49 protein-coding genes and 2 riboswitches (2 of these 51 cut by a window edge) are annotated in these 56,548 nt (G+C 73.7%); of the genes, 17 read left to right on the top strand and 32 right to left on the bottom strand.

The genetic code is table 11. The annotated features are described in order from the left end of the window. From MUK52_RS26545 to MUK52_RS26530, 4 genes are all read right to left on the bottom strand, one after another. A protein-coding gene (locus MUK52_RS26545) for a carbohydrate ABC transporter permease (protein WP_114056631.1) crosses the window boundary here: on the bottom strand, positions 1-15 show its 5' end (the start). It extends 975 nt beyond the left edge of the window; 15 of the gene's 990 nt are visible here — the first part of the coding sequence; its start codon is at positions 13-15; its stop codon lies beyond the left edge, outside the window. 96 nt (positions 16-111) lie between these two features. Continuing rightward, positions 112-1,455, bottom strand: coding sequence for an ABC transporter substrate-binding protein (locus MUK52_RS26540; protein ID WP_284580673.1), 1,344 nt, complete (start codon positions 1,453-1,455; stop codon positions 112-114). A gap of 109 nt (positions 1,456-1,564) precedes the next feature. Continuing rightward, positions 1,565-3,040 (bottom strand): glycoside hydrolase family 32 protein, encoded by a 1,476-nt coding sequence (locus MUK52_RS26535; protein WP_284580671.1) that lies wholly within the window; start codon positions 3,038-3,040, stop codon positions 1,565-1,567. A 385-nt stretch (positions 3,041-3,425) separates the two neighbouring features. Next, positions 3,426-4,481 (bottom strand): LacI family DNA-binding transcriptional regulator, encoded by a 1,056-nt coding sequence (locus tag MUK52_RS26530; RefSeq protein ID WP_114056634.1) that lies wholly within the window; start codon positions 4,479-4,481, stop codon positions 3,426-3,428. Positions 4,482-4,823: 342 nt separating this feature from the next. Between MUK52_RS26530 and MUK52_RS26525 the strand changes: the two genes are divergently transcribed. Next, positions 4,824-5,258: a pyridoxamine 5'-phosphate oxidase family protein gene (locus tag MUK52_RS26525; RefSeq protein ID WP_114058799.1), complete on the top strand. Its 435-nt coding sequence runs from the start codon at positions 4,824-4,826 to the stop codon at positions 5,256-5,258. Between the two features lie 177 nt (positions 5,259-5,435). On the opposite strand, the gene MUK52_RS26520 is transcribed toward MUK52_RS26525, so the two are convergent. Continuing rightward, complete coding sequence (locus MUK52_RS26520) at positions 5,436-6,131, bottom strand: CBS domain-containing protein (protein ID WP_284580666.1); 696 nt, start codon at positions 6,129-6,131, stop codon at positions 5,436-5,438. A gap of 716 nt (positions 6,132-6,847) precedes the next feature. Here MUK52_RS26520 and MUK52_RS26515 point away from each other — a divergent pair. Next, positions 6,848-8,545 carry a sensor histidine kinase gene (locus MUK52_RS26515; RefSeq protein ID WP_502963599.1) on the top strand — a complete coding sequence of 566 codons (1,698 nt, stop codon included), beginning with the start codon at positions 6,848-6,850 and terminating at the stop codon, positions 8,543-8,545. 164 nt (positions 8,546-8,709) lie between these two features. Here the strand turns inward: MUK52_RS26515 and MUK52_RS26510 are convergent, their stop codons facing one another. Continuing rightward, entirely contained in the window at positions 8,710-9,174 is a 465-nt protein-coding gene (locus tag MUK52_RS26510; protein WP_284581780.1) for a pyridoxamine 5'-phosphate oxidase family protein, read from the bottom strand. Between the two features lie 225 nt (positions 9,175-9,399). Between MUK52_RS26510 and MUK52_RS26505 the strand changes: the two genes are divergently transcribed. Then, positions 9,400-10,125 carry a response regulator gene (locus MUK52_RS26505; RefSeq protein WP_284580664.1) on the top strand — a complete coding sequence of 242 codons (726 nt, stop codon included), beginning with the start codon at positions 9,400-9,402 and terminating at the stop codon, positions 10,123-10,125. Between the two features lie 173 nt (positions 10,126-10,298). Here the strand turns inward: MUK52_RS26505 and MUK52_RS26500 are convergent, their stop codons facing one another. Continuing rightward, positions 10,299-11,168: a universal stress protein gene (locus MUK52_RS26500; RefSeq protein WP_284580662.1), complete on the bottom strand. Its 870-nt coding sequence runs from the start codon at positions 11,166-11,168 to the stop codon at positions 10,299-10,301. 340 nt (positions 11,169-11,508) lie between these two features. Here MUK52_RS26500 and MUK52_RS26495 point away from each other — a divergent pair, with 340 nt between their 5' ends. Then, a complete protein-coding gene (locus MUK52_RS26495) occupies positions 11,509-12,378 on the top strand; it encodes a universal stress protein (protein ID WP_284580660.1) in 870 nt (289 codons plus the stop codon). Positions 12,379-12,405: 27 nt separating this feature from the next. Here MUK52_RS26495 and MUK52_RS26490 read toward each other — a convergent pair whose 3' ends face one another. Then, a complete protein-coding gene (locus MUK52_RS26490) occupies positions 12,406-12,753 on the bottom strand; it encodes a helix-turn-helix transcriptional regulator (protein WP_114056641.1) in 348 nt (115 codons plus the stop codon). Between the two features lie 149 nt (positions 12,754-12,902). On the opposite strand from MUK52_RS26490, the gene MUK52_RS26485 reads away from it, so the two are divergent. The 4 genes from MUK52_RS26485 (at position 12,903) to ppdK (ending at position 18,689) form a co-directional block, all read left to right on the top strand. After that, positions 12,903-13,460, top strand: coding sequence for a universal stress protein (locus MUK52_RS26485; protein WP_284580658.1), 558 nt, complete (start codon positions 12,903-12,905; stop codon positions 13,458-13,460). Then, positions 13,457-14,515, top strand: a complete 1,059-nt coding sequence (locus tag MUK52_RS26480; protein WP_284580656.1) for a TerC family protein — start codon at positions 13,457-13,459, stop codon at positions 14,513-14,515. Before MUK52_RS26485 ends, MUK52_RS26480 begins: the two co-directional genes overlap by 4 nt. 41 nt (positions 14,516-14,556) lie before the next feature. Beyond that, a complete protein-coding gene (locus tag MUK52_RS26475) occupies positions 14,557-15,816 on the top strand; it encodes a PP2C family protein-serine/threonine phosphatase (protein ID WP_284580653.1) in 1,260 nt (419 codons plus the stop codon). A gap of 170 nt (positions 15,817-15,986) precedes the next feature. Beyond that, positions 15,987-18,689, top strand: a complete 2,703-nt coding sequence (ppdK, locus tag MUK52_RS26470) for a pyruvate, phosphate dikinase (RefSeq protein WP_284580651.1) — start codon at positions 15,987-15,989, stop codon at positions 18,687-18,689. A gap of 99 nt (positions 18,690-18,788) precedes the next feature. Here the strand turns inward: ppdK and MUK52_RS26465 are convergent, their stop codons facing one another. The 6 genes from MUK52_RS26465 to MUK52_RS26440 form a co-directional block, all read right to left on the bottom strand. Beyond that, complete coding sequence (locus tag MUK52_RS26465; protein ID WP_284580648.1) at positions 18,789-19,766, bottom strand: Acg family FMN-binding oxidoreductase; 978 nt, start codon at positions 19,764-19,766, stop codon at positions 18,789-18,791. Positions 19,767-20,251: 485 nt separating this feature from the next. Then, on the bottom strand, positions 20,252-21,421 hold the full coding sequence (locus MUK52_RS26460) for a substrate-binding domain-containing protein (RefSeq protein WP_502963598.1): 1,170 nt from the start codon (positions 21,419-21,421) through the stop codon (positions 20,252-20,254). Between the two features lie 42 nt (positions 21,422-21,463). Further along, on the bottom strand, positions 21,464-22,525 hold the full coding sequence (locus MUK52_RS26455; protein WP_284580644.1) for an ABC transporter permease: 1,062 nt from the start codon (positions 22,523-22,525) through the stop codon (positions 21,464-21,466). After that, positions 22,522-24,087 carry a sugar ABC transporter ATP-binding protein gene (locus MUK52_RS26450; RefSeq protein WP_284580642.1) on the bottom strand — a complete coding sequence of 522 codons (1,566 nt, stop codon included), beginning with the start codon at positions 24,085-24,087 and terminating at the stop codon, positions 22,522-22,524. Before MUK52_RS26450 ends, MUK52_RS26455 begins: the two co-directional genes overlap by 4 nt. A 147-nt stretch (positions 24,088-24,234) precedes the next feature. After that, positions 24,235-27,057 carry a SpoIIE family protein phosphatase gene (locus tag MUK52_RS26445; RefSeq protein WP_284580639.1) on the bottom strand — a complete coding sequence of 941 codons (2,823 nt, stop codon included), beginning with the start codon at positions 27,055-27,057 and terminating at the stop codon, positions 24,235-24,237. Between the two features lie 97 nt (positions 27,058-27,154). Then, complete coding sequence (locus tag MUK52_RS26440) at positions 27,155-28,147, bottom strand: cyclase family protein (protein WP_284580636.1); 993 nt, start codon at positions 28,145-28,147, stop codon at positions 27,155-27,157. 190 nt (positions 28,148-28,337) lie between these two features. Between MUK52_RS26440 and MUK52_RS26435 the strand changes: the two genes are divergently transcribed. Then, entirely contained in the window at positions 28,338-29,408 is a 1,071-nt protein-coding gene (locus tag MUK52_RS26435; RefSeq protein WP_350206074.1) for a PP2C family protein-serine/threonine phosphatase, read from the top strand. A gap of 3 nt (positions 29,409-29,411) precedes the next feature. Here MUK52_RS26435 and MUK52_RS26430 read toward each other — a convergent pair whose 3' ends face one another. Beyond that, on the bottom strand, positions 29,412-30,083 hold the full coding sequence (locus MUK52_RS26430; RefSeq protein ID WP_284580632.1) for a cysteine hydrolase family protein: 672 nt from the start codon (positions 30,081-30,083) through the stop codon (positions 29,412-29,414). A gap of 116 nt (positions 30,084-30,199) precedes the next feature. Between MUK52_RS26430 and MUK52_RS26425 the strand changes: the two genes are divergently transcribed. Further along, positions 30,200-30,625 carry a pyridoxamine 5'-phosphate oxidase family protein gene (locus MUK52_RS26425; protein WP_284581778.1) on the top strand — a complete coding sequence of 142 codons (426 nt, stop codon included), beginning with the start codon at positions 30,200-30,202 and terminating at the stop codon, positions 30,623-30,625. Positions 30,626-30,644: 19 nt separating this feature from the next. Here MUK52_RS26425 and MUK52_RS26420 read toward each other — a convergent pair whose 3' ends face one another. Then, positions 30,645-31,565 carry a LysR family transcriptional regulator gene (locus MUK52_RS26420; RefSeq protein WP_114056653.1) on the bottom strand — a complete coding sequence of 307 codons (921 nt, stop codon included), beginning with the start codon at positions 31,563-31,565 and terminating at the stop codon, positions 30,645-30,647. A gap of 74 nt (positions 31,566-31,639) precedes the next feature. Between MUK52_RS26420 and MUK52_RS26415 the strand changes: the two genes are divergently transcribed. Further along, positions 31,640-32,584, top strand: coding sequence for a DMT family transporter (locus MUK52_RS26415; protein ID WP_284580630.1), 945 nt, complete (start codon positions 31,640-31,642; stop codon positions 32,582-32,584). Positions 32,585-32,742: 158 nt separating this feature from the next. Here the strand turns inward: MUK52_RS26415 and MUK52_RS26410 are convergent, their stop codons facing one another. Beyond that, positions 32,743-34,068 (bottom strand): aminotransferase class I/II-fold pyridoxal phosphate-dependent enzyme, encoded by a 1,326-nt coding sequence (locus tag MUK52_RS26410; protein ID WP_284580628.1) that lies wholly within the window; start codon positions 34,066-34,068, stop codon positions 32,743-32,745. A 34-nt stretch (positions 34,069-34,102) separates the two neighbouring features. On the opposite strand from MUK52_RS26410, the gene MUK52_RS26405 reads away from it, so the two are divergent. Continuing rightward, positions 34,103-34,789 (top strand): pyridoxamine 5'-phosphate oxidase family protein, encoded by a 687-nt coding sequence (locus tag MUK52_RS26405; protein ID WP_428985445.1) that lies wholly within the window; start codon positions 34,103-34,105, stop codon positions 34,787-34,789. On the opposite strand, the gene MUK52_RS26400 is transcribed toward MUK52_RS26405, so the two are convergent. After that, on the bottom strand, positions 34,771-35,784 hold the full coding sequence (locus tag MUK52_RS26400) for a DMT family transporter (protein WP_246042636.1): 1,014 nt from the start codon (positions 35,782-35,784) through the stop codon (positions 34,771-34,773). The two genes, MUK52_RS26405 and MUK52_RS26400, sit on opposite strands and share 19 nt — an antisense overlap. Positions 35,785-35,950: 166 nt before the next feature. Next, positions 35,951-36,967, bottom strand: coding sequence for an EamA family transporter (locus MUK52_RS26395; RefSeq protein ID WP_114056657.1), 1,017 nt, complete (start codon positions 36,965-36,967; stop codon positions 35,951-35,953). Between the two features lie 173 nt (positions 36,968-37,140). Here MUK52_RS26395 and MUK52_RS26390 point away from each other — a divergent pair, with 173 nt between their 5' ends. Further along, positions 37,141-37,569, top strand: a complete 429-nt coding sequence (locus MUK52_RS26390; RefSeq protein WP_114058803.1) for a type II toxin-antitoxin system Rv0910 family toxin — start codon at positions 37,141-37,143, stop codon at positions 37,567-37,569. Positions 37,570-37,820: 251 nt separating this feature from the next. Next, positions 37,821-38,645: a PhzF family phenazine biosynthesis protein gene (locus MUK52_RS26385; protein WP_284580622.1), complete on the top strand. Its 825-nt coding sequence runs from the start codon at positions 37,821-37,823 to the stop codon at positions 38,643-38,645. Between the two features lie 3 nt (positions 38,646-38,648). Here MUK52_RS26385 and MUK52_RS26380 read toward each other — a convergent pair whose 3' ends face one another. Further along, entirely contained in the window at positions 38,649-39,395 is a 747-nt protein-coding gene (locus MUK52_RS26380) for a CPBP family intramembrane glutamic endopeptidase (protein WP_284581777.1), read from the bottom strand. A gap of 177 nt (positions 39,396-39,572) precedes the next feature. Beyond that, positions 39,573-41,111: a glutamate-cysteine ligase family protein gene (locus MUK52_RS26375; protein ID WP_114056659.1), complete on the bottom strand. Its 1,539-nt coding sequence runs from the start codon at positions 41,109-41,111 to the stop codon at positions 39,573-39,575. 495 nt (positions 41,112-41,606) lie between these two features. On the opposite strand from MUK52_RS26375, the gene MUK52_RS26370 reads away from it, so the two are divergent. Continuing rightward, positions 41,607-42,233 carry a hypothetical protein gene (locus MUK52_RS26370; protein WP_114056660.1) on the top strand — a complete coding sequence of 209 codons (627 nt, stop codon included), beginning with the start codon at positions 41,607-41,609 and terminating at the stop codon, positions 42,231-42,233. A gap of 271 nt (positions 42,234-42,504) precedes the next feature. Then, positions 42,505-42,705, top strand: a complete 201-nt coding sequence (locus MUK52_RS26365; protein WP_284580618.1) for a DUF5999 family protein — start codon at positions 42,505-42,507, stop codon at positions 42,703-42,705. Positions 42,706-42,827: 122 nt separating this feature from the next. Here MUK52_RS26365 and gcvP read toward each other — a convergent pair whose 3' ends face one another. Next, a complete protein-coding gene (gene gcvP, locus MUK52_RS26360; protein WP_284580615.1) occupies positions 42,828-45,713 on the bottom strand; it encodes an aminomethyl-transferring glycine dehydrogenase in 2,886 nt (961 codons plus the stop codon). Positions 45,714-45,774: 61 nt separating this feature from the next. After that, positions 45,775-45,910, bottom strand: a riboswitch (glycine riboswitch). Then, positions 45,911-46,008, bottom strand: a riboswitch (glycine riboswitch). Between the two features lie 114 nt (positions 46,009-46,122). Between gcvP and MUK52_RS26355 the strand changes: the two genes are divergently transcribed. Then, on the top strand, positions 46,123-46,503 hold the full coding sequence (locus MUK52_RS26355; protein WP_114058805.1) for a PRC-barrel domain-containing protein: 381 nt from the start codon (positions 46,123-46,125) through the stop codon (positions 46,501-46,503). A gap of 3 nt (positions 46,504-46,506) precedes the next feature. Here MUK52_RS26355 and MUK52_RS26350 read toward each other — a convergent pair whose 3' ends face one another. The 10 genes from MUK52_RS26350 to clsA form a co-directional block, all read right to left on the bottom strand. Further along, complete coding sequence (locus MUK52_RS26350; protein WP_284580611.1) at positions 46,507-47,982, bottom strand: DNA polymerase IV; 1,476 nt, start codon at positions 47,980-47,982, stop codon at positions 46,507-46,509. A 53-nt stretch (positions 47,983-48,035) separates the two neighbouring features. Next, the gene (locus MUK52_RS26345) at positions 48,036-48,674 is read right to left on the bottom strand and encodes a MerR family transcriptional regulator (protein WP_114056664.1); all 639 of its coding nucleotides are present in this window, start codon (positions 48,672-48,674) and stop codon (positions 48,036-48,038) included. 176 nt (positions 48,675-48,850) lie between these two features. Beyond that, positions 48,851-49,324: a bifunctional nuclease family protein gene (locus MUK52_RS26340; RefSeq protein ID WP_114056665.1), complete on the bottom strand. Its 474-nt coding sequence runs from the start codon at positions 49,322-49,324 to the stop codon at positions 48,851-48,853. A 51-nt stretch (positions 49,325-49,375) separates the two neighbouring features. Then, the gene (gene ftsR, locus MUK52_RS26335) at positions 49,376-50,128 is read right to left on the bottom strand and encodes a transcriptional regulator FtsR (protein ID WP_114056666.1); all 753 of its coding nucleotides are present in this window, start codon (positions 50,126-50,128) and stop codon (positions 49,376-49,378) included. A gap of 74 nt (positions 50,129-50,202) precedes the next feature. Then, positions 50,203-51,144, bottom strand: a complete 942-nt coding sequence (locus MUK52_RS26330; protein WP_246042852.1) for an FHA domain-containing protein — start codon at positions 51,142-51,144, stop codon at positions 50,203-50,205. A gap of 81 nt (positions 51,145-51,225) precedes the next feature. Then, positions 51,226-52,113, bottom strand: a complete 888-nt coding sequence (locus MUK52_RS26325) for a DUF881 domain-containing protein (RefSeq protein ID WP_114056668.1) — start codon at positions 52,111-52,113, stop codon at positions 51,226-51,228. Between the two features lie 5 nt (positions 52,114-52,118). Further along, positions 52,119-52,451: a small basic family protein gene (locus MUK52_RS26320; protein WP_114056669.1), complete on the bottom strand. Its 333-nt coding sequence runs from the start codon at positions 52,449-52,451 to the stop codon at positions 52,119-52,121. Continuing rightward, positions 52,448-53,359: a DUF881 domain-containing protein gene (locus MUK52_RS26315; RefSeq protein ID WP_114056670.1), complete on the bottom strand. Its 912-nt coding sequence runs from the start codon at positions 53,357-53,359 to the stop codon at positions 52,448-52,450. The genes MUK52_RS26320 and MUK52_RS26315 overlap by 4 nt, the downstream gene beginning before the upstream one ends. A 120-nt stretch (positions 53,360-53,479) precedes the next feature. Further along, positions 53,480-55,975, bottom strand: coding sequence for a mannose-1-phosphate guanyltransferase (locus tag MUK52_RS26310; RefSeq protein WP_114056671.1), 2,496 nt, complete (start codon positions 55,973-55,975; stop codon positions 53,480-53,482). A 96-nt stretch (positions 55,976-56,071) separates the two neighbouring features. Next, positions 56,072-56,548: the 3' portion of a cardiolipin synthase ClsA gene (gene clsA, locus MUK52_RS26305; RefSeq protein WP_114056672.1), read on the bottom strand. The gene runs 114 nt beyond the window's last position; only the last 477 of its 591 coding nucleotides appear in the window; its start codon lies beyond the right edge, outside the window — the gene reads right to left on this strand; the stop codon is at positions 56,072-56,074.

The following is a 56,548-nucleotide window of genomic DNA, read 5'->3' as shown; positions in this document are numbered from 1 at the left end:
GTTCACGGTGGTCACGGTGGGGGTCCTCTCCCGGGCCGGGTGGGACGGGCACTGTCAGGGGTGCCCGTCCCTCCCGGCTGCTGGATGTCGGCTGGGGCGGCTGATCGCCGACTACGGCAGCTTGTAGCCGTCGTTGTCCGAGAAGTCCTGGTCGATGGCGCGGGCGGCCTTGGCGAGGGCGGTCTTCGGGTCGGCCCCGCCGTAGACGTCGGCCAGCGCCTGGCTGAACTTGGCGGTGACCGCGGGGTATCCGGCGGTGACCGGGCGGGTCACCGCGACACAGGACGTGTCGATCCGGGAGTCGCCGCAGGGCTTGGCGAGCTGGTCGGCGTAGAGCTGGAGCGGGCCGCCCTGCTTGTACAGGTCGCTCTTGGCGAGCACGGACCTGGTGCCGGGAGGGGCGCCGTTGGCCGCGGTCATCGCGGTGACGTTGGTGTCGTCGAGGAGGGAGTCGAGGAAGGCTCCGGCCGCCTTGCCGTTCTTGGTGTTGGCGCTGATGCCCCACTGCCAGGAGCCTTGGCCGGTCTTGGGGCCGTTGCCGAAGTCGGGCAGCGGCAGGACGACGAGGTCGTCACCGAGGGCCTTGCTGTAGGCGGGGTACATCCAGTGGCCGACCCAGCTCAGGGCGACGCGGCCGTTGGCGAATGCGTTGCCGTCGGTGTTGGGGTCCGTGTACGTCTTCCAGCCCTGGAGGGTCTCCAGCGCGGAGGCGACCGCCGGGGTGTCCAGGGCGCCCTCCGCCTTGCCGTTCTTCAGGAGCGCACCGCCGGCCGACCAGACGATCGGGGCGAAGCCATAGGTGCCCCATTCGTTGGCGTAGCCGCCGCTCTCCTGGAGGTCCAGGCTCTTGCCGTCGGAGTCCTTGGCAGCGAGCTTCTTGACGGCGTCGGTGAACTCGGCGGCGGTCCAGGCGTCGGAGAGCCCGGCGGGGTACGTGACGCCGGCGGCGTCCAGCAGCTTCTTGTTGCCGTAGATGCCGAGCCCGGAGTCGTACATGCCCAGGCCGTAGTGCTTGCCGTTGATCTCGCCCTGGGCCTTGACGGCGTCGGTGGCGTTGGCCGTGGTCTTGACGGAGACATAGTCGTCGATCGCGACGAGCTTCTTGTTGTATGCGAAGTTCGCCATGGTCGGGCCGTCGAACTCCATCACGTCCGGCAGCTTCGAGGCGTCGGTGGCGGTGATGGTCTTGGTGTAGTCGGTGTCGGGGATCAGGGTCAGCTTGACCTGGACCTTCTTCTGCGAGGAGTTGAACGACGCCACCGCGTTCTGCAGGGCGGCCGACTCACTGGCCTGGCCCTGGTGGGCCCAGACGGTGATGGTGCCGGCGCCGCTGCCCTGCTCAGCGGAGGCCTCGGTTCCGCCACCGCCTCCGCAGGCGGCCAGCGCGGCCAGGGGAAGGGTGAGGGCCAGAGCAGTACAGGCTGTCCGGCGGGATCTCCTGCTCGGGGTGTTCATGGGCGGTTCCTCCGGTGGTGGTGCGGGTGAGGGCGGATGGTGCGGAGGTGCATGGGGGGATTCGGGGTCGCCACAGGCCGTGGCCACGGCGGCGTGGACGAAGGGTCCGTCAGGGGGACTGCTCGTGCGGCAGTCCGGCGTCGGCACTCGGCTCCTCGACGACCAGGGGGCGCAGGTTCCAGGCGTCGACGGTGTAGCCCAGGCACGCGTCCGGCGCGCCGAGGGCCTGCAGACGCCACGGGCCGCGGCCGGTCGGGTAGAAGCGCAGGGTGAGGACCTGGCCGGTGGAGGTCAGGAAGACCTCGGCGATGGAGTGGTCGACGAGTACGCGCACCTCGGCCGGCCGGCCGACAGGGCAGGGCATCCGGTAGGAGCCGGCCCGGGCGCGGGCGTCCAGCGAGGCATGGTCGCGGTCGACGACCAGTTCGCCGGTGGCGGCGTCATAGCGGATGTCGAGGTGTTCGGAGCCGTCCGAGGTGGTGAGAAGCCGCAGACCGGACCCCTCGGCGAGCTCCAGGCGGGCCGTCAGGTCGAAGGCGCGGCCGACGGAGCCGAGTTCCACCGGCTCCGGGCCCTGCGTCTCGCCCGAGGCGTGGACGGCGTGCTCGCCTCGCAGGGCGAGCAGTTCGGCCGCCGGCTGCTGCCGGAGCGTTCCCTCGGCGTCGACGCTGATGTCGCGGGGCAGCGTGAGCACTCCTGCCCAGCCGTCTGCGACCGCCCAGCCTTCTTCACGGGCCTCAGCGGACCAGCCCCACAGCAGCCATCGGCCGCCGGGGGCGCGCAGGAGTGCGGGCGCGTAGCAGTCCGGGCCGTGGTCGACGAGGACGGGCGGGCCGGCCGCGAAGGAGCCGCCGCTCTCCTCGCCGACCAGGGCGGTGACGCAGCGGTCGCCGTCGTGGTCGTTCCAGGCACTGAAGATCAGGGCACCGCGGTGTCCGGAGTGCGGCGGAAGGTACTGGGGGCACTCCCAGCCCTCGCCGGTGTGCAGGCCGGTGCCGCCGACCGGCTCCTGCTCGCGCCCCTCGAAGGGGCCGAGGTAGGTCCATGCCTCCAGGTCCGCCGACTCGTAGAGAAGGGCCGCGCCACGGCCGTCCGCGAGGGCGGCGCCGACCAGCATCCGCCACCGCTCGCCGTCCCGCCATACGTAGGGGTCGCGGTACATCGTGCAGTCGTCGGGCCATTCGGTGATGACCAGGTCGTTTCGCGGGGTGAAGGTCCGGCCGCCGTCGAGGGAGGTGGCGGTGGCGACCGGCTGGTGCCGGGTCGAGCGGTCCCAGCGGTTCGCGGAGTAGAAGGCGACGAGGCGGTCGCCGTCGGAGACGGCGTTGCCGGAGAAGCATCCGTCCTCGTCCAGGCCGCCGGGGGTCGGGGCGAGGGCGATCGGCAGCGGTTCCCAGCTCAGCAGGTCGGGGCTGCGGAAGTGGCCCCAGTGCATGTTCGCGTGCGTCGCACCAGAGGGGTTGTACTGGTGGAAGACGTGGTAGTGGCCGTCATGGAAGACCAGCCCGTTGGGGTCGTTGATCCAGTTCCGGGGCGGGCGCAGATGCGCGACGGGCCGGTACGGATCGGAGGGCGCGGTGGACACACGCGTGCCTTTCGGTATGTGCGGCAGAGCAGGCGAGGACGGACGGCAACCGGGAGCAGCCGGCCGCAACCGCCTCGTGGGGCTCGGTGGAGGCGCCTTCCCGCGGCACCTGCTGTCGGCCCCGATGTCAGGGCAGGGGGCGGCCCGGCGTGATGCCGACGGCGAGGGGTGGGAAGGCGGTCTGAAGCGCCGACGCGGGGCCGGCGGGAGGAGCGCGGCTCAGCGCTCCGAGGCGCTGTCGGGCATCAGGCGGCACGGCCTGGAGCGCTCGTAGAAAATCTCAGGGGACATCTGTGTACCCTCACTGTGTTCCATGTACGGGCAGGACTGACGACCGGTCGCAACGGTCGCCTGTCACGGTGTGAAGAGCTTCGCCGTCCCGGGGTCAGAGTCGGGGCGGCGAAGCGACCGATGCCCGCGCCACCAGCGGGCAAGGCAGCAGTTCCTTCGTGTCCGGGCCCAGTGGCCGGCCCGGAGTCTTGATGAGCGCGAGCAACCGGGCCATGGCCCGTGCTCCCATCTCGTAGTGCGGCAGCTGAACGGTGCTCAGCTGCGGGTGGAGCGACTCGCAGACCAGCTCCTGGTTGTCGAACCCGATGACCGACAGGTCACCGGGGATGGACAGCCCCAGCTCGGCGGCAGCCCGGTAGGCGCCGGCAGCCATCCGGTCGTTGAAGCAGAACAACGCCGTGGGACGCTGATCCGCCGTCAGCAGTCGCCGCGCGGCCCGGTAGCCCGCGTCCACGTCACCGCCGACCGTGTTGAACGGCACCGCCGTCTCGGCGGCGACCAGCGACGGGTCGTAGGAGACGCCGGCCTGCGCCAGCGCCTTGCGGTAGCCCTCCAGACGGCCCTGCCGGGCGGGAAGGTCGACGGTCTGTACGGTCACGCCGATCCGGCGATGACCGTGCCTGACCAGCTCGCGCACCGCCGCGTAACCGCCCTGGGCCTCGTCGGGCACCACGGAGGGGACCGCGGGGTCGGCGGAACTCGCGTCGAGCAGCACGGTCGGCGTCGCGTGCAGGACGCCGGGCAGTTCCACGATGCGGTGGTACATGGCGGCGTACACCACGCCGTCCACCTGCCGCTGGAGCAGCATCTCGATGCTCGTGCGCTCCAGTTCGGCGTCCCCGCTGGTGTTGACCAGCAGCAGAACCACGCCCTCGGCCGCGGCGGCCTCCTGAGCTCCCAGGATCATCCGGCCCGCGTGCGGGGTGGTGGCGATCTCGTCGCTGACGAAGCCGATGGTCTGCGACCGCTGCGTCCTCAGCCCGCGTGCCAGTCCGTTCGGCGCGTACCCGAGTTCGTCGGCTGCTTTCCACACGCGCTGACGCGTCTCTTCACTGATCCGCTTGCCCTCGACGCGGTTCAGGACATGCGAGACGGTCGCGGTCGACACACCTGCCGCCGCAGCCACGTCCTTGATCCCGATCCGGCGCATCCCTGAACCTTCCAAAGTGGTTGATCCCGGGTTGCCTAATCGTTTAGGCAACCGCGTGGAGATGAGATTGCCCCCGGCCGAAGCCACTGTCAATGGCTCGTTACGAACTCGTGCCCCCGGCATGTCGGGCGCATCGCGGACGCCGGTCGTGCGGACCGCCCCCGGAGGGCGGCAGAGCCCCGGCGGCGCGTCGGGGCCGCCATGAAGGCCGGCAGCATCCGGATGCACGCGTGACCGACGGCTTCCGGCGGCTGGGCGACGGAGGTGCCTCCCTCCGCTCCCATGACGCCGGGTGGGGGCCGGTCGGCCCTAGGCACGCAGACCGCCCCCGAGGACGATGGACTGATGGAGAACGACGGCTTTCGCGCACTCGACCGGCAGGAGTGCCTGCGCCTGATGGCCAAGGTGCCGGTCGGCCGTGTCGTGTACACCCGGCACGCCCTGCCCGCGGTCATGCCCGTCAACTTCTCCCTGGACGCGGATGCCGCCGTCCTGATGTGCACCTCGCCGGCCTCCGACCTCGTGGACGCCATAAACGGCGTCGTGGTCGCCTTCGAGGCGGACGAGTTCGATGCGGCGACCCGGTCCGGCTGGAGCGTCGTCATCACCGGACGTGCCGCCCTGGTGACCGATCCGGCCGAGCACGAGCGGCTGGCGCAGCAGGGCCCCCGTTCCTGGATGCCCTCCCGGGACAGCGTGTTCCTGCGGATCGGGTGCGAGATGGTCACCGGACGCGAGCTCACGGGGGCGCGCGCCACCCCGTGCGGAAGGCCGTAGGCGAGGGCCGCGGGCACCTTCTCCCGTGCGGAGCCCGCAGAGGGCCGTTCGGCCCGGAGCCGCGGGACAGTTCTGCTCCGGCGGGGAGTCGGCGGCTGTCGGGGTGCGCCAGCGGCTCGTACGGCATGCGCGCCGACGAGCCTCCGGGCGGCGTACCGCTGATGGGACGGGGAAGGTTCAGTGCGCCCGATGCGCGCTGGAGGGCCGCCCGCTGCGCCGTTCGGCTGTCAGCCGGTTGACCACCCCGACGACGCCGTCGACCCGCCATGCCGCCCGGATCAGCGCCGTGCTGTCGGCCCCGGGTCCGGCGGCGCCCTCGATGGTGGCGATCCCGTCCCGGACATCCACCCGGAGACTGCCGGCGTCGTGCGCGGAGCCGTGGAGGCGGACTGCGTCGGTGACGTCCGCGCGGATCTCCTCATCGGTGCGCAGGAAGACGCGCAGGAGGTCCCGGCGGGTGGCGATGCCGATGAGCCGGTCCTCCTCGTCCACGACGGGCAGCCGGTCGATGCGGCGGCGTTCCATGATGCGCGCCGCGTCGACCACGCGCTGCTCCGGATGCACGGTGACCGCAGGGGAGGACATCAGCCCGCCGGCCGGCAGGGCGCGCGGGGCGGCGGGACCTGCATGGGCGATCCGCCTCAGGGCCCGCAGCACGCGGTCCCGGCCTGACCCGGACCGGCTGCGCATCGCCCGTCGCCCGGCCAGATCGGTCCGGGAGACCACGCCCACGACCTTGTCGTCGTCGTCCACCACCGGCACACCGCTGATGTGATGGGACGTGAGCAGACGGGTCAGCTCCTCCGTGGAGGTGTCCGGGTGTGCCCGGACCACTTCGCCGGTCATCACTTCGCCCACAGTCCGGTACGTCACCACAGTTCCATCCCCGTTCGCTCCGGTGGTTCCAGGCCGGCGCCCGCGGCAGGACCCTTCGGTCCCGGCGCACCTCCGCTCCTCGCTTCCCCGCCGTTGGGGCATCGGGGCGCCGGTGCGGCTGCCGGGGCCGCGGGGGCGCTCCACCTGCCGAAGACGGTGCGGGCCTTGGCGCTGCCGTGCAGGACCTCGCTCCTCCTGCCTGGCGTCGCCACCAGCATGGCCGCTGGAGGGGCGGGGGAACAGAACCGGTCAGGACCTCTGCCGCGGGCCGTTCGGCCCCCGTGCCGCTCTGACCTGCCGGGCCGCTCGGAGCCCGGCGGAAGAGGGCCCGACGGCACCGGCGCAGCCCCGTTCGCCCGGCTGCCGCCGCGGGTTCCGCCCGGCGCCGGGCCGAAGGGACGAGAGCGGCCCTGCGGCCCCCTGCCCCTCCGCATCCAGAAGACGCCGTTGCCCGGGCGACCGACGACCGGCGACCGGCGACCGGCGACCGGCGACCAGCACATCGAGCCGTCGTTGCGTGACCTGGGCATCGGCGAGACGGCCTTCGCCACGGCCCTTCCCCCGCAAGCGCCGAACACGTCCGAGGACCAGTGCGCCCCGGCCGCGACCCGTGATCTGGCACTCCGGGCCACCCGCACGGCCGATAGGCTGTCCCGGTACTGCGGGTGATCGGCGGAGGAGGCCCAGTGGGCGTGGAGGAGCCGTTGTCGCGGATGCCTCAGATGCGGCTCGACGAGCTGCTGGAGGAGCTTCAGGCGCGTATCAACGCCGCGCGCGGTACCCGTGACCGGGTGCACAGCCTGCTGGAGGCGGTCGTCTCGGTCGGCCGCGAACTGGACCTTTCGCAGGTGCTGCGGCGGATCGTGGAAGCTGCCGCCCTGCTCGTCGACGCCCGGTACGGGGCGCTGGGGGTGATCGGCCCGGACGGCCGCACGCTGTCGCAGTTCCTCACCGTCGGGCTGACGGAGGAGGAGATCGCCAGGATCGGGCCGCTGCCGGCCGGGCACGGCATCCTCGGCGAGCTCATCCGGCACCCGGAGCCGCTCCGCCTGACGGACCTCGGCGCCCACGACGCCTCCTACGGATTCCCGGCCCACCACCCGCCGATGCGTACGTTCCTGGGCGTGCCGATCCGCGTCCGTGAAGAGGTCTTCGGCAACCTGTACCTGACCGACAAGAACGGCGGCATGGACTTCGACGCCGAGGACGAGTCGGTGATCTCCACCCTCTCCGTCGCCGCCGGCGTCGCCATCGACAACGCCCGGCTGTACGAGGCGTCGCAGCGCCAGCAGCGTTGGCTCCGGGCCGGTTCGGAGATCACCAACAGCCTGCTCTCCGGCAATCCCCGGCTCGCGGTCCTGGCGCTGATCGCCCGCCGCGCCCAGGAGATCACGGGCGCGTCGCTCGCCGACGTGTCCGTGCCCGTCCCCGGGACGGACGACCTCGTCGTCGAGCTGGCCCTCGGCGTCGATGACGAGACACGGCGCGGTCTGGTGGTACCGGTCGAAGGCACCCTCTCCGGCGCCGCCTACCAGGCCGGTGCGCCTGTGACCACCGTCGGTCTCGCGGAGGACGACCGCTACACGGCCGGACCGCGCCGCTTCGACGGCCTGGGCCCTGCGGTCGCCGTCCCCCTGGGCACGGCCGCCAAGGACACCCGGGGCGTGCTGCTGCTGGCCAGGCGCCACGGGGAGCCGGTCTTCACCGAAGCGGAGCTGGAGCCGCTGCTGGGTTTCGCCGGGCAGGCCGCACTCGCGCTGGAGCTGGCCGAACGCCGCAGCGACGCCGAGCAGCTCGCGCTCCTGGAGGACCGCGACCGCATCGCCCGCGACCTGCACGACCTGGCCATCCAGCGGCTGTTCGCGACCGGCATGACCCTGCAGAGCGCCGCACGGCTCGTCCAGCACGAGGGCGCCGCGGAACGCGTCTCGCGCGCCGTGGGCGACCTCGACGAGACCATCAAGATCATCCGCTCTACGATTTTCGGCCTGCGTGCCCGCGAGGAGGACACCGGGCCCAGCCTGCGCGCACGGGTGGCCCGTACCGTGGGCGAGACGGCGACCACCCTCGGGTTCCCGCCCCGCCTGAGCATGGAGGGGCTGCTCGACACCGACGTCCCCCCGCAGGTGGCCGACCACGTCACGGCGGCCCTGACCGAGATGCTCAGCAATGCCGCCCGCCACGCCCACGCCACGCGGGTCGAGGTCGCCCTGCAGGCCACCTCCGACGAGGTCGTCCTCACCGTGACGGACAACGGCCGCGGAATCCCCGCCCACGGCAGGCGCAGCGGCCTGGGCAACCTGGAGGAGCGGGCCCGCAGCGTGGGCGGCACCCTGGAGATCGGGTGCCCGGACCAGGGCGGCAGCCGACTTGTGTGGCGCGCGCCCCTCACCGCCGGCCCCCGTGAGTGACCTTCGGCGCGACTGACGGCGCACGTCCGCTCCGGTGAGGGGCGGGGCCGGCGGCAATGTCCGCGGCCCCGCCGGCGTTTCCGGGGCCGCCGCGGAGCAGGTACGCGGGCGCGGCGGGACGTCCGCCGTCGCAGGCCGCAGTCGTCCGGAGTGGCCGGCCGGCCCTACACGGTGAGCCGCAGGCCGGTCACCAGGTCCGGCCGGATGCGCAACGCGGAGTCCATCGCCGGGTGTTCCACCCACGGGCGCAGCCGGGCCGCGAAGCGCGCCAGCTCCCCGGCGTCGGTGATCCGGTGGGCGTATCCGGTGACCACCACGCTCCAACCGGTGTGGCTCTCGGGGTCGATGACGTCCGCCTCGTAGGCCACCACGACACCGGTCGCCTGGGTGGGCGCCACGATCGAGGCGAGCGCGGCGCCGTCGTGCAGCCGGACGATGATGTCCTCGCCGTCCATGAGGTGGTTGACCGGGCGGACGGCCGGCAGGGCCTGATGCGTGAAGACGATGCGCCCGAGCGAGACGCTGCCGAGCAGCCGCAGGGCCTCGGCACGGCCGAGTTCTCCCATCCGCCGGGGCGCCACCGCCTCACGGTGGTCGTCCACCGCGGTGTGCGCGGCTTCCTCCTCCATCGTGCCCACCCTCCGCTCCCGTCCGGTCCCGGGCGACCTCGCCGCCGTCGGCCAGCGTCTCTCGTCGCACGGTGCGCCAGTAGGGCCGAACGGACCTTTCAGCCGTGCCGGCCCGGCTCGGCCGCGGGATGAGGGCCATCCGGCCCTGGGCGGTGGTCCCGCCGGCACGGCAGGATGCGTGGGGAGCCCCTGGGGGCGGAGGATTCGGCGAACACGGAGTGTGCGATGACGGACAGCAGCGGCGGCCTCGGCGAGAAGGAACCGGTCAGGGTCTTCCTTCTCGACGACCATGAGGTGGTGCGTCGCGGTGTGCACGATCTGTTGGACGCCGAACCGGACCTGACCGTGGTCGGGGAGGCGGGCACGGCCGAGCAGGCACTGGTGCGGGTGCCCGCACTGCGCCCTCAGGTCGCCGTCCTCGACGTGCGCCTGCCGGACGGGGACGGAGTGAGCGTGTGCCGGGAGCTGCGCTCGCGCATGCCCGACCTGGCCTGTCTGATGTTGACGTCCTTCGACGACGAGGAGGCCCTGCTCGACGCGATCATGGCCGGCGCGTCCGGCTACGTCCTCAAGCAGATCACCGGCACGGACCTGGTCACCGCAGTGCGCACGGTCGCTTCCGGCCAGTCCATGCTCGACCCCGGCGCCACGGCCCGGGTGATGGCCCGGCTGCGGGGCGGATCGCCCCGGGAGGAGCAGCCGCCGGGGCTGCCCAGCCTGACGGAGCGGGAGCGGGAGATCCTCGCTCTGGTGGGAGAAGGTCTGACGAACCGGGAGATCGGCAAGCGGCTGTACCTCGCGGAGAAGACGGTCAAGAACAACATCTCCCGGCTGCTGGCCAAGCTGGGCGTGGAACGCCGCGTACAGGCCGCTGTCATCGCCACGCACGCCCTGGCCTGGCACGACGACCAGGGTGGTCCGGCCGGGCGCGAGGGCCGGCAGCGGAACTGACGCCGGCCGCCCTCAGGCTGCCGGCCGGCGGCGCAGCCCCTGCCCGATGCCCCGCGGCGTCGGGCAGGGGCCGACGCCTGCCTCCCGGCGCCTGTACGGGGAAGCGCCACCGGCCCGGCGGACACAGCCGCCGGGCCGCCCGCCGTCCCCCCGACCGGCCTCGGGCCTGGCGGTCAGTCGTGCGGTACGACCGCGACGGGGCAGGGGGCGTGGTGCAGTGCGGCGTGGGCGACCGATCCGATGCGGGGACCGACGGGCGTACGGCGCGTCCGCCGGCCGACGACGAGCAGCCGGGCGCCGGACACGGCCGAGAGCAGTACCTGTCCCGCGCTGCCGATCTCGACGTGCTCGGTCACCGGCACGTCCGGGAACCGCTTCCGCCACGGGGCGAGCGCTTCGGCGAGCGCCTTCTTCTCGAAGGGTTCGAGCCCTCCGGCCTCGTCCACCAGGCGCATCGAGCCGGGGCTGTAGGCGAAGACCGACGGCAGGCTCCAGGCCCGTACCGCACGCAGGCCCGCGCCGCGTGCGGCGGCCTCCTCGAAGGCGAAGCCGAGCACGGCGCCGCTGTCCTCCGGCGCCCCCTGCTGGCCCACGACGATGTCGCCGCCCTCCGCCGGCATCTGCCCGCCACGGGCGCGTACGGAGACGACGGGCCGCTTGGCGGCGGCGATCACCTGCTGACCGTAGGAGCCGAGGAGGAAGCCGACGAGCGCCCCGTGTCCCCGTGAGCCCAGCACCAGCATCTCGGACGCTTCGGCCTCCCTCAGCAGGGCGGCGACCGCCGTGTCCTCGACCACTTCGGCGGTGACCGCCAGATCCGGGTGTCGGCCGGCGACGTGTGCCTCGGCCTCGCGGAGCACGGTGCGGGCGGACGCGGCCTGCGTCTCCCTGTCCTGGACGACGGGGACCTCCAGCGGCTGCCAGAGCCAGGCGTGCACGATGCGCAGCGGCATGCCGCGCAGTGCGGCTTCGCGTGCCGCCCAGTCGGCCGCTGCCAGGCCTTCCGCGGAACCGTCCACTCCTACGGTGATGACGCTGGTCATGGGGATGCCTCCATACGGTTCGACGGGTCTGGCCGCCTCGGCCGCCCGTCCTCTGGTCTCAGCATCCGGGAGAGGCGGCGGTCCGCCGAGGGCCCATCGGCCCTGACTGGCGGCCGTTCGGCCACGGCACCGGGTCCGCCGGCCGCGGCACAGGTCCACCGGCCCCGGGACCGGGACCTCCGGCCCCCTGCGCGGACCGCCCCGGCCGATCAGCGTGAAGGGGCGGCCCGCCCGGATGGGCGCCCCGAGTGCCGGACGGCCGGCTCCCCCGGGAGCCTGGAGGACCGGCCCGCGTGTGCCGCGTCCCGGCCGTCCCGGCCGCCAGACGAACGGAGTCTCCATGTCCCGTACGGTCACCGTCGGCCTCGACGGATCCCCGGAAAGCCTCGCCGCCGCGCAGTGGGCCGCCCAGGAGGCACTGCGTCGTGCCGTTCCGCTGCGGCTGCTCCGCGCCTGGGACATTGCCGAGGATCCGCGTACCCGGGTGGTCGACCCGGCGACGGCACGCGGATGGGGCGAGCGCACGCTCGCCCTCACCGAACGGCGGCTGCGGCGCCGCCACCCGGGCCTGGACGTCGAGGCGACGTGGGTGGCCGGCGACCCCGTGGAGGAGCTGTGCCGTGCTGCCGGGGAAGCGGAACTGCTGGTGCTCGGCTCGCGCGGGCTGGGCGGCCTGGCCGGATTCCTCGCCGGGTCGGTCTCCCTGGCCGTGCTCGCCCGCACGCGGCAACCCGTCGTCCTCGTCCGCCCGCACGAGCCGCTGGAACCCGGGCACGACCGCACGGGGGACGTGGTGGTCGGTTTGGACGTGTCCGCCCCCGGCGACGAGCTGCTCGCCTTCGGCTTTGCCGCGGCCGACCGGTACGGCTGCGGACTGCGCGTGGTGCACCGGTGGGCCGTCCCCGCGCTCTGCGGTCCCGACACGGCCGGTGCGCTCCCGCTGCTCATGGCGGGCATCGCCGAAGACGCACGACGGGCGCTCGACGAAGCGCTGGCCCCCTGGTCCGTGAAGTTCCCGGACGTCGCGGTGGTGCGCGACGTCCGCCAGGGCCGGCCGGCGCAGGACCTGGCGGAGCCGGCGCACGGCGCCCGGCTCGTCGTCGTCGGCCGCAAGGTCCGCCGGGCACGGATCGGCACCCACATCGGGCCGGTCACGCACGCGGTCCTGCACCACTGCCCGGCGCCCGTCGCGGTCGTGGCCCACGACTGAACGCGCCCGGCGGCAGCGGTTGCCCGGTCACGGTGCGGCGGCCGCGTCGGGTCGTGCGAGCGCGGGGTCCGGGGCGTCCTCGCGGTGGAGGAAGGCACCGAGGAGGTCTCCGACAGGGTGGCCGGCCTCGGCCGGGTGGCGCAGGGCGACGCTGTCGTCGACGGTGTAGCGGTTGCGGCGGCCCACCCGGGTACGGGTCAGGTAGCCGGCGGCTTCCAGGTCGGCGACGATGATCTGGACCGCGCGTTCGGTGATGCCGATGCCGGCGGCGATGTCGCGCAGCCGGACGTCCTGGTCGCGGGCGATCCACAGCAGCACCCGTGCGTGGTTGGTGAGGAACGTCCACTGGTCGCCACGTGCCGATGAGCTGCCCATGACCCCCATCCTACGAACTTCGTTTCGTCTATCCACCTTTCCGGCGAATCGTTATTAGCGAAAGTTTTTTCGCGTAACTGTTGACGGGTGTTGGTCTCACAGGGGACCTTTGAGGTGATTCCTCCGCATTAAGGAAGGCGGGTAGCGCCGTGACCCGACTGTTCTCCCACTCCTCACGCGACGACGTCCCCCGCCCCGGCCTCGCGGGCCTGGGCCAGCCGGTGGCGGCGGTGCTGGGCGACCGCATCGACGACGTGGCGGTGGCCGAGGCGGCTGCCCGTATCGCGCTGGCCCGCCGCGCCCCCCTGCTGTTGATCGCCGTGCTGCCCCCGCAGGCGAAGCACTGCAGCCGCGGGCCGGCCTCCGCGCCGGTGCGGGCGGTCCTCGCCCGGGTCATGCCGAGGGTCGGCCCGCTCCACCTGGGCTACATCCCCGAGGCCTTCCACCTCCCCGGGGGCGGCGGATCGAGGCTGGCGGCGGCGAAGGGCCTGCTCGCCCTCGCCGCCCGCCACCGGGCCACGGACGTGGTGGCCGCCCGCCGCGGCCCGCAGGGGCTCGGTGCGCACACGCTGGTCGAGGCCGCCGCCCTGCGCGGCGGCCCCACCGTCCACGCGGTCGCCCCCGCCTGGGCGCCCCTGCGTCCGTCCGGTCCGGCACCCCGCCCGGCCAACACCCCCGCCGTCCGGAGAGGAAGCGTTCCGCGATGAGCGACCTGGCGTTCACCGTCCCCCTGTGGGTGTGGGCCGCGGTCACCGTCGGCATCTGCGTGATGCTGGCCGTGGACCTGGTCGCCCACCGCGACAACCACGTCATCGGCTTCAAGGAGGCGGCGGTCTGGAGCAGCGTCTGGATCGCCATCGGCCTCGGCTTCGGCCTCGTCCTCTGGGCCTGGCAGGGCAGCGAGGTGTCCTCCACGTACTACGCCGGCTACCTGATCGAGAAAGCCCTGTCGATCGACAACGTCTTCGTCTTCGCCCTGGTCTTCTCCTTCTTCGCCGTCCCCGACGCCTACCAGCACAAGATCCTCTTCTGGGGCGTCCTCGGCGCCCTCGCGGCCCGGCTCGTGTTCATCTTCATCGGCGCCGAGCTCCTCGAGGTGTTCTTCTGGACCGCCTACCTCTTCGGCGCCTTCCTGATCTGGACCGGCTACAAGATGGCCGTCTCCAAGGACGAGGAAGTCCACCCCGACCGCAACCCCGTCGTCCGCCTGGTCAGGAAGCTCATCCCCACGGACCCCGGGTTCCACGGCGACAGGTTCTTCATCCGCGTCAACGGGCGCCGCGTGGCGACCTTGCTGTTCGTCGCCCTCGTCGCGATCGAGGCCACCGACCTGATCTTCGCGATCGACTCCGTCGCCGCCGTCCTCGCGATCACCACCAACACGTTCCTGGTGTGGACCGCCAACGCCTTCGCCGTCCTCGGCCTGCGCAGCCTGTACTTCTGCCTCGCCGGACTCCTGCGCCGCTTCGCCTACCTCCACTACGGCCTCGCGGTCCTCCTCGCCTTCGCCGGCGTCAAGCTCATCCTGTCCGAGACCCCCGTCGGCAAGCTCCCCATCCCCCTCACCCTCGGCGTCATCGCCGCCACCATCACCGTCTCCATCGCCTGGTCCCTGATCGCCACCCGCGGCCGGCCCGCCGACACCGCGCAGCAGCCCGTCGGGGAAGGCACCGCCGGCGAAACCGGCAAGCCCTCCGCCGCCCCCGCGGCCCCGCGGTCCGCAGCCGGCCGCCGCGGACCGCGCTCCAAGGACGCGCCATGACCGCCGCCGCGGGCCGGGCGCGCCTACCGTAGAAGCAGGTCATGGCCGGCACTACGGGCAGGTGGACGGTGAGCAGACCCGGGATCGACTATGAGGCGGTCTTCCAGGCCCTGCCCGGCGCGGCCGCCCTCCTGACCCCCGAGCTGGTGTACGCGGACGTCAACGAGGCGTTCCTGGCCGTGTCGGGGCGCACGCGCGAGCAGGTGGTCGGCCGCTACCTGTTCGACGTCTTCCCCGACAACCCCTCCGATCCCTCCGCGTCCGGCATGCGGAACCTGCGCGCCTCCCTGGAGCGGGTCGCTGCCACCGGAGAACGCGACGCCATGGCCTTGCAGCGCTACGACGTGGAGGACTCCGAGCGTCCCGGGGTGTGGCAGGAGCGGTACTGGAGCCCGGTCAACGTCCCCGTCCTCTCCCCCGACGGCACCGTCGCGCTGCTGCTGCACCGCGTGGAGGAGGTCACCGAACTCATCCGGGCCCGCGGCGCGCGCACCGGCACGGACCGCTCCCAGGTGCTGGAAGCCGAGCTCTACACCCGTGCCCGGGAACTCCAGGAGGTCAACGAACGCCTGCGTCAGGCCCACTCCCATGAACGCGAGGTGGCCCTGCACCTCCAGGAAGCGATGCTGCCCACGCCCCGTCCGCTCGGCCACCACCGGGCAGCCGTCCGCTACCGGCCGGCCGCAGGGGCGCTGAACGTGTGCGGGGACTGGTACGACCTGGTCGACCTGCCCGGCGGCGACCGCGCCGCCGTCGCGGTCGGCGACGTGGTGGGCCACGGCCTGCGCGCGGCCGGCGTCATGGGCCAGCTCCGCAGCGCCCTGTCCGCGGCCTCCCGCGTCGCGGACGGTCCTGCCCAGGCCCTGGAGGTCCTCGGCCTGTACGCCCGCAGTGTCGACGGTGCCGAGTCCGCCACCGCCGTGTCCGTCTTCATCGACTGGCACAGCAGCACCCTCACCTACAGCAGCGCGGGCCATCTCCCTCCCGTGCTCTGCCACCCCGGCGGCACCGTCACCTTCCTGGACGAGGCCACCGACCCCCCGCTCGGCGCCCGGCCCGACCACGCACCCCGGCCCCAGGCCCGTACCGCGTTCACCAGCGGCTCGATTCTCGCCCTGTACACCGACGGCCTCGTCGAACGTCGCCGCGAGGACATCGACGCCGGCCTCGCCCGGCTCGCCGACGCCCTCTCACGCCACCGCGCGGCCGACCCCGACACCGTCGCCGACGCCCTGCTGACCGACCTCGCCGCCCCCGCCGGCGTCACCGACGACACAGCCCTGGTCATCCTCCGCTTGTGAGGGCTCCTGCTCCCTGCCCGGACCCGATCGCCCGAGGCCGGCCCGGAGGGACCTTTGGCCCCGCGCCTTGCCCCCTGCAGCCCTGCGGCCCCGACCGGCCGGATGCCAGCCTGAAGCCATCGGCCTGCACCGGCCCGGGTCCGCCGGCCATCAAACGAGAGAACGGTGTCATGGAGCCGAAGTACGTGTACGACTTCGCCGAGGGCGGCCGGGACATGGCCGACCTGCTGGGCGGCAAGGGCGCGAACCTCGCGGAGATGGCCGGCATGGGTCTGCCCGTACCGCCCGGCTTCACCGTCACCACGGATGCCTGCCGGGTCTTCCTCGCGACCGGTGAACCCCCGCCGGAGCTGGAGGGCCAGGTGGCGGAGCACCTCGCCGCGCTCGAACGCGCGGCAGGCCGGCGTCTCGGCCAGGTCGACGACCCGCTGCTGCTCTCCGTCCGCTCCGGAGCCCGGTTCTCCATGCCGGGCATGATGGAGACCATCCTGGACATCGGCCTCAACGACCTTTCCGTGCTCGGCCTGGGCAGGACCCCCGACCGGGAGCGCTTCGCCTGGGACTCCTACCGACGCCTGGTGCAGATGTTCGGCAGCACGGTCATGGGGGTGCCCAGCGCCCGGTTCGAGGCGGTCCTCGCCGGGATCAAGAAGCAGCACCGCGCCGCCGACGACACCCGCCTGGACACCTGCGACCTGATCAGGCTGGTCGAGACGTACCAGGACCTGATCCTGGAGGAGACCGGACAGGAGTTCCCCCAGGACCCGGCCGAACAGCTGCAGCGGGCCGTCCTGGCCGTCTTCACCTCGTGGAACGGCGAACGGGCCCGGATCTACCGGCGCCGCGAGCACATCCCCGACGACCTGGGCACCGCCGTCAACATCCAGACCATGGTGTTCGGCAACCTCGGCCCCGACTCGGGCAGCGGAGTGGCCTTCACCCGCGACCCGGCCACCGGGCAGCCCGGCGTCTACGGCGACTACCTGCAGAACGCCCAGGGCGAGGACGTCGTCGCCGGCATCCGCAACACCGTTCCCCTCCAGCAGCTGGAGAACCTCGACCCCGCCTCGTTCGTCCGGCTGCGCGACTGCGTTCAGCGGTTGGAGGCCCACTACCGGGACCTGTGCGACATCGAGTTCACCATCGAACGCGGCACGCTGTGGATGCTGCAGACCCGTGTCGGCAAGCGCACCCCGCAGGCCGCCTTCGCCATCGCCGGGCAGTTGGCCGACGAGGGGCTGATCTCCCCGGAAGAGGCGCTGGCCCGGGTCGGCGGTCACGGTCTGGCCCGGCTGATGTTCCCCCGCTTCGACACCTCCGGCACCCGCGAGGTGCTGGCGCGGGGCATTCCCGCCTCTCCCGGGGCCGCCGTCGGCGCGGCCGTCTTCGACTCCGCCGAAGCGGTCCGCCGCTCCGCCGCCGGGGAGAAGGTCGTCCTCGTACGGCAGGAGACCACCCCCGACGACCTGCCCGGCATGATCGCCGCCGAGGCCGTGCTCACCAGCCGCGGCGGGAAGACGAGCCATGCGGCCGTCGTCGCCAGGGGCATGGGCAAGGTCTGCGTGTGCGGAGCCGAGGGCATCGCCGTCGACCCGGACGGGCGGCTCTTCTCGACGCCCGCGGCCACGGTGCGGGAGGGCACCGTCATCTCCGTGGACGGGTCCGAGGGCCTGGTGTTCCAGGGCGCCATGCCTCTCGCCGACTCCCCGGTGATGCGGTACTTCGAGGAGGGCGGGCAGCCTCCGGCCGATTCGGCACCGCAGGTCGTACGCGACGTGCACCGCCTCATGGGCGAGGCCGACAGCGCCAGGCGCATGGAGGTCAGGGCCAACGCGGACACCCCCGAGGACGCCGCCCGCGCCCGGCGCTTCGGGGCCCAGGGCATCGGACTGTGCCGCACCGAGCACATGTTCCTCGGCGACCGCCGGCCCCTGGTCGAAGCGATGATCCTGGCGCGCGACGACACGGAGCGGGAGTCGGCCCTGAACGCCCTCCTGCCTCTCCAGCGCCAGGACTTCATCGGCATCCTGGAAGCGATGGACGGGCTGCCCGTGACCATCCGGCTGCTGGATCCGCCCCTGCACGAGTTCCTGCCCGACCTGACGGAGCTGTCCGTACGCGCCGCACGGCGGGACGCGCTGGGGCAGCAGCCCGAGCCCCGCGAAGCCGAACTGCTGGCGGCGGTCGCCCGGATGCACGAGGAGAACCCGATGCTGGGCCTGCGCGGCGTACGGCTCGGGCTGGTGGTGCCCGGTCTCGTGGCCATGCAGGTGCGCGCCGTCGCCGAGGCGGTCGTGGCGCGCAAGCGGGCCGGCGGGGATCCCCGGGCCGAGATCATGGTGCCGCTGGTCGGCGCCGTGGAGGAGCTGCGGCTGGTGCGGGAGGAAGTGGAGAGGGTGCTGAAGCGCGTCTCCGCCGGGAGCGGCATCGCCGTGGACTGCCCGGTCGGCACGATGATCGAGCTGCCGCGAGCCGCCCTCACCGCAGACCGTATCGCGCAGGACGCGGACTTCTTCTCCTTCGGCACGAACGACCTCACGCAGACCACCTGGGGCTTCTCCCGCGACGACGTCGAGGCGGCGTTCTTCTCCGCCTACCTCGACAAGGGCGTCTTCCCGACCTCCCCGTTCGAGACGATCGACCGCGAAGGCGTGGGCCGACTCGTCAGGATCGCGGTGGCCGAAGGGCGCGCCGCACGGCCGGAACTGAAGATCGGGGTGTGCGGGGAGCACGGCGGAGACCCGGATTCCGTCCGCTTCTTCCACGACGCCGGCCTGGACTACGTCTCGTGCTCGCCCTTCCGGGTGCCCGTCGCCCGCCTGGAAGCCGGACGCGCCGCCCTGCCGCCGGCAGAAGGCGGTGACAGCCGCTGACGCCCTGCGGACACGCTGTGGACCGCGGTGGGCGCCCGGCCGGGCGACCGGGCGCCGCATCGCCGTCCGCGACCGGCGACGGAGCCGGCCGGCGGAGCCTCAGGCCAGGACGAGTACCTCCGACACCGGCCGACGAGGGGTCGCCGGGACCTCAGGACCGTAGCCGAGCCGGATGAGCATCTGCGGATGGCCGGCCGTCGAGGAGGGATCGCGGACCGCCCAGCGCAGCTGCGGCCATTCGAGGGCCTGGGAGTTGAGGGACGTGGCCAGCCCGTCGAGCGTCGCCTGCAGCAGCACCCGCTCCATGGCCTGTCCGGCGCGCAGCCAGTCCTCGCGTCCGTCATCGCGCGTGCCGAGGACTGCCAGGCAGGGCGTTTGCTCGAACACCGCGGACCGGTGGCCCTCGACGCGCCGGCCGGCGGTGAAGTCGCGCACCGGCGCACGGCCGTCGTATCGGCCGGGTCCGAGGGACTCGGCCGGGATGCCTTCCGGGCGCTCGGCGGGCGAGCCGGTCGTCCACCGGGCGATCTCCTCGCGTACGCCGGGCGCGAGCTCCTCGGCGCGCTCCGCGTCCCGCACGAGGTCGAGCAATGCCTCCACCTGCCATGCGCCCGCCACGTCGAGGCGTGCGCCCTCCGCCAGGGCGGCGCCGCGCAGCCCGTCGAGCACCTCCTCGGGAACGCCCTCGCCGGTGAACGGCTCCCTGCTCGTGTGCCGCCTGCGCAGGGCCGGGTGCAGGCCGGCGAGGTCGTCGTCCCCGTCGGAGGGGGCGAAGGTGATCACGGCGAGCGTCTCGGGATCGGCGGGATCCGGCAGCAGCCGGATGTCCGGCTCCCATCCCGCGCGTGCCGCAGCGACGCGCAGGTTGAACAGGGCTGCCCCGCATCCGATGTGCAGTCCGCGGGTGGAGGGGTCGGTGTGCGGCATCGCACGGGCGGGGTCCATTCGCATGGTCAGCACACCGTCCGCCTGCGTATGGCGGAAGAGCCAGGGCTGGGCGTTGTGCATGGACGGCGCGGTCGTCGCATCGGCCACCCACGACGTGATGGACGGCGGATCCGGTGTTCGTTCGGACACGGGGTCACCTCCGGGAGGCGTGATTGTCGATGTCGACCCAGAGGACCACCATGACGGGACTGGCCGCCTGATGGACCACGCCCTACGCCACATGGCGCAGACAAGCCACCGCGGCACGGCCCGCAGCAGGCGCCACCGCCGTGGAGCGGGCTGTCGTGGAGCGGGCAAGCGGCTCGGCCGCAGCCTGCCGGTGGCGTCGGTCGCTCCTTCGCCGCGAAGCGCGATGTTTCCGGCTTCGTCTCCAGCCTGCCCTCTGCGAGGCGGGCGGGGACAGGGGCCGCTCGGGTACGGCGTGGGCCGAACGGCCCTTGCCGCCTGGTGGGAGGAGGGCCGGCCGAGCGGCGGGGCCCCGGGCGGGCCGCCCCGTGCCGGATGCGGCAATCTGCCGGAGGCCGAGGCCGGCGGGCCGGGCATCCGATCGGGAGGCGAGGGGGCGGGACCGCCCGCCCGGGCAGTCGCCGCAGCGGTGGCCGGCCGCGCCCGGGCTAACCGGGCGGGAGGCCCCGCCAGATCCGCTCGTAGGCGGGGCGGTAGCCCGGGGGGTCCCAGGAGGTGGCGCCGCCGCTGTTGGCCGCCGTGACGACGTGGACCGGGGCGACGTACCCGCTGGCGGGGCGGCCCGCGAAGGCGCGGTTGAACTCGTCGACGATCTGCCAGCCCTGCTGGGTGAGCGGCTCGGGCACCGTGGCGGCCTGGTACCGGCGGGCGTTGATGCGCTGGAAGGCGGACGGGTCGCCGTCGCCGGCCCCGATGTTGAGCGGCGGCCCGGAGCCGGGGCGGCCGGCGGCGCGGAACGCCGGGGCGGCGTCGGCGAAGTACAGGTCGTTGATGGCGACCGAGTACGTCCAGTCGTCGCCGAGGCGGGACAGCAGGGAGGAGACCTCCTGCGGGGTGCGCCGGCTGGCGTCCGGGATGGGGATGTTCTCGTACGACAGCAGCCGCACGCCGGCGCAGGCGGCGAGCCGCCGCCTGATCAGCCCGGCCTTGTTCCGGGCGAACGGGATCGAGTCGTCCGTGAAGAGGACGACGCCGGCGCGGCCGCCGGAGCCGGCGATGACCCAGTCCGCGCTGATCCGGGCGACGTCCTCCACGTCGGTGGTGATGTTGGTGAAGAGCTCGGGGTCGGTGCTGGGGCCGGGCGCGGCCACCGCGTGCCAGCCGACGAGCGGGATGCCCGCCGCCTCGGCCCGGGCGAGCTGCTGGGAGGTCAGGCGCGGGTCGAAGCCCCCGATGGCGATGCCGGAGGGCTTCAGGGTGACCGCCTGGCTGAGTGCGGCCTGGATGCCGGCCGGGGTGCCCTCGCCGTCGATGACCCGGACCTGCCAGCCGATCGCCGCGGCGGCCTGCCTCACGCCGGCCGCGACGCCGGCGACGCCGGGGTTGGTCATGGTCTGCGCAACGTACACGAGGGTCTTGCCGGGGACGGCGCGGGGGCCGGTGGTGGGGCCGTCCCAGGCGGTGTCGGTGCGCTCGGCGCGCCGTACGGCCTCCGCCGCCGCGCGCTGGACGCCGGGGCAGCCGCCGGCGCCCGTCGCGGCGGTGGCGGTGCGGTCGGCCGGGCCGCCGGCGGGGCCGCCGCCGCAGCCCGCGGCGGCGGCGAGCGCCGCCGACAGGGCTGCGGCCGCGAGGGCGGTCGTCTTGCGGTGGGGGTGCACAGTGCTCCTGGTACGGGTCGGGCGGCGGGCCGGGTACAGGCCCTAAGAGGCGGGACCGGGCCCGGCGGCCGGTGTGTCCCGGCCGCCGGGCCCGGTCCCGGTGGCCGGCCGGGCGCGCAGGCGCCTGCGGGCGGTGTATCCGGCGAGGCCGACGGCCAGCAGGAGCATTCCGCCGTTGAAGAGGGGGGTGGCCCAGAACTGGGCGCCGAGCTGGCCGATCCCGGCGAGGCCGACGGCGAGGAGGGCGACGGCGACGAGCGTGCCGAGGGCGTTGGCGCGGCCGGGCCGGATCGTGGTGGAGCCGAGCAGGACGCCGACGAAGGCGGGCAGCAGGTAGTCGAGGCCGACGCTCGGGTTGCCGGTCTGCTGCTGGGCGGCGAGGAGGACGCCGGCGACGCCGACGACCAGCCCGGATCCGGTGAAGGCGTGGACGGAGTGGCGGCGGACGGGGATGCCGATGGCTTCGGCGGCGCGGGGGTTGGAGCCGATGACGTACAGGTAGCGGCCGAGCGGCAGCCGTTCGAGGAGCACCCACAGGGCAGCGGCGGTGGCGAGGACGTAGTAGGCGGGGACCGGCAGGCCGAGGAGCGTCGCGTCGTAGAGGCCGGTGAAGGCGGGCGGGAGGCCTTGGGGGCCGGGGACGATGCGGCTGCCGTCGGTGATCATGCCGGTGAGGGCGTACATGCAGCTGCCGGTGCCGAGGGTGGCGATGAAGGAGTTGATGCGGCCGTACTCGACGACGATGCCGTTGAGGGCGCCGGCCAGCGCTCCGCCGACGACGACGGCGAGGCAGGCTGCCTGCCAGGGCCAGCCGGCGGTGACGATGAGGTGCATGACGAGGACGTGGGCGAGGCCCAGGCCGTAGCCGATGGAGAGGTCGAACCGGCCGGCGGCGATGGGCAGGGTCGCGCCGAGCGCGAGGAGGGCGGGGATGGACTGGTTGGAGAGGATGGAGGAGACGTTGTCCCGGGTGGGGAAGGTCTCGGGCAGGGCGGCGGAGAAGAGCAGGAACAGGGCGACGGTGAGGACGGGCAGGCCGTAGCTGCCGAGGAGGTGCGCGGCGCGGTGGCCCCGCGGGGGGCGTCGGGCGGGGGCGGCGGTCACCGGTCGGTCGTGCTTCCGGTGATGGCGGGCATGGCGGAGGCGGTGCGGGTGAGTTCGGCGGCGGTGAGGGAGGCGCCGGAGAGCTCGGCGGAGACCCTCCCGCGGACGAAGACGAGGGCGCGCCCGCAGAGGTCGGCGACCTCCTCGAAGTCGCTGGAGACGAGGAGCACGGCGAGGCCCGCGTCGAGGGCGTCGTCGAGGAGCCGGTGGACGGCGGCCTTGGCTCCGACGTCCACGCTCGCGGTGGGCTCCTCCAGGACCAGCAGGCGCTGCCGTCCGTGCAGCCAGCGGCCGACGACGACTTTCTGCTGGTTGCCGCCGGAGAGGGTGGCGATGGGCACCTCGCTGTCGGGCGGGCGCACCGCGAACCGGCGGATCAGGGCGGCGGCCTCGGCGCGTTCACGCCGGCCGCCGGTCCAGTGCCAGGCGGGGACGCCGTTGGCGCGCGGGTTGGCGAGGAGGTTCTCCCGGACGGTCAGGTCGGCGGCGCAGCCCTCCTGCTGGCGGTTTCCGGCGACGAATCCGACCCCGGCGGCGACGGCTTCGGCGACGGAGCGGGGCCGGTGGGGGCGGCCGGCGAGCAGGGCCCGGCCGCCGAGGAGCGGGAGGGCTCCGGCGAGGGCGCGGCCGAGGTGCATGTGCCCGGCGCCGGTGAGGCCGACGAGCCCGAGGACGTCCCCGGCGTGGAGTTCGAGGCTGACGGGGCCGGTGCGCTCGGTGGCGGCGTCCTCCAGGGCGAGGACGGGCGGCGGGGCGGCGACCGCGGCAGCGGCGGGGCGGCGGGGCCGGCGCAGGGCGTCCGGTGCGCTGCCGGCGATGTCGTGGACGAGGCGGGCGGGGCTGTAGGGGGCGAGGGGGCCGTGGCTGGCGACGCGGCCGTCGCGGAGCACGGCGAAGGTGTCGGCCACCCGGTACACCTCGTCGAGGCGGTGGCTGACGTACAGGATGCCGTGGCCGCGGTCTCTCAGGGAGTGCAGGACCTCGAAGAGGTGCGTGCAGTCGGCGGCGGGGAGGGTGGCGGTGGGCTCGTCGAGGACGATCAGTTCGCTGCGGCGGGCCAGGGCGCGGGCGATGGCGACGAGCGAGCGCTCGGCGGGGGCGAGGCCGGCGACGGGGGCGCCGGGGTCGAGGTGGCCGGAGACGAACCGCAGTGCGTCGGCGCAGCGGTCCCGGGTGCGGCGCCAGGAGATGAGGCCGTGCCGGCGCGGGTAGCCGGTGCCGAGCGCGATGTTCTCGGCGACGGTCATCCACTCGACGAGGCCGGGATCCTGGTGGATGAAGGCCATCCGGGCGGAGGCGGCCGCGGAGCCGAGCGGGTGCCCGGCGATCGTCGCCTCCCCCTCGTCGGCGTGGTGGATCCCGGCGAGGATCTTGATGAGGGTGGACTTGCCTGCTCCGTTGGGGCCGAGCAGGGCGAGGACGCTGCCGCCGTGGAGGTCGAGGTTCACGCCGTCCAGGGCGACGGTGCCGCCGAACCGCTTGCCGAGGCCGCGTATCCGGACGAGCGGCGGGTCGGCGGGGGGCCGGGGCGGGCTGTTCGGGGTGTCGGACGGGTCATGCACGGACGTCTCCGGGGCCGCCTGGCGGGTTCGTGATCCGGATGCTACTGGTAATCATCCACCTGTATCCGACATGTCGCCCCGTACTGTGGCCCCAATGGGCCAGTGGGCGGGCGGGTGCCTGCGCCGGCCCGGCTCAGGCGGGCGGGCTCACGCGGCGTCCAGGGCGCACTCGGCCCAGATCACCTTGCCGCGGGGGGTGTAGCGGGTGCCCCAGGCCTGGGAGACCTGCGCGACGAGGAACAGGCCGCGCCCGCCTTCGTCCGTGCCGGCGGCGCGGCGCAGGTGGGGGGCGGTGCTGCTGCCGTCGGAGACCTCGCAGATCAGGGTGCGGTCGTGGATCATACGGACCTGGATGGGCTCGCCGCCGTAGCGGACGGCGTTGGTGACGAGTTCGCTGAGCAGCAGCTCGACGGCGAACGCCGGCTCCTCCAGGCCCCATGCGGCGAGCGTGCGGGTGGCGGCGGCCCTGATCTCGCCGACGCAGGCCGGGTCCGCCGGGACGTCCCAGGCGGCGATCCGCTCGGCGGGCAGGGTGTGGATGCGTGCGGCGAGCAGGGCGATGTCGTCCTCGGGGTGCTCGGGTGCGACGGCGTCGATGACGGAGCGGCAGGTGTCCTCGGGGGTGCGGCCGGGGTGGGCGAGGGCGCGGCGCAGGTCTTCGAGGGCGGCGTCGATGTCGCGGTGGCGGTCCTCGACGAGTCCGTCGGTGTAGAGGACGAGGGTGCTGCCTTCGGGCAGGTCGATCCCGGCTGTCTCGAACGGCAGTCCGCCCAGGCCGAGCGGGGGTCCGGCGGGCAGTTCGGGGAAGTCGACGGAGCCGTCGGGGCGGACCACGGCGGGCGGGAGGTGGCCGGCCCGGGCCATGGTGCATTCGCGGGTGGTGGGGTCGTAGATGACGTACAGGCAGGTGGCTCCGACGATGCCGGTGCTGCCCGTGTCGCTCTCGCCGCCCTCTTCCCGGTCCAGGCGGACCAGGAGGTTGTCGAGGTGGGTGAGCAGCTCGTCCGGGGCGAGTTCGAGTTCGGCGAAGTTGCGGGCGGCGGTGCGCAGCCGGCCCATGGTGGCGGCGGCGTGCAGCCCGTGGCCGACGACGTCCCCGACGAGGAGGGCGACGCGGGTGCCGGAGAGGGGGATGACGTCGAACCAGTCGCCGCCCACCCCGGATTCGGCGGGCAGGTAGCGGTGGGCCACCTCGACGGCGCCCTGGTCCGGGAGGCGGTGCGGGAGCAGGCTGCGCTGGAGGGCGAGGGCCAGGGTGTGCTCGCGGGTGTACTGGCGGGCGTTGTCCATGCACAGGGCGGCGCGGGCGCAGAGTTCGCGGGCGAGCCAGGCGTCGTCGTCGGCGAAGGGGGCGGGGTCCTCGGAGCGGTAGAAGGCGGCCACGCCGAGGAGGCCGCCTCGGGCGATCAGCGGGGCGGCGACGAGGGAGTGCACGGGGTGGCCGCCGACGGCGGCGGCGCGGTCCGGTCCGCGGGCGAGCCATCCGCCGGCGGCGAGGTCGGGCTCGACGACGGGCTTGCCGTCGGCCAGGCAGCGCAGGTGGGGCGTGCCGGGTCGCAGCTCGACGGGGCTGCCCTCGGGGCGGAAGGGGTGGTCGTCGCGGATGCCGTGGACGACGGTGCGCCGGACGGTGCCGGGGGCGTCCGAGGGCTCCTCGCCGCGCAGGACGGCTTCGGGTATGTCGACGGTGACGTAGTCGGCGAGGCCCGGGACGGCGGCCTCGGCGAGCTCGCGGGCGGTGCGGTGGACGTCGAGGGTGGTGCCGATCCGGGTGCCGGCCTCCGCCAGGAGTTCCAGGCGGCGGCGGGCGGCGAGGGCGTACCGGCCGACTTCCGGTTCGCCGACGAGCACGAGCCGGGGGGAGGCGCCGCCGGGGTGGTCGCGGTCGGGCCCGGCGCCGTTGCGGCCCGCGGCGGGTGCGGCGAGCGGGCCGGGCGGGGGGTGTGGGGCCGGAGGTGCGGCCGCTGCGGGCGGGGCCGGGGTGGCGGCGGGCGCCGCCCCCACCGTGGAGAGCGCCATGGCGTGGCGGGCGGGCGGTTCGCCGTCGGTGAGGACAGCCTCGACGGCGATGCCCTCGATCCCGGTGCCGCTGGTGACGGGGCGGCTGAGGAGAGTGGCCCGGCGGCCGTGGAGGAGGATGACCTCGACGGCCGCCCGCTGGGTCGAGGAGATCAGCTCGGCAGCCCGCTCCTTCAGGACGGACTCGTCGCGCGGGTCCAGCAGGGCGCCGGGGGGTTCGGCCGCGGGGTGGGGGACGGCGTGCGGGAACGCCCCGTCGGCTCCGGCAGGCCGTCCGTCCACGTGGGCGCGCGCCCGCGCGTCGAGGTAGCTCCGGAGGAGGGCGCGCTCCCGCAGCGAGGTCTGCTCCGTGAGCCGGCGCTCGACGGCGTGGGCAGCGCGCCGGATCAGGGCGGTCAGCTCCGGGTCCTCGTCGCTGCGCGGGTAGCCGAAGCAGAGGACGCCCTCCACCAGTCCGTTGAGCTGGTTGCGGACGGGGGCGGCGCAGCATGCGTTCGACTGGGAGCGCTCCGCGAAGTGCTCGGCGCCGTAGACCTGGACCAGGCGGCGTTCGGCGAGGGCGAGGCCGATGCCGTTGGTGCCCGCGAAGCGCTCGGCGAAGACGAAGCCGGGCACGGTCTGGATAGGCGGCAGGCTGCGGGCGAGTCCGGGTTCGCCGAAGCGTCGCTGGAGGACGGTCCCGGCCGCGTCGGCGAGGGAGACGTTCATCCGGCTGCCGGCGAAGCGGGCGGCGAGCTGGTCGAGGACGGGCTCGGCGGCGCGGACGAGCCGGCTGTCGGGGTCGAAGTCGTCGCGGTACGGGAGTTCGGTCTGGTCCGGGGAGAGGCCGAGGAGCCGGCAGCGCTCCCAGGAGTGCAGGATCGGGCTCCGTACGCCCGACTCGACCGGCTCGCCCAGAAGGAACCGCTCACGGGAGCGTACGGGGCTGATCGGCTCTCCCGCGACGCCCATCTGCACCACTTCCCTCTCACCGGTGCGGCGAGAACGGATACCCCGCTAAATGGCCAGAATATATCCCTTTTGTCCGGTCGTGCCGGGTCGGCGGCCGTCAGAGCACGGCCACCGGGCAGACGGGCGACCCGGTGCCCCCGGGCACCATCAGCGGCGCCACGACCAGCGCGAACTCGTACCGCTGCGCCTCGGCGCAGGCCGTGGAGAGCTGTTCCAGGTCGAGGTTGTCGAGCAGCGGGACCCCCATGGCGGCGACGGCCAGGGCGTGCACGGGCGAGTGGACGCCGGCGACCGGCGAGGGGCGGACGTCGCTGTCCCCGTCGGCGCCGAGCAGGCTGATGCCACGCTCGGCTAGCAGCGGCACTGCGTCCGGGTGGAGGCCGGCGCTGGCCGTGCCGGAGTCCCAGGGGCCGGTCTCGCCGCGGCGCCGGAAGCGGCCGGTCCGCAGCAGGAGGGCGCAGCCCTCGTCGAGGGTGGCGCCGAGGAGCCGCTCCGCGTCGAGGAGGTCGCGGGCGTGGAGGGTGTGGCCCGGTTCGAGCCAGTGCACGCCGAGGGCGGCGGGGAGGTCGAGCAGCACGCCCCGGGTGAAGAGGGCGCCGAGGTCCGCGACCGAGCCGAAGCGGGCCCCGCCCGCGCCGACGGCGTCGCGGGCGGGCGTCCCGCCGTAGAGCTCTCCGCGGTAGGCGACGTGGGAGAGGGCGTCGAGGTGGGTGACCGCCTTGCCGTGGTAGTCGGCGGCGAGGAAGTCCTTGTGGGTGGCGGGCTCGGCGGGCTCGACGTCGCCGAGGTCGGTCATGTGGTGGAGGGCCGGTCGGCCGTTGTCGGGGCCGGGCCGGGTGTCCCAGGGCAGGCCGAGGGGGACGGTCCGCCCGGAGCGGACCAGGGCGGCGGCCCGCCGCACGTGGTCGGGGGTGACGCGGTTCCACGCGCCGCGGCCGGCGGGGGTCCAGCGTCCCCAGGTGCGTACGGAGTCGAAGAGCCCGTCGAATTCGGCCCGGGAGAGGAGGGGGCCGTGGCCGGGCGGGTCGTCCGCGGCCGGGTCGGGCAGGGGCCGGGGCGGGAGGGGTCCGTCGGCTTGGCCGGTGCTCATGGTGGTCGGCCTCCCAGAGGGTCGTCCGGGGAGCGGGGCGGCGGGGCGCGACGAGTGGCAGCAGCGGTGCCGGGAGGCGCAGGCTGGACCCATGCGGGCGCCCGTGCATCCGGCCCCTCGACCGGGGGCCGGCGGTCATCACCAGGTCCTCTTCGTGCTCGCGGAGTGCGTTCCGTTCGCGCTGGCCCTGATGGTGCTCATCATAGAGCTCACCCCCCTGCACTTCCTGTACACCGGCCCCGTGCTGTGCGCGACGCCGGCGCTGGCGGCGGTGACGATGGGGCCGAAGGGCACGCTGGCGGCTGCCGGGCTGGCGGTCGCGGTGAGCATCACGACGGCCACGTACAACCAGGCCTGGGGCAGCGGGCAGGTCTATGCCAACTTCCTCGCGCTGTTCCTCGTGTCGATCGCCAGCGTGACGACGAGCAACACCGTGCGCGTCCGCCGGGAGAGCGAGCTCAACCAGGTCCGCCGGATCGCGGCGGCGGCGCAGGAGGTGCTGCTGCGGCCGGTGCCGGAGCGGCTGGGACCGGTACGGGCGGCGAGCATGTACCTGGCGGCGGAGACGGGGGCGCAGATAGGCGGGGACCTGTACGAGGCGGTGCAGACGCGGTTCGGGGTCCGGATGATCGTCGGGGACGTGCGCGGCAAGGGCCTGCCCGCCGTCCGGGCGGCCGCGGTGGTCCTGGGCGCGTTCCGGGAGGCGGCGCACTACGAGGAGGACCTGGTGGAGGTCGTGGCGCACTGCGGGGCGGCGCTGCGGCGCGACGCCGTGGCGGCGGGCGCGACCGACGAGCACGGCCTGCTGGAGGGCTTCGTCACGGCACTGGTGGCCCAGGTCGGTGAGGGGCCCGTCGTGGAGGTCGTCAACCGCGGGCATCCGCCGCCGATGCTGCTGCACGAGGGCAGGGCGCGGCCGCTGCTGCCCGCCGCGGCCCTGCCTCCGCTGGGCCTGGAGGAGTTCATCGCCGGCCCGCCGGGTGTGACGGAGGCCCACCCCTTCGCGCCCGGCGACCGGCTGCTGCTGCACACCGACGGGGTGATCGAGGCGCGCGACGGCGACCGCGTCTTTTTCCCGCTGCCGGAGGCGATGGAGCGGCTGGACGGCTGCGGCGGCCGGGAGTTCCTGGACGGGCTGCGGCGGGAGCTGGTCCGCCATACCGGCGGCCCCCTCTCCGACGACGTGGCCATGGTCCTGGCCGACAGGGTGGCGGAGGCGGCCGTCGGCCCGGCCGGTGCGCCCGGGCCGGTACGCCCCTGAGCGTCAGCGCGGCCCGGGGGCGTCCGCGGCGCGTGCGGCGGCCCAGCGGGCGGTGAGCGCGCCGGTGGTGGTGAGGGTGGCGACCAGGGCCAGGGAGTGGCGCAGCACGTCGGCGGTGTAGGCGGCGGGCACTCCGGCGACGGCGTCGGCGGGGACGACGACCTCGTAGCCGAGGTTGACGGCGTCGAAGACGGTGTTCGGTATCGCGATGTTCGCGGAGACGCCGGCCACGACGAGGGTGCGGATGCCGAGGTTGCGCAGGAGCGCGTCCACACCGGTGCCGGCGAGCGGCGACAGCCCGTGCAGCCGCCGTACGATCAGGTCCTCCTCGGCAACCCGGATCGGCGGTGCGACCTCGGCGGCCGGGCTGCCCGCCAGCTGCTGCACCGGAAGCCGCGCGGCGGCGCGGAAGAGCCGGGCGTTGCTGCCAGCGCCGCGCCCGTCCGGGCGGCGTTCGGCGACCGCGTGCAGCACCTGCACTCCGGCCCCGTGCGCGGCGTCGACCAGCGCGGCCACCCGTGCCAGCATGCCCGAGTCGCGGGCCTCGCGGGCCAGCTCGGGCAGGGCGCCTCCCTGGCCCACGACCCCGCGCTGGCATTCGACGGTGAGGAGCGCCGTGGCGCCCGGAGCGCCGGGCGCGGGGCGATCGGCTGGGCGGCGACCGGATGGCGGCATGGCTCCCCCTGGCGCGGCGGACGGCGAGGCCCCATGATTCCTGACACACAGTCAGATGTGAAGGGGTGGGTCAGTTGGCCGGAGCCTTCGGTACGCAGCGGCGCGGCCGCCGCATCATGATGACCGCCGAGGAGGCGGACGCCTTCCTGCGCGGGCAGCGGACCTGCCGGGCCGCGACCGTCTCCGCGGACGGCCGGCCGCACGTCGGGGCGCTGTGGTTCGCCTGGGACGGCGCCTCGCTGTGGCTGTACTCGCTCGTCCGCAGCCGCCGCTGGGCGGACCTGCAGGCGGACCCCCGGCTGTCGGTCGTGGTGGACGCGGGCGAGGAGTACGGGGAGCTGCGCGGGATCGAGCTGTCCGGCCGGGCGGAGTTCGTCGGCGAGGCCCCGCGTACCGGGGCGCCCTGCCCGGAGCTGGAGGAGGTGGAGCGGATCTTCCCCGTGAAGAACTTCGGCGTGGCGCAGATGCCGCACGACGGCCGCCACGCCTGGATCCGCCTCACCCCGGAGTCGACCGTCTCCTGGGACTTCCGCAAGCTGTGAGACCGGGCGCGGGGCCGGTTCACCGCGCCCCGGGAACCCGCTCCGCCGCTCCGGCGGCGGTCCGCAGGGCGTCCAGGGCGGCCCGGATCGAGGGCCTGCGGTCGGCGTCGGCCCGCCAGACCGCGTACACGTGGCGGCGGACGGCCTCGCCGACCGGCAGCAGCCGCACCCCGGCCGGGACGGGCCCGCGGCCGAGGCGCGGGGTGACGCACACCCCGAGGCCGGCCTCGACGAAGGCGAGCTGGGTGTGGTGCTCCTCGGCGATGTGCCGGATGCGCGGCTCGACGCCGATGCCGCGCAGGGTGTAGACGAGCCACTCGTGGCAGAACTGGCCTTCCTTCCAGGAGATCCACTCCTCCTCGGCGATCTCGCCGAGCGAGACCTGCGTACGGCCGGCGAGGGGGTGCCCGGCCGGGACGGCGATGTCGCAGAGGTCGTCGAGGAGGTGCTCCCTGGTGAGCTCTCCCGGCACCGGCATCCGCTTGTTGTGCCAGTCGATGGCCAGCGCGAGGTCGAGGTCTCCGCGGACGACGGCGGCCATGCCCTCCGCGGGCTCCTGCTCCCGTACGCGGGGCCGCAGCTCGGGGTGGTGGCTGCGCAGCTCGGTCAGGGCCCGGGGCAGCAGGCCGCGCATGCCGGTGGGGAAGGCGCCGATCCGCAGCTCGCCGACGGCGCAGCCGCGGCGGGCCTCGATGTCGGCCTGGGCCAGTTCGACCTGGGAGAGGATCCGGGCCGCGTGCTCGGCGAGCAGCCGCCCGGCGTCGGTGAGCCGGACGCCGCGGCCGTTCTTGGCCAGCAGCGGCTGGCCGACCTCGCGCTCCAGCTTGGCCATCTGCTGGGAGACGGCGGAGGTGGTGACATGGAGTCCGCCGGCCGCGCCGCTGACGGAACCGTGGCGGGCGAGGGCGTCGAGGGTGCGCAGGCGCTCCAGGTTCAACATGTAAGCAATGCTACGCCGTCACTGCCAAAGAATCTTGCTTGTGCTACGCAGTGGGGCACAGCAGAGTACCTGTCATGAGCGCACCCGCCACACCCCGAACCGCCGCCCCACCCACCACCAGCACCTCACCCGCCCCACGCGCCACGAGCCGCGTGGACTGGCGGCTGCGCTTCGCGCTCCTCTCCGTCGTCTGGGGCTTCAGCTTCCTGCTGATCAAGGTGGGAACAGAGGCGTACGCCCCGTTCCACGTCGCGCTCGGCCGGGTCTTCTTCGGCGCCCTCGCGCTCATGGCCGTGCTGCTCCTGCGCCGCGAGCCGCTGCCGCGCGGCCGCCGCACCTGGATGCACCTGGCCGTCGCGGCCCTGCTGCTCAACACCGCCCCGTTCTCGCTGTTCTCGTACGCCGAGCTGACCATCCCCTCCAGCCTGGCGGGGATCTGCAACGCCACCTCCCCGCTGTGGGGCATGGTGCTGTCGCTGGTCGCGCTCTCGGAGGACCGGCCCACCCGCCGCCGGGTCGCCGGCCTCGGCCTCGGCTTCCTCGGGGTGCTGACCGTCCTCGGGGCGTGGCAGGGCTTCGCCGGCCTCGACGCCAGGGGCACCGCCCTCGCGCTGCTCGCTTCGCTCTGCTACCCGATCGGCTGGATCTACGTCCGCCGCACCCTCGCGTCGGTCCCCGGCTCCCCGGTCGCACTGACCGGCGGCCAGCTCCTGCTCTCCACGGCGCAGCTGCTGCTGGTGAGCGCCGTGTTCACCACCGCCCCCGGCGCGTTCCCGCTGTGGCCGACGCTGTCGGTGATCGCCCTGGGCGCGCTCGGCACGGGCATGGCGCTCCAGATGCAGTACGGCCTGGTCGCGGAGGTCGGGCCGACGACTGCCCAGATGGTCACCTACTTCATCCCGGTCATCGCGACCGCGGCGGGCGTCGCCCTGCTGGGCGAGAGCCTCCACTGGAACACCCCGGTGGGCGCCGCGATCGTCCTCGTGGGCGCGGCGCTCACCCAGGCCCGCCGCCGCTAGGGCCTGTATTGAGTTGCCCCGTGGAGCAAGGAGCGGCGTTCGGTGCGTGCCCTCGGTGTGCGGGACGAATGCCCTCGTAGCGGAGCGTCGCGACGCCGCGGGGCAACTCAATACAGGCCCTGGCACTACCAGGGCCGTGCGGCCGGGCGCCCGCCCCGTCAGACGGTCCGGCCGCCGGCGCCCGGCCGGACCGCTGCGGCCAGCGCCTCGGCCAGTGCGGGGGCCTCCGCGGGCTCCAGCCCGGACACCGTCACCCGAACGCCGGGCCCCGACCGCACCCGGAAGCGGCTGCCCGGCGCCACCGCCCAGCCGGCCGCGAGCATCCGCGCCACCGCGCCCGCCTCGTCGGCTGCCGGCACCCACACGTTCAGCCCGCTGCGGCCGTGGGCCCGTACGCCGTGCCCGGCGAGGGCCGTGATCAGTGCGTCCCGCCGCTCCCCGTACGAGCGGGAGACCCGTACGGGGTCCACCGCCCCGGCGGTCCACAGCTCGACGACCGCGTACTGGAGCAGCCGGCTCACCCAGCCCGGCCCCAGCCGCTGCCGGCCGCGGACCCGGTCCAGGGTCACCGCGTCACCGGTGAGCACGGCCAGCCGCAGGTCCGGCCCGTACGCCTTCGCGGTGGAGCGGACGAGCGCCCAGTGGGCCGTCACCCCGCCGAGCGGGTGCAGGGGCGCGTCGGTGATGCCGTGCCCGTGGTCGTCCTCGATGACGAGCACCCCGGGGTGTGCGGCCAGGACGGCCCGCAGCTCCGCCGCGCGCCCGGCGGCGACGACCGCGCCGGTCGGGTTCTGCGCCCGGGCGGTGACGACCAGCGCCCGCGCCCCGAGCCGGAGCGCCTCGGCGACGGCGGCCGCCGCCGGGCCGTCGTCGTCGACCGCCACGGGCAGGACGCGCAGCCCGAGCGCCGCGACCAGGTCGAGGAGGCTGCCCCAGCCGGGGTCCTCCACCGCCACGGCGTCGCCGGGCCGCAGGTGGGCGGCCAGCACGCGTTCGATCCCGTCGAGCGCCCCCGAGGTCACGGCCACCGGGCCCGCCGCGACGCCCTCGGCGTCGAGCGCGGTCCGGGCCGCCCGGGCGAGCTCGGGCACGACCGGGTCGTCCCCGTACAGCGTCGGCCGCCGCGCGTGGCGGGCCGCTGCGGCGGCGAGCACCGCGCCGAGCGGCGGCAGCAGCCGGACGTCCGGATTGCCCGAGGCGGTGTCGCGCGCCCCCGGCGGCAGCGGCGGCTGGTCGCGCGGGGCGGTGGCAGGGCGCCCGCGGACCCGGCTGCCGCGGCGGCCCTCCGTCTCGATGACCCCGCGCTCGCGCAGGGTGCGGTAGGCCGCGGCGACCGTGTTCGGGTTGACGCCCAGCTCCCCCGCGAGTTCGCGCATCGGGGGCAGCAGGGTGCCCGGGGCGAGAGCGCCGGAGGCGACGCCCTCCTCGACGGCGGCGGCGATCTCCGATGCACGCCGCCCACCGATCCGATATTCTCCTAGCACAAACACAATTATGCACTAGTGCAATGAGGTGCGCATGACCGCCACGCCCGAGACGCCGGCACCGGCCGCCGCCTCCTACGAGCCCACCGACCGGACCGTCCCGAGCCGCTCGCGCGCGCGGGCGCGCTACGACCGCGAGACGGTCCACGCCATCCTCGACCAGGGGTACGTCTGCCACCTCGGCTTCGTCCGGGACGGCGCCCCGGTCGTCCTGCCGACGCTGTACGGACGCATCGGCGAGACCCTCTACCTCCACGGCTCGACGGGATCCCGGCCGCTGCTCGCCGCAGGCCGCACCGACCCCGGCCTGCCCGTGTGCGTCACCGTCACCCACGTCGACGGCCTGGTCCTGGCGCGCTCCGCGTTCCACCACTCGCTGAACTACCGCTCGGTGGTGGTACACGGCACCGCCCGCCAGGTGACCGGTGAGGAGGAACTCCGCAGGGCCCTCGACGCCCTGGTCGACCAGGTGGTGCCGGGCCGGTCGGCGGACTCCCGGCCCGCGTCCGCGAAGGAGCTCGCGGCGACGGCGGTGGTCCGCCTGGACCTGGCGGAGGTGTCGGCGAAGGTGCGGACCGGCGGCCCGAACGACGACCCGGAGGACCTGGGCCTGCCGTACTGGTCGGGGGTGGTCCCCGTCGCACCGGCGTACGGGATGCCCGTCCCGGCCGCCGACCTGGCCGCCGGGATCGCCGCCCCGGCCTACCTCGCGGAGCTCTGAGCCGGTGCGGAGCCGGGCCGGGGCGCCGGCCCGCCCGCACCGCCGCCCGCACCCCCGCCGCCGACGACACCGCGGTCGGCGGGCCTGCGGGCCTCCGCCGCGATCAGCGCGCCGACGGCGGCGAGCAGCAGCACCGTGCCGAGCACGACTCCGCCGGTCAGGCGCTCCCCCAGGACCAGCACGGCGATCACGGCCGCGCTGACCGGCTCGATCAGCATGACCACGGACACGGTCGCGGCCCGTACGGCCGCCGCCCCGGTGAAGTACAGGGCGTACGCGAGGGCCGTCGGCACGACGGCGACGTACGCCAGCAGCCACAGCACCCGCCCGAGGTCGGCGGCGTGCGGCAGCAGCCCGCTCCCCTCGGCGGCGGCGAGCGGCAGCAGGCACAGCGCGCCCACCCCGGCCGACCAGGCGGTCGTCACGAGCGGGTCGCCACCCGCCCCGCGCCGCCCGAGGAGCCGGGCCCGCAGGGTCATTCCGGCGTAGCCGGCGGCGGAGAGGAGGGCCCAGGCGACGCCCGCCGGCCGGACCTCGCCGCCGCCGCTGCCGAGGACCAGCACGCCGAGCCCGGCGAGCGCCCCGAGGACGGCGAGGACGCCGCCGGTGCCGAGCCGCTCCCCCATCCAGTGGCGGGCGCCGAGCGCGATCAGCACCGGGCCGGCTCCGAGGGTGACGACGGTCGCGACCGCCAGCCCGGTGTCGCGGACGGCGGCGAAGTAGGCGGCCTGGAACAGCGTGAACAGCAGCCCGGTCCCGATCAGCGAGCCGGTCGAGGGCCGCGCGGCGGGAGCGGGGCGGGGTCGGCGGCGCACAGCGAGCACGCCGAGCAGGACGGCGAGCCCGCCCGCACAGCGCCAGAAGGTCAGGGCGAGCGGCCCGAGGTCACTGGCCAGGAAGAGGAGCGAGGCGGCCGCCCCGGCGGTGCCCCAGGCGGCGCCGGCGACGACGAGGTAGGTCAGAGCGCGCCCGGCAGCGGGCGTGGAATACGACACGTGTGACTCCGTGCGGTCGTGAAGGATGAGCGGATGTGCTGGTCATCGCTTCGCGGGCAGCACGGCCTGACCCGGGGACCACCCCGGGCGGGAACGCGTGGATGCGCGGCGGCCGCCCGCTTCAGGCGGCCGGCGGCGGAAGCACGTTGGAGAACACGCCCCCACCCTAGGCGGCGCCCGCTCCCCGGTCCAGCAGAATCGGATCCGCTTCCTCCGCGCCCTCGGCGCCCGCCCCGGCGGACCGGGCCGCCACCGCGGAGCCCTCGGCACGGGACCGCCGGGCGGACCGCGCCGACTGGGCGACGAAGGCCCCGGCGAGCACCAGCGCACCGCCCGCCACCTGCGGGGCGGAGAGGTGCTCCCCGAGCAGGATCCAGGCGAAGACGGTGGCGACGACCGCCTCCAGGCAGGCCACCACTCCGGCCACCTGCGGGGAGAGGCTGCGCACGGAGACGACACCGGTCAGGTACGCGAACACGGTCGCGACCAGCACCACCCAGCCGAGCAGGGCCGGCGCCGGCACCGCGGTGCCGTCCATGAGGGCCTGCCCGCCGAGCACCGACCAGTCGATCTCCCAGGGGCGGGCGATCACCGTCATGACGAGGGCGCCGATGAGCATCCCGTACGCGATCACGCCGAGCGGGTCGGGTACGTCGTCGCCGTCCGCGCCCTGGTCGGCGAAGACGAAGTAGAAGGCCTGGCAGCACGCGGCTGCGATGCCGAGCAGCACCCCGAGCGGGTCGAGGCTCAGCCCGGACCAGACCTCGACGACGCACGCCAGCCCGACGACGGCGAGGGCGGCCCCGGCCGCGGCGGCCCGCGTGACGGGCTTGCGCTGGACGAAGCGGATCCAGCCGAGCAGCAGCGCCGGTCCCAGGTATTCGAGCAGCAGGGCCACGCCGACGGGAATCCGCGAGAGGGAGGCGAAGTAGAAGGCCTGGACGCCGGCGACGGCGACGAGGCCGAACCCCGCGAGGAGCAGGGGTTTGCGGCGCAGCAGGCCGCGATGGCGCCAGGCGAGGGGGGACAGCACCAGCGCCGCCCCGCCCACCCGCAGCCAGACCATGTGCAGCGGGTCCAGCCCCGCCTCGATCAGCGGCTTCGCAGCCACTCCCGAACCACCGAACGCGAACGCCGAGACGACGGCCAGGCCGAGTCCCGCGTTCTTCCCAGACGCGTGCATCCGGACATCATGGCAGGGCGATGTCAGGAGCGTCAGGGGGGTGACACCTGTTGAGACGCACCCGAGACCCGCCGTGACCGGGACCGTCTGATCTGACGAGCCGTCAGCATTGCGCCTTCGGTCCGCCGGGGCTACGTTCCGCCGCACGTACCCGAGGAGATGGGGTGGGCCGCATGGCCGAAGTCACCGCGCACGCAACGATCGAGGCGTCCCCGGCAAGGCTCTGGGCCCAGCTGACGGACTGGCCGGCGTACGGCCGCTGGAGCGCGACGCACACCGGCTTCCCGAAGGGCGGGCCCGCGGCCCTCGCGCTCGGCGCGACCTTCGAGGAGAACATGAAGATGATGGGCTTCCCCGCCGAGGTCGTCTGGACGGTCTCGGAGCTGGAGGAGGAACGGGTCCTCGCCCTCACCGGGAAGGGCCCGATGGGCGTGAACATCCTGACCCGCTACACCCTGGTCCCTGACGGCGCCGGCACCGCGGTCCGCATCGACGGCGAGTTCACGGGAGCCGCCGTCTCCCTGATGGCGGGAAAGCTGAAGGACTCCGCAGCCGCGGCCCTGGACGAGTCCCTGCGCAGGCTCGCAGGCCTGGTCGCCTGAACGGCAGCACGCTGCCCCGACACGGCAGGGACGGGCGGCCTCCGGCTGCCGGCGGAACACATCGCCCGGGGCCACTCCTCCCGCCCCCGGCCGCCGCCCTGGTCTGCCGTGGGGTCCTCACCTCGTTCGCGGCTGCTCATCGCCACGGGGCGCGTATGCGCCGGCGACGGTCTGCTCGCGGCGATTCCCCGGCACAGGGCCTACCGGAACGGCTTTTGTCGCCGGGCGGCGGTCGGCCGTACCGTCGCCGCATGCGCCTCCGAATCGTCGACGCCTTCACCGACCGCCCCTTCCGCGGCAACCCCGCCGGAGTCCTGCTCCTGGACGGCGGCTTCCCGCCGGACGCCTGGCTCAGGCAGGTCGCCGCCGAGGTGAACCTGTCCGAGACCGCCTTCGCCCATCCGCTGCCCCCGGGCGGCGGCGCCGACTGGGCACTGCGCTGGTTCACCCCGACCGCCGAGGTCGACATGTGCGGCCACGCCACACTGGCCACCGCGCACGTCCTCGCCTCGAACGGCCTCGCCGGCCGCCGCGGCCCGATCCGGTTCGGCGCACGCTGCGGCGTCCTCACCGCCGAGACCGCCGAGGACGGGACGATCACCCTGGACTTCCCCACCTCGTCCCTGACCCCGGTCGAGCCGGACGCCGCCGTCCGTGCCGCGCTCGGCGCCGACATCCGCTCCGTCCACGACACCTCGGAGCACATCGGGGACCTCCTCGTCGAACTCGCCGACGAGGCCTCCGTGCGCGGGCTCACCCCGGACCTCGCCGCCCTGCGCGGCTACGCGCGCCGCGGGGTCGTCGTCACCGCGGCCGCCGAGGACCCCTCACGCGGGTACGACTTCGTCTCCCGCGGCTTCTTCCCCGCGTTCGGCATCGACGAGGACCCCGTGACGGGCAGCGCGCACACCGCCCTCGCCCCGTTCTGGGCCGCGCGCCTGGGCCGCACCCGGCTGACCGGCCTCCAGGGCGGCGCCCGTCAGGGCCTCGTACAGGTCGCCCTCGCCGGCGCGCGCACCCTCCTGACAGGGCAGGCGGTCACCGTCATCGACGGCGAGCTCCTGGCCCGCCCCTGACCGCTAACCGGGGGTGGGGAGCCAGCCGACCTTTCCGGCGAGCAGCGCGTACCCGCCGAACGCCACGATGTCGAGCAGGGAGTGCGCGACGACCAGCGGCCCGACCCGCCCCCACCTCCGGTAGGCGAGGACGAACACGGCGCCCATCACCATGTTCCCGACGAACCCGCCGATGCCCTGGTAGAGGTGGTACAGGCCGCGCAGCACCGAGCTGGCGGCGAGCGCGCCCCACGGCGACCAGCCCAGCTGGTCCAGCCGGCGCAGCAGGTAGGCCAGCACGATGACCTCCTCCACGACGGCGTTCTGCACCGCGGAGAGCATCAGGACGGGGAACTTCCACCACACGTCGGGCAGCGCCTCCGGCTGCACGGTGAGGTTGAACCCGCCCGCCTGCGCGGCCAGGTAGAACGCCAGCCCCGCGCTGCCGATGCCGGCGGCGACCAGCGCCCCGCGGGCGAGGTCGCCGCCGGGCCGGGTCCGGTCGAAGCCGAGGACGCGGAGCCCCGGCACCCCCTCGCGGGTGAGCAGGTGGGCGACGAGCAGCACCGGGACGAGGGCGGTGGTGATGCCGAACAGCTGCCATGCCAGGTCCAGCCAGGGCCGGCCGGGCGCGTACGAGCCGTTGAGGGTGGCGGCCTGGTCCTTGAGGGCGCCCGGCTTGGTCAGCGCGCCGATGAAGCTGATCAGCGACGAGACGGCGCTCGCCCCCAGGGACAGGGCGAGCACCAGCAGCGCCTCGGTCCGCAGCATCCGCCGCAGCCCGTCCTCCTGCAACGTTCCGACCACCGGCTCCGGCTGCGCCCGCACGTGAGTCTCCCGTTCCGCCCTGTGCTTCCGACCACCCCATACTGCCCCCTCGGGGTCGCGGGCGGATCACGGGAGGGCTCCGGCGGAACGGGACGGCCCGCGGGCGGGGCGGGCCGGGGCTCAGCCCCGCTGCGCCGGCACCGGGGCCCGCGGCTCCTCCTCCACGAGCCCGACGGGCCAGGTGTGCACGGGTTCGCCCCTGTGCATCAGCTCGCTGTAGCGGCGGGTGATCGCGGCCAGCGCCGCGTCGCGTTCCATTCCGGCCGCGAGGGCCCGGTGGTATGTGTCCACCTGCCAGGTGGCCCCGTTCACCCGCCGCCGGCAGCGCTCCTCGATGATGCCGAGGTAGTGGTCGCGGTCGGCGGGCTCGATGCCCCAGGCGTCCAGCCCGGCCGCGGCCATCGGCAGGAGCTCGTCCAGGACGAGCCGTACGGCCGGCACGGCCGCCAGGCCCGCGCCGCGGCCGCGCCGGGGCCACCGCAGGCGCGCGTCGATGCCGTACCGGCAGGCCGCGTCGAAGTTGGCCTCCGCCTCGGCGAACGGCAGCCGGGTCCACACCGGCCGCTGCTCGTCCGCGAGGGTCCGGACGAGCCCGTAGTAGAAGGCGGCGTTCGCGACGACGTCGGCGACGGTCGGTCCGGCCGGCAGGACGCGGTTCTCCACGCGCAGGTGGGGTACCCCGTCCACGACCCCGTAGACGGGCCGGTTCCAGCGGTAGACCGTCCCGTTGTGCAGGACGAGTTCCTGCAGGCCCGGCACCCCGCCCTCGGCGAGGACCCGCAGCGGCTCCTCCGCGTCGCAGATGGGCAGCAGCGCCGGGAAGTAGCGGACGTTCTCCGCGAAGAGCTCCTGGACGGACTCCACCCACCGCTCCCCGAACCAGGTGCGCGGCCGTACGCCCTGCGCCTGGAGCTCGGGCGGCCGGGTGTCGGTGGCCTGCGTGAACAGCGGGGGCCGCGACTCGCGCCACAGCTCGTGCCCGAACAGGAACGGCGAGTTGGCGCCGACGGCTATCTGGACGGCGGTCGCGGCCTGCGCGGCGTTCCACACGTCGGAGAACCGGCCGGGCGTGACCTGCAGGTGCAGCTGGACCGAGGTGCAGGCCGCCTCCGGAACGATCGACCCGGTGCTCCAGACCAGGTGCTCCACGCCGTCGATGTCGAGGAGGAAGTCCTCCCCGCGCAGCATCAGGATCTGCTCGTTCAGCAGCGAGTACCGGTCCACCGCGGAGAGGTTGGCGGTGACCAGGTCGGAGCGGGTGAGCGTGGGCAGGATGCCGATCATCACGACCCCGGCGTCCATGTCCGCCGCCTGGCGGTGGGCGTAGCCCAGGCCCGCGCTCAGCTCCTCGGCGAGCTGGTCGAATACGCGGCCGCCGAGCCGGTGCGGGAGGACGTTCACCTCCAGGTTGAACATTCCCAGTTCCGTTTGGAAATCCTGGCTCGCAATACGCTCCAGAACCTGCGCATTCACCATGCGCGGCATCCCGTCGGGGCCCGCGAGATTCAGCTCGATCTCCAGTCCCATCATGTTCTTGGGACGGTCGAACCTCTTCTCGGCCAAGAGCCGCTCCAGCCCCTCCAGGCACTCGTGGAGCTTCCTCCGGTACCGCCGTCGATCGGACAGGTCGAATCCGCCCGCCACGACCTTCTCCCCCATCGGAGCGTCCCTCCTCGAGTGGCCGCGGCCCGGGTTCCGGGCGCGCGTGTACGGTCGATGATGCCCCGGAGGCGTGATCGATAACGCGGCGGCGGCAGCCGGGGCGGGAGGCGTGCGCCGGATTGGCCGAAGGGCGCCATGGCACATTCTCCTGGCAAGTCACTGTATGCAAATTCCGCATCGCCTTTGCCGGTTGCGGTTAATCAGCGCTTTCCAGCCGAGCCCCGGTCCGGTAACCTCCGAGGTCAGCGCGACGTGTTCGCGCGAAGACGGCATGAATGCCATCTCAGTGGGACCGGTAAGGGCCTTGCCGGCAATAGCCCGGACGGCTAGCCGAAACACTGTGTGAACACATGTCGTATAAACTCCGCAAACGAGGCAGAGAGTTGGCGCGCGGCCATTGCCCCTCAGCCCCCCTCTGGCCCCAGAATGCGACAGCGCCGTCCCTGCACCCCGCCCCGATCCACAGGTCTCCCAACCGAGAGGCGACCCACCATGCCGCTGCATGTCCCCCCGGCTCCCGCGCCTGCCCTGCGCAGCGTCCTCGCGGCACTCGGTTCCCCCGCAGCCGTCGCGGCGGGAACCCCCGCCCTGCGCGCCCAGCAGGGTCCGCTGACCGCCGAACTGCCGCTGCCCGTCCACGTGCTGGACCGGCTCGGCGTCTCCCAGCCGGGCACCCCGGCCCGCCCGCCGCGGACCCGGCTCGTCGGGTGGCGCTTCCTGATCCGCGCCGGCGAGCGGCACATCGCCGCGGCCGACGTCCGGCTGACCGCGGACGGCTGGGCCTTCTCCCACTTCTTCGAGGGCCCGTACGTCGCCGCCACGGAACGGGCCCTGCGCCAGGCGGAGTCGCTGGGCAAGGGCTACCAGCCCCGGCTGCTGTCGGTGCCGGAGCTGTACATGCTGACGCTGTGGCTGCACGGGGCGGTCGGGGCGGACGCCTCCTCCGGGCTGCCGGCCGCCTCCGACCTGCTGGTCCCGCTCGCTCCCGCCCCTCCGGGGATCGCCGCCTACCGGCCGCACCCGGTGTCGGAGCTGCTGCCGGTGATGACCCACCGGCTGACCCAGCCGGCCCCGCCCGTACGCCCCCCACTGGCCACTCCGGCCGCTCCGGCCGCCTGACGGAGCCGGCTCCCGCCCGTATGGCCCATTCGGCCTAGCCCAGCCGGGCCACCTGCGAACCATCCGAATTGACAGGGGAGTTGAGCTGAACCGCCCGCACGAGTGATGCGTCATCAATCTGTGAGGACAGCTCCCGGAAATCCCTGCGGACTCGAGTCCGTGGGGCAACACTGGGACCCTCACCGCATCTAGTCGTCGACAACGGGGGGCGGCCATGAACCAGGTATCGAGCCGCAGCACACAGACCACACCGCAGCGAAAGAACGCATCCATGTGCCATCACCAGCCAGCGTGCCCGTCAGCCGACTCCGCCGACCGGGAGGCCGCCAAGCCCGTGGCGAACCACCCGGAACAGGGCTGGAGCCTGCTGTGCAACGGCGTCCTGCTCTTCGAGGACACCGGTGAGCTGCTGCCGGACGGCCAGATCATCGCCCCGCACCGCCCGCTCGCGGCGGCGCAGGCCGCGGCCTAGCCGGGACAGCGCGGAGCAGCACGGAACCGACGGTAGACGGCCGGCCCGGGAGCGTCGCTCCCGGGCCGGCCTTTGTGTCAGGTCCGCGCGGCCCCGGAACCGGGGCCGCGCGGAAGAGGACCTCAGTTGTCGTACTCGTCCAGCGGAGGGCAGGAGCAGACGAGGTTGCGGTCGCCGAAGGCGCCGTCGATACGGCGCACCGGCGGCCAGTACTTCTCCGCGGCGGAGACGCCGCCGGGGAAGACGGCCTCGTCGCGCGTGTACGGGTGGTCCCACTCGCCGCCCAGCGCCGCCGCGGTGTGCGGGGCGTTGGCGAGCGGGTTGTCCCCGGCCGGCCACTCGCCGGAGGCTACCTTCTCGATCTCCGCGCGGATCGCGATCATGGCGTCGCAGAACCGGTCGATCTCGGTGAGGTCCTCGGACTCGGTCGGCTCGATCATCAGCGTGCCGGCCACCGGGAAGGACATCGTCGGCGCGTGGAAGCCGTAGTCGATCAGGCGCTTGGCGATGTCGTCGACGCTGACGCCGGTCGCCTTCGACAGCGGGCGCAGGTCGATGATGCACTCGTGCGCGACGAGGTTGCCCGGGCCGGTGTAGAGGACCGGGAAGTGCGGCTCCAGGCGCTTGGCGATGTAGTTCGCGCCGAGCACCGCGACCTGCGTGGCCCGCTTCAGGCCCTCGCCGCCCATGAGGCGCACGTACGACCAGGAGATCGGCAGGATGCCGGCCGAGCCCCACGGGGCGGCCGAGATCGGGCCGACGCCCGTCTCGGGGCCGGCGGTCGGCTGCAGCGGGTGGTTCGGCAGGTACGGGGCGAGGTGGGCGCGGACGCCGACCGGGCCGACGCCGGGGCCGCCGCCGCCGTGCGGGATGCAGAACGTCTTGTGGAGGTTCAGGTGCGAGACGTCGCCGCCGAAGTGGCCCGGCTTGGCGAGGCCGACCAGGGCGTTGAGGTTGGCGCCGTCGACGTAGACCTGGCCGCCGGCCTCGTGGACCTGGGCGCAGATGTCGGCGACGTGCTCCTCGAAGACGCCGTGCGTCGACGGGTAGGTGATCATCAGCACGGCGAGCTCGTCGCGGTACTGCTCGATCTTGGCGCGCAGGTCGTCGGTGTCGACCTCGCCGTCGTCGGCGGTCTTGACGACGACGACCTTCATGCCGGCCATCACGGCGCTGGCGGCGTTGGTGCCGTGCGCGGAGGACGGGATCAGGCAGACGGTGCGCTGCTCGTCGCCGTTGGCCCGGTGGTAGGCGCGGACGGCGAGCAGGCCGGCGAGCTCGCCCTGCGAGCCGGCGTTCGGCTGGATGGAGACCTTGTCGTAGCCGGTGACCTCGGAGAGGCGCTCCTCCAGCTCGCGGATGAGCGTGAGGTAGCCCTCGGCCTGCTCGACCGGGGCGAAGGGGTGCAGCTGGCCGAACTCGGGCCAGGTCACCGGCTCCATCTCGGTCGTCGCGTTGAGCTTCATGGTGCAGGAGCCCAGCGGGATCATGCCGCGGTCCAGCGCGTAGTCCTTGTCGGCGAGCTTGCGCAGGTAGCGCAGCATCGCGGTCTCGGAGCGGTGCTGGTGGAAGACCGGGTGGGTCAGGTACGCGTCCGAGCGGAGCAGCTCCTCGGGCAGCGCGTCGGCGGTGGCCGCGTCGAGGGCCTCGATGTCCGCGGTGACGCCGAAGGCGGCCCAGACGGCCTCGACGTGGGCGCGCAGGGTGGTCTCGTCGCAGGAGACGGAGACGTGGTCGGCGTCGGCCTGGAAGACGTTGACGCCGTGGCGGCGGGCGGCGGCGGCGACCTCGGCGGCCTTGCCGGGGACCCGCGCGGTGAGCGTGTCGAAGAAGGAGCCGTGTACGAGCTCGACCCCGCCGGCCGTGAGGCCGGCGGCGAGCAGCGCCGCGTAGCGGTGGGTGCGGCGGGCGATCGTCCGCAGGCCCTCGGGGCCGTGGTAGACGGCGTACATGCCGGCCATCACGGCGAGCAGCACCTGCGCGGTGCAGATGTTGCTGGTGGCCTTCTCGCGGCGGATGTGCTGCTCGCGGGTCTGCAGCGCCAGGCGGTAGGCCTTGTTGCCGTCCGCGTCGACGGAGACGCCGACGAGCCGGCCGGGCAGCGAGCGGGCGTGCTTGTCCTGGACGGCCATGTAGCCGGCGTGCGGTCCGCCGAAGCCCATCGGGACGCCGAAGCGCTGCGTGGTGCCGACGGCGATGTCGGCGCCGAGCGAGCCGGGCGAGGCCAGCAGGGTCAGGGCGAGCAGGTCGGCGGCGACGGCGACGATCGCGCCGAGCTCGTGGGCGCGGTCGATCAGCGGCTTGATGTCGCGGACGGCACCGGAGGCGCCCGGGTACTGGAGCAGCACGCCGAAGACGCCGCGCTCTGCGATCTCGGCGGGGATGCCCTCGGAGAGGTCGGCGACGACGACGTCGATGCCGATCGGCTCCGCGCGGGTCTCGATGACCGCGATGGTCTGCGGCAGGGCGTCGGCGTCGACGAGGAAGACGCTGCCCTTCGCGCGGCCGACGCGGCGGGCGAGGGTCATGGCCTCGGCGGCCGCGGTGCCCTCGTCGAGGAGCGAGGCGCCGGAGGTCGGCAGGCCGGTGAGCTCGGCGACGACGGTCTGGAAGTTCAGGAGCGCCTCCAGGCGGCCCTGGGAGATCTCGGGCTGGTACGGGGTGTACGCCGTGTACCAGGCGGGGTTCTCCATGACGTTGCGCAGGATCACCGGCGGCGTGAACGTCCCGTAGTAGCCGAGGCCGATCATCGGGGTGAGGACCTCGTTGCGGGCGGCGAGGCTCCGCAGCTCGGCCAGCACCTCGGCCTCGGTCCGCGCCTCCGGGAGGTCCAGCGCGGCCGCGCTCTTGATCACATCCGGCACCGCGGCAGCGGTCAGTTCGTCCAGCGAGCCGAAGCCCACGTGGGCGAGCATCTTGGCCTGCGCCTCGGCGTCCGGGCCGATGTGGCGCTGCTCGAAGGGAATGCCTCGCTCCAGCTGGGAGAGCGGAATGCGGTTGGCGGTCATGTACGGAGGCCTCCTGGGTCGTACGACCTGCGAGGGGCACCACGGCGCGGGCGCCCGGACGGCCTCCCCCTCTGTCATCTCAACCTGAGAGCTTCACCGGGCCCCTGCGGACTGCTCCGCGGGGATCCGGCTTTCACCGTCGGTGAGGAGGGGGAACCGGCACGCGCCCGGGACCCGCTCCTGCTTTCCAGAGTGGCCTCGTCCGTGCGGTACGTATGCCTGAGAGATTCCGGGGAGGATTTGCTCCTTCGGCGCCTCCGTCGAGCTCGGTGGAGGACTCTCCCGCACAGGGTCGTCAGCCGATACCCAGCCTACCAGCGCGCTTCCCGGGCCTCCCTCGAGTGGCCCCCCGCCCGGAAATGCCCTTTTGTTGGTCATAGCGGAGAGTTGCGACCTCGTGGAGGTGACCGTGCAGACCGACATCGACCCGCGCAGCCTGATCGGCCGCAAGGCGTTCGACCGCAACGGTGCGAAGATCGGCACCGTCGACGAGGTCTACCTCGACGACGCGACGGGCGTCCCCGAGTGGGCGGCCGTCCGGACCGGTTTGTTCAGCCGGGACGCTTTCGTCCCCCTGGAACCGAGTGAGCTGGTCGGCGACGCCCTCCGGGTGCCCTTCGAGCGCTCCCTGATCCGGAACGCCCCCGACTTCGGCGTGGGCCGGCACCTCTCCCCCGAGCAGGAACTCCAGCTGTACCACCACTACGGCCTGGACGTGACCCTGCCGTCGGAGATCGCCTCCCGGCGTGATTTCGGCCACCTGGCCTCCGGCGACCGGGACGAGGAGTAGCCCTCACAGCGCGCCCGGCCCCGCTCCGGCCCCCTCGGCGGACTCCGCGGAGGGGGCCTCGCCGTGCCCCACGAGGGGCAGCGGGTCGGCGGGGGCCAGGTCGGGGTCGTCGACGCGGAAGGTGCGGACCCGGCCGGGCGGGGACCCCGGGCGCTCGAAGCGGACGGTCACGCGGCCGACGCCGCTGCCCTGCACCCACCCCGGCCCGTACACGGCGTGCGAGACGTCGCTGCCGGCCGGCCAGTGCCGCTCGCGCGCAGGCTCGGCCGCCCCGTCCGCCCCGCTGCCCCCGGGGGCCCCTGGGGCCTCCTCCGCCCCTGCGGCTCCCTCACCGTCCGGCGGGGACTGTACGGCCCCCTGCGCGCCGGAGCCGGCCTCTCGGGGCTGCGTCCCGGCCGCAGCACCGGCGAGGGACTGCGCGAAGAGGTCCTCCTGGGTGTAGTCCGCCAGCCCGCTGACCCCGACGCCCAGCAGCCGCACCCCGCCGGTGGTGTCCACCCCCTCCAGCAGGCGCGCCGCGGCCTCCCGCACCACGGCCGGGTCGTCGGTGGGCCCCCGCAGCGTCTCGGAGCGCGTCAGCGTCGAGAAGTCGTAGCGGCGCACCTTCAGCACGATCGTCCGCCCCGAGTGCCCGGAGGCGCGCAGCCGCCCGACGCACCGGTCGGCGAGACGCTGCACCTCCGTACGGATCCGGACCCGGTCGTGCAGGTCGATGTCGAAGGTGTCCTCGACGGAGACCGACTTCGCATCGCGCTCGGCCACCACGGGCCTGTCGTCCAGCCCCAGGGCCATCCGGTACAGGCCGACCCCGTGCGCGCGCCCCACCAGCCGCACGAGCTCGTCCTCGCCGGCCTCCGCCAGCTCCCCCACCGTGGTGATCCCGGCCCGCCGCAGGTGCTCCCCCGTGGCCGGGCCGACCCCCGGCAGCGTGCGCACCGGCATCGGCGCGAGCAGCGCGCGCTCGGTCCCCGGCTCGATCAGCAGCAGCCCGTCCGGCTTTGCCTCCTCCGAGGCCACCTTCGCCAGCATCTTGGAGCCGGCCAGCCCCACCGACCCGCTGAGGCCCGTCGCGGCCGCGATGTCCGCGCGCAGCCGCTCCCCCGCCGCCCGCGCGGACGCGGCGTCCCAGGCGGTGCCGCCCGCCTCCAGGTCGACGAAGGCCTCGTCCAGGCTGAGCGGCTCCACCAGCGGCGACAACTCCCGCAGCAGCCCCATGACGGTGTCGCTGACCGCCCGGTACAGGCTGAAGCGGGGCACCAGGTAGGCGCCGTTCGGGCACAGCCGCCTGGCCTGCGCCGTCGGCATGGCCGAGTGGACGCCGAAACGGCGCGCCTCGTACGAGGCGGTGGCGACGACCCCGCGGGGGCCCAGCCCGCCGACGATCACGGCCTTCCCGCGCAGGCTGGGCTTCGACGCCTGCTCCACGGAGGCGTAGAAGGCGTCCATGTCCAGGTGCAGGATGGTCGGCGCGGATCTCACGGCCCCGATGCTGCCCTATGCCTCTGACAAGGCGGCGGCCGGCGTGCGGCCGGTCAGCCCGCCCGGTTGCGGCGCGCGGCCAGCTCGTCCGCGGGGTTGTGGCCGACGACGGTCTCGCCGGTGTCGACCCGCTCTCCGTGCAGCTGGGACAGGGCCTTCTCCACGTCGTGCCAGACGACGCCCACGGCGATGCCGAAGACGCCCCGGCCGCCCTGGAGCAGGCTGACGACCTGTTCGGGCGAGGTGCACTCGTAGACGCTGGCGCCGTCGCTCATGAGCGTCACGCGCTCCAGGTCGGAGAAGCCGCGCTCCCGCAGGTGCTGCACGGCGTTGCGGATGTTCTGCAGGGCCACGCCCGTGTCGAGGAACCGCTTGACGATCTTGAGGACGACGACGTCGCGGAAGCTGTACAGCCGCTGCGTCCCGGACCCGTACGCGGGCCGCACCGTCGGCTCCACCAGCCCGGTGCGGGCCCAGTAGTCGAGCTGCCGGTAGGTGATCCCGGCCGCCGCGCAGGCGGTCGGACCGCGGTAGCCGACGACCTCGGCCGCCGGAGGCGCCGCGGGCGCGGTGCCCGGCGTGGTCTCCGGCTGACGGCGAGCGGAGCCCGCCGCACTGCCGTGGAGCGGGTACGGCCCACCGTCACTCCGTGCGGGGATGCCCCCGGTCGTACCGTCGCCCGTGATCCTCACGCCGACCCTCCGTCCTTGCCTGCCCCCTCGAAGGTAGGCAGTCGCCCGGGGTGCGTCAACGATCGCCACACTCGGCACGCCGAGTGATAATCACCCTGAGAGTGGTTTCCCGTGCCCCGAAGCCGGGAACGAATGGCCGGATGGGCTGCCGACTCCCGGATTCCCGGAACCGGCTGTCAGTGCGGCCCCGTGCCGAAGTCCTCCGGGGAGATCTGGTCGAGGAACTCGCGGAACTTCTCCACCTCGTCCTCCTGCTCGTCCGGAATGGCGATTCCGGCGTCGTCCAGCACGCCGTCGCTGCCGAAGATCGGCGTACCGGTCCGCAGGGCCAGCGCTATCGCGTCGGACGGGCGTGCGCTGACCTCGACCCCGCTGGCGAAGACCAGCTCCGCGTAGAAGACGCCCTCCCGCAGATCCGTGATCCGGACCTCGGTGAGCTCCTCACCGAGCGCCTCCAGCACGTCCTTGAACAGGTCGTGCGTCAGCGGACGGGCGGGGGCCATCCCCTGCTGCGCGAAGGCGATCGCGGTCGCCTCCCCCGGTCCGATCCAGATGGGGAGGTACCGGTCGCCTCCCACTTCACGCAGGAGCACGATCGGTTGGTTCGAGGGCATTTCCACCCGGACACCCACAACGTCGAGCTCGTTCACACAGCAACCCTAGGACCTGCCCGGCAGGTTTGGGTAGTCGGGCCCGTCCGGTCAGTGCAGCCGCACCCCGAGGGCGCTCTGCACCAGGGCCTCGTGGAGCCGTACGGACAGCCCCGCCAGCTCCTTCACGGTGGCCTCCGCGTGCGCCCGGGTCTGCGGGTTGCGGTGTCGGCGCAGCGGTGCCACGACCTGCTCCACCAGGCCCGCCTCCCGGTCCGCGGCGGCCTTCATCGCCCGCAGGTGCCTCGGCTCCAGCCCGAACCGCCCGAGGTCGGCGAGCAGGCGGGCCACGGTGAGCGCATCCTGGTCGAAGCCGCCCCCGGGACCCTCGGCGAGCAGCCCGTACGCCTCCCAGGCGGCCAGCTGCTCCTCGTCCGCCTCGACGGCGGCGATGAGCTCGGCCCGCCCCACCCGGGCGGGCGCCGCCGGCTCTCCGCCGGCGGCGGCCGGCGGCGGGGCGGTGCCGGCGGACTCCCCGTGGGCCGTGGGTGCGGGGATGCGGATCTGGTCCCCGCGGTCGATCGCGTCCAGCTGCTCGCGGATGACCTTCAGCGGCAGGTAGTGGTCGCGCTGGAGCCGCAGGATGCGGGCCAGCCGCTCCACGTCCGCGGTGCTGAACTTGCGGTATCCGGAAGGGGTGCGCCGGGGCTCGACGAGCCCCTCCGCCTCCAGGAAGCGGATCTTGGAGATGGTGACTTCGGGGAACTCGTCCCGCAGCATCGCGATCACCGCGCCGATGCTCACGAGCCGGTCGGCCTGGGCTGCGGAGCCGTTCGGGGCACCGCCTGTCGGAGTGCGCAGCATGGAACCTTCCCTGGGGATCCCCGGAGCGCCGTCCGGGGGCGGCGGGTGCCGGTCCCGGACGGCGCCAGGGGGTGTCAGGCGCCCCGCAGGCTCGCGTAGAAGACCAGCCGGTACTTGCCGATCTGGACCTCGTCGCCGTTGTGCAGCGGCACCGAGTCGATGGGCTCGCGGTTGACGTACGTGCCGTTCAGGCTGCCGACGTCGGCGACGGTGAAACCGCCGTCCTGGCTCCTGCGGAACTCGACATGCCGCCGGGAGACCGTGACGTCGTCCAGGAAGATGTCGCTCTGCGGGTGCCGGCCCGCCGTGGTCAGCTCGCCGTCCAGCAGGAAGCGGCTCCCGGAGTTGGGGCCCCGCCGCACGATCAGCAGCGCGGAACCCGGGGGCAGTGCTTCCACCGCGGCCTGGGCCTCGGGGGACAGCGACGACACGTGCTGTTGTCCGGACACCTCGGCCTCGTAGGCCTCGAGGCCCGAGATCGAGATGGTGGACGTGGTCTCCGAGGCGCGCTCCGGCGTCAGACCCGCCCGCAGCGGCGCCCCGCAGTTGGAGCAGAACCGGCTGGCCGCATCGCTGCGGTGCCCGCACCTGCTGCAGACCTGCTCGGCCGACATGGACGGCTCCTCGTGCCGCGGCTGCCCCGCGGAGGCGTTGGTGGCGTACGGGTCGGGAGCAAACCCTCCACCCGTACTCGAGGTTGATGCGTCACCGAAACCTATGCGGGCGGTACCGGCAGGGTCAACAGACGACGCGCCGGGCGCGCCCGGAACGTCGCCGGCGCCCGCGACCTCGTCACGGAAGAGCGGCCGGTCCGCCGGCGCCTGCGCTTCCCCCTGGCCCGCGCGGTGCTGCGCCGCACCGTCTTCCTCGCGGTTCTTCTTTCCGAACAACTTCTCAAACAACTTCACGGGCGATTCCCCTTGAACGAAACAGACCCGCCCGTGGGGCAGGACGAACTCCGAATGCACACACCTGCCGACCCGGACATCCTCACAACGTCCGCAACCACCAGACAGTTTCCACCACGCACCACGACTTCGGTGCGCCGACCCCCCGCAGGCGGCAGCCCGCGTGAGCCGTCGGCCCCCCGTCCTGCGTCACGACGATGACGACCGAGCGTAGTCAGGCTGCTTCGCAGCCCGCAAGGCATCCACAACGATCTTCGCCGACCGTGTGACGGCCACGGTGGCTTGTTCCTTTTCCAGCGTCTGCACGACCCCGCCCGGGATGTTGAGCGCCGGTTCCAGGTCCTGGGGCTTGCCGATGACCTTGAACTCGTAGGGTTGTGCGATCTTCCTACCGTCGATGGCGATCCCCCCGCCCTCGTCCGAGAAGTACGAGCCCGCGACGACCCGCACCCCGTTGATCTGGATCGCCTCGGCGCCGGCGGCCCGCAGCTCCTGGAGGGTGTCCAGCAGCTGGTCGGACTGCACCTGGCCCTTCGGGTCGGTGATCCGCAGGGTGATCCCGGGGCCCTGTGCCGCCACCGTACCGGCCAGGATGCCCAGTTGGCGCTCCTTCTCCACCGTCTGCCGACGCGCCTCCTCGGCCTGGTTGGAGCTGTTCTCGAGCTCGCGCCGCTGGTCCTCCAGCTGCTGCTTCTCGTCCTCCAGGCGCTGGGTCCGCCCGTCGAGCTCGTCGAGGATCCGGACGAGGTCCTCCTGCCGGGCGCCGCGCAGGGCACCGGAGTCGCTGTTGGAGCGCACCTGGATGGCCAGTCCGAGGCCGAGGACGAACAGCAGCAGGGCGACGATCAGTTGGGCCCGGCTGAACCGCGGCGGCCACAGCCCGGCCGCGAGCCGCTGCCGGCCCGTTCCGTCGCCGCTGCCGGACCGCGCGGCCGCGGCCGGCTGCGCGGGGGCCTCGGGCTGCCCGGGCGCGTTCGGGGGGACGGCGGAGGTGTCACGGGGCTGCGGGGCCGGCCCGGCCTGCTTCGGCGGCAGGGGGGCCTTCGGCTCTTCGGGAGGGGTGTCGCCGGTGCTCATCGGCCTCACGCCCGGAACACGTGGCGGCGGATGGCCGCGGCGTTGGAGAAGATGCGGATGCCGAGGACGACGACCACGCCCGTGGACAGCTGCGAGCCGACGCCCAGCTTGTCGCCGAGGAAGACGATGAGCGCGGCGACGACCACGTTCGACAGGAACGACACGACGAAGACCTTGTCGTCGAAGATGCCGTCCAGCATCGCGCGGAGGCCGCCGAACACCGCGTCGAGCGCCGCGACGACGGCGATCGGCAGATAAGGCTCGACGACGGCCGGCACTTCGGGCCGGACCAGCAGTCCGACCACCACTCCGGCCAGCAGGCCCAGTACCGCGATCACGATGCACCCTTCTTCGGCTCTTCTGCTGCTGTGGCTGTCCGTACGGTCAGGCTGGACGCGGCGGGCAGCCGTACCTCGTCCGCGGGGGACAGCGTGTACCGGATGCCGTAGCTCTCCTGGAGCACGCGCAGATACTGGCCGTCCACGGAGTCCTGGAACGCGGCCGGGAGCCGCTTCTTGTCGCCCACCGCCAGCACCTCGTACGGCGGGACCAGCGGCCGGTTGTCGACCAGTATCGCGTCGCCGGCCGCGCGGATCGCCGACAGGGCGGTCAGCCGCTGCCCGTTGATGGAGACGGCTTCGGCTCCGGCCTGCCACAGGCCGTTCACGATCCGCTGCATGTCGCGGTCCCGCAGTCGGCCGGTGTCGGAGAACCCGCTGTTCTCGCGCGGCTTGCCGCCGGCCGCGGAGGAGGACCCCTTGGCGTCGTCGACGGTGAGCTTGAGTCCGGGTCCGTGGACTTCGGTGGCACCGGAGAGCAGCGCCGTCCGCTGGCCCTGGTCGCCGCCGTGCTGCTTGAGCGCCTCGCGCTGCCGTCCGGCGACGTCGCCCCGCAGGCGCTCGATGTCGCGTTCCAGGCCGTCGGCCCGGTCGTCGGCGCGGTGGACGCGGTCGATGAGCTCCTGGCGCTCCTTGGCGAGGACGGGCGCGGACATCTGGGTGCGGGCCGCGCCGAGCGTGATGACGGCGGCGGTGAGCACGATGCCGGTGGCGAGCACCAGCTTGGCCTTGACGCTGCGGGGCAGGCCGGCGGTGCCGTCCGCCCGGCGCCGGGCCGCCGCCTCCGCGTAGCCCTCGTCGAGGCTGTGGTCCATCACGTGCGTCAGCAGCGACATGGACGCGTCCGGGCGCGCGGGCGGTACCGGCGCCGGTCCGCGGTGGGGAGGCGGCTGCGACATGCCGCTCATCGTCGCACGTCGGCGCCGCCGGTACCGAATGTGCCCGACGGGTGGACGCGCGGCCGGGCCCGCCGCGGCGGCGGTGCCGCTGCGGCGGGCCTGGCCGGTGGTCCGGTCCGGGTGGTCCTGTCAGCGTCCGGCGCCGTCGACCACGTCCGCCCATTCGTCGAGCAGGGCCTGGGCGGAGGCGTCGTCGGGGCCTTCCGCCCACAGGTGCGTGACGGCTTCGGCCGGGTCGGGCAGGACGAGCGCCCACCGGCCGTCGGCCTCGACGACCCGCACGCCGTCGGTGGTGTCCACCTGGCGGTCTCCGGCCGCCTCGACGACGCGCCGCATGACGAGCCCCTTGACGGCCCAGGGGGTCGGCACGTCGCGCTTGAGGACGTGGGCTCGCGGTATCCGCGCGTCGATCTGGCTCAGGGTGAGCTGCGTCCGTGCGACCAGTCCGATGAGCTGCACGAACGCGGCCGATCCGTCGAAGACGCTGCTGAACTCCGGGACGATGTACCCGCCGCGGCCGTCCCCGCCGAAGATCGTGTTCTCGGCTCGGCCGACGCGGGTGAGGTCGTCGGGCGAGGTGGTCGTCCATTCGACCTGGGTGCCGTGGTAGGCGGCGACCTGTTCGGCGATGCGCGTGGTGGTGACGGGCAGCGCCACCTTGCCGCTGCGCTTCTCGGCGGCGACGAGGTCGAGGAGGACGAGCAGGGCCCGGTCGTCCTCGATGATCCGGCCGCGTTCGTCGACGAGGGAGATCCGCTCGCCGACGGGGTCGAACCGGACGCCGAACGCGGCGCGGGCGGAGGCGACGATCTCGCCGAGCCGGACGAGGCCGGCCCTGCGGGATTCGGCGGTTTCCGTGGGCCGGGATTCGTCGAGGCCGGGGTTGATGGTGAGGGCGTCCACTTCGAGCCTGCCCAGCAGGCTGGGCAGGACGAGGCCGGCGCTGCCGTTGGAGGCGTCGACGACGACCTTGAGCCCGGAGTCGGCGATGCCGGTGGTGTCGACGCGCCGGAGCAGGGATCCGGTGTAGGAGTCGAAGATGCTGGAGGGGAACTGGAGGTCGCCGATTTCGCCGGGGAAGGCGCGCCGGTATTCCTGGCGGGCGAAGACCCGGTCGAGTTTGCGCTGCTGGGCCTGGGAGAGGTCGGCGCCGCGCTCGTCGAGGAACATGATGTCGACGGAGTCGGGGACGCCGGGCGAGGTCCGCAGCATGATGCCGCCGGCGCTGCCGCGGGCGGTCTGCTGGCGGGCGACGGGCAGGGGCACGTTCTCCAGGTCGCGGACGTCGATGGCGCTGGCCTGGAGTGCGGAGATCACTGCCCGTTTGAGCGCGCGGGCGCCGCGCGAGTGGTCACGGGCGGTGGTGACGATCGCGCCCTTCTTCAGGGTCGTGGCGTACGCGCCGGCGAGGCGGACGACGAGTTCGGGGGTGATCTCGACGTTGAGGATGCCGGTGACGCCGCGGGCGCCGAAGAGGTGGGCCTGGCCGCGGGACTCCCAGATGACGGACGTGTTGACGAAGGCGCCGGCTTCGATCGTCTTGAAGGGGTAGACGCGGACGTTGCCCTGGACGATGGATTCCTCGCCGACGAGGCATTCGTCGCCGATGACGGCGCCGTCTTCGATGCGGGCTGCCCGCATGATGTCGGTGTTCTTGCCGACGACGCAGCCGCGCAGGTTGCTGTGGGGGCCGATGTAGACGTTGTCGTGGACGACGGCCTTGTGCAGGAAGGCGCCGCTCTTGACGACGACGTTGGATCCGACGACCGTGTGCTCGCGGATCTCGGCCCCGGCTTCGACCTTGGCGTAGTCGCCGATGTAGAGCGGGCCGCGGAGGACCGCGTCGGGGCTGACTTCGGCTCCTTCGGCGATCCACACGCCGGGCGAGATCTCGAAGCCGTCCATGTCGATCTGGACCTTGCCTTCGAGGACGTCGGCCTGGGCCTTGACGTAGCTCTCGTGGGTGCCGACGTCCTCCCAGTACCCCTCGGCGACGTAGCCGTAGATGGGCCGGCCTTCCTTCATCAGCTGCGGGAAGACGTCGCCGGACCAGTCGACGGGGACGTCGGCCTCGACGTAGTCGAAGACCTCCGGCTCCATGACGTAGATGCCGGTGTTGACGGTGTCGGAGAACACCTGTCCCCAGGTCGGCTTCTCCAGGAAGCGCTCGACCTTTCCTTCCTCGTCGACGATGGTGATGCCGAATTCGAGGGGGTTGGGAACCCGGGTCAGGCACACCGTGACGAGTGCGCCTTTCTCCTTGTGGAAGCGGATGAGGTCGGTGAGGTCGAAGTCGGTGAGGGCGTCCCCGGAAATGACGAGGAATGCGTCGTCCTTCAGCGCCTCCTCGGCGTTTTTCACGCTGCCGGCGGTGCCGAGTGGCTTCTCCTCATTGGCATAGGTGAGCTCCATTCCGAGCTCTTCGCCGTCACCGAAGTAGTTCTTGACGAGCGACGCCAGGAACTGGACGGTGACCACGGTTTCGTTCAGCCCATGCCGCTTGAGCAGCCTGAGCACGTGCTCCATGATCGGCCGGTTGGCCACCGGCAGGAGCGGCTTCGGCATGCTCGAGGTCATCGGGCGAAGGCGTGTGCCTTCGCCGCCGGCCATCACGACGGCCTTCATGTCGGAAGGGTCCTCCTCGGGAGACGACGTTCCAGCCGATCTCGTCCGTCCCGTACGGCAGCGTCGCGACCGTCCGCGTCGCCTGCGCGGGAGGGTTCAATCGGCCGTGGTGTCCGCCTTGACGAGCCGGCGGACCTGCACCACGTAAAGGATTCCTGCCCACCAATAGAGGGTTGTACCCCATCCGGCGAACGCCCATCCGAAAACTGCCCCCATCCAGGCCAACCAGCCCGTGCCGTCACTGAGGAGGAGGAGCGGGAAGGCGTACATGAGGTTGAACGTCGCGGCCTTGCCGAGGAAGTTGACCTGCGGCGGCGGATAGCCGTGCCGGCGCAGGACGCCGACCATCACGAGCAGCATGAGGTCGCGGGCCAGCAGGGCCCCGGTGAGCCACAGGGGCAGGATGTCCCGATAGGTCAGTCCGAAGAGCGTGGAGAGGATGTACAGGCGGTCGGCGGCGGGATCCAGGAGCCGGCCGAGGCTGCTGATCTGATTCCACCGGCGCGCGAGTTTCCCGTCGAGGTAGTCGGTGACCCCGCTCAGCATGAGCACGACCAGCGCCCACAGGTCGTA

The sequence above is a fragment of the Streptomyces sp. 2P-4 genome, assembly GCF_030167965.1.
In the GTDB taxonomy this organism is placed as follows: Bacteria; Actinomycetota; Actinomycetes; order Streptomycetales; family Streptomycetaceae; genus Streptomyces; species Streptomyces globosus_A.
This window is presented reverse-complemented; position numbering and strand designations above follow the sequence as displayed.

Bases quoted from the DNA above. Each gene is read 5' to 3' on its own strand.
- gcvP (WP_284580615.1), bottom strand. From the start codon at position 45,713: ATGACCGCCAACCGCATTCCGCTCTCCCAGCTGGAGCGAGGCATTCCC.
- ppdK (WP_284580651.1), top strand. From the start codon at position 15,987: ATGGAGCCGAAGTACGTGTACGACTTCGCCGAGGGCGGCCGGGACATG.
- ftsR (WP_114056666.1), bottom strand. From the start codon at position 50,128: ATGCTGCGCACTCCGACAGGCGGTGCCCCGAACGGCTCCGCAGCCCAG.
- MUK52_RS26405 (WP_428985445.1), top strand. From the start codon at position 34,103: ATGACCGCCACGCCCGAGACGCCGGCACCGGCCGCCGCCTCCTACGAG.
- MUK52_RS26500 (WP_284580662.1), bottom strand. From the start codon at position 11,168: ATGACCAGCGTCATCACCGTAGGAGTGGACGGTTCCGCGGAAGGCCTG.
- MUK52_RS26375 (WP_114056659.1), bottom strand. From the start codon at position 41,111: ATGGGGGAGAAGGTCGTGGCGGGCGGATTCGACCTGTCCGATCGACGG.
- MUK52_RS26475 (WP_284580653.1), top strand. From the start codon at position 14,557: ATGGCCGGCACTACGGGCAGGTGGACGGTGAGCAGACCCGGGATCGAC.
- MUK52_RS26390 (WP_114058803.1), top strand. From the start codon at position 37,141: ATGGCCGAAGTCACCGCGCACGCAACGATCGAGGCGTCCCCGGCAAGG.
- MUK52_RS26310 (WP_114056671.1), bottom strand. From the start codon at position 55,975: ATGAAGGCCGTCGTGATGGCCGGCGGCGAAGGCACACGCCTTCGCCCG.
- MUK52_RS26530 (WP_114056634.1), bottom strand. From the start codon at position 4,481: ATGCGCCGGATCGGGATCAAGGACGTGGCTGCGGCGGCAGGTGTGTCG.
- MUK52_RS26380 (WP_284581777.1), bottom strand. From the start codon at position 39,395: ATGCTGCGGACCGAGGCGCTGCTGGTGCTCGCCCTGTCCCTGGGGGCG.
- MUK52_RS26510 (WP_284581780.1), bottom strand. From the start codon at position 9,174: ATGGAGGAGGAAGCCGCGCACACCGCGGTGGACGACCACCGTGAGGCG.
- MUK52_RS26325 (WP_114056668.1), bottom strand. From the start codon at position 52,113: ATGAGCACCGGCGACACCCCTCCCGAAGAGCCGAAGGCCCCCCTGCCG.
- MUK52_RS26395 (WP_114056657.1), bottom strand. From the start codon at position 36,967: ATGCACGCGTCTGGGAAGAACGCGGGACTCGGCCTGGCCGTCGTCTCG.
- MUK52_RS26480 (WP_284580656.1), top strand. From the start codon at position 13,457: ATGAGCGACCTGGCGTTCACCGTCCCCCTGTGGGTGTGGGCCGCGGTC.
- MUK52_RS26505 (WP_284580664.1), top strand. From the start codon at position 9,400: ATGACGGACAGCAGCGGCGGCCTCGGCGAGAAGGAACCGGTCAGGGTC.
- MUK52_RS26415 (WP_284580630.1), top strand. From the start codon at position 31,640: ATGAGCGCACCCGCCACACCCCGAACCGCCGCCCCACCCACCACCAGC.
- MUK52_RS26435 (WP_350206074.1), top strand. From the start codon at position 28,338: ATGGTGCTCATCATAGAGCTCACCCCCCTGCACTTCCTGTACACCGGC.
- MUK52_RS26440 (WP_284580636.1), bottom strand. From the start codon at position 28,147: ATGAGCACCGGCCAAGCCGACGGACCCCTCCCGCCCCGGCCCCTGCCC.
- MUK52_RS26445 (WP_284580639.1), bottom strand. From the start codon at position 27,057: ATGGGCGTCGCGGGAGAGCCGATCAGCCCCGTACGCTCCCGTGAGCGG.
- MUK52_RS26365 (WP_284580618.1), top strand. From the start codon at position 42,505: ATGTGCCATCACCAGCCAGCGTGCCCGTCAGCCGACTCCGCCGACCGG.
- MUK52_RS26515 (WP_502963599.1), top strand. From the start codon at position 6,848: ATGCCTCAGATGCGGCTCGACGAGCTGCTGGAGGAGCTTCAGGCGCGT.
- MUK52_RS26315 (WP_114056670.1), bottom strand. From the start codon at position 53,359: ATGAGCGGCATGTCGCAGCCGCCTCCCCACCGCGGACCGGCGCCGGTA.
- MUK52_RS26385 (WP_284580622.1), top strand. From the start codon at position 37,821: ATGCGCCTCCGAATCGTCGACGCCTTCACCGACCGCCCCTTCCGCGGC.
- MUK52_RS26370 (WP_114056660.1), top strand. From the start codon at position 41,607: ATGCCGCTGCATGTCCCCCCGGCTCCCGCGCCTGCCCTGCGCAGCGTC.
- MUK52_RS26490 (WP_114056641.1), bottom strand. From the start codon at position 12,753: ATGGGCAGCTCATCGGCACGTGGCGACCAGTGGACGTTCCTCACCAAC.
- MUK52_RS26425 (WP_284581778.1), top strand. From the start codon at position 30,200: ATGATGACCGCCGAGGAGGCGGACGCCTTCCTGCGCGGGCAGCGGACC.
- MUK52_RS26430 (WP_284580632.1), bottom strand. From the start codon at position 30,083: ATGCCGCCATCCGGTCGCCGCCCAGCCGATCGCCCCGCGCCCGGCGCT.
- MUK52_RS26420 (WP_114056653.1), bottom strand. From the start codon at position 31,565: ATGTTGAACCTGGAGCGCCTGCGCACCCTCGACGCCCTCGCCCGCCAC.
- MUK52_RS26495 (WP_284580660.1), top strand. From the start codon at position 11,509: ATGTCCCGTACGGTCACCGTCGGCCTCGACGGATCCCCGGAAAGCCTC.
- MUK52_RS26540 (WP_284580673.1), bottom strand. From the start codon at position 1,455: ATGAACACCCCGAGCAGGAGATCCCGCCGGACAGCCTGTACTGCTCTG.